We start from the raw sequence: 56473 nt of genomic DNA, 5'->3' as shown, positions 1-56473 counted from the left end.
GGCGGCATGGCCAAGGCCGTGGCCAGCGCCTTGCGTGATGGTGGCTACGCCAATGGCGTGATCGTGGCGCGCAATGAAGCGGCGGGCCGGGCACTGGCCCAGAGCCTGGGGTATGAGTGGCAGGCGGAGCTGGGGGCTTTGCGCCCGCAGATGCTGGTCAACGTGACGCCGATTGGCATGACTGGAGGGGCGGAAGCGGATCAGTTGGCGTTTGATGCTGACGCCATTGATACGGCCGAGACGGTATTTGACGTGGTGGCGATTCCCTCGGAAACCCCACTGATTTTGCGTGGTCGCGCCCAGGGCAAGCGGGTGATTACCGGTCTGGAAGTGATCGCCATCCAGGCGCTGGAGCAGTTTGTGCTGTACACCGGCGTGCGGCCGACGGATGCGCAGTTTCAGGCCGCGGTAGCGTTTGCCCGAAGCTGAGCCTCACCGCTGATTTAGTGGCGAGGGAGCTTGCTGTGGTGAGGGGGGCTTGCTGCGGCGAGGGAGCTTGCTCCCGCTGGAGTGCGTAGCGCTCCCAGTTTTTTGGGGCTGCTTCGCAACCCAGCGGGAGCAAGCTCCCTCGCCACAGCAAGCTCCCCCTCCACAGCAAGCTCCCCCACCACAATGGTTATTCCAACCGGGAAAGGCGCTCTTCCAGCGCCGCAATCCGCGCCTCCAGCTCTTCGATACGCTCCAGCGAAACGCCACTTCCCGCACCGCGCTCCACCGGATTGCCACGCGCCGCCAGGATCGCCTCGATATCCGCCGGGTCCCCAAGGGCATGCACGTACCGATCCTCCCGCTGCCCCGACTGACGCGGCACCAGCAGCGCCAGCCCACGGGCAATCAGGCGTTCCAGTTGATGCACCACCTGCTCGGCGTCTTCAAAGTCATGCATGCGCCCGCTGCGGGTCAGCAGTTCGTTGACCGTCTGCGGCCCCCGCAGGAACAGCAAGCCACTGAGGATCACCTGGGCCGGCACCAACTCCAGCGCCTTGTCCACCCGATGCTCCCAGCGATCGGCGCGGCTGCCCATCACCAGCCGGGTAAAACCGCGACCTTCCAAGGCCCGCAGGCTCTGGCCCACCTGGCCCTGGCTCAGGTTCATCACCGGCTCGCGGCTGGTTTTCTGGTTGCAGGCGATCACCAGCGCGTTGAGGGTCAACGGGTAGGTTTCGGGGCTGGTGGCCTGTTTTTCGATCAGGCAGCCCAGGATGCGGATTTCCGTGCTGTTCAGGCGCGGTTCTTCAGAAGTCGTGTCGTGCTCGGTGGTCATCGCGCTTTCCCTAATGCAGTGAGCCCACTAGCCTAATCCTGAAAAAATAAAAGACAAGCGGCGCCGGCTGCTGGCATGTCTATAATCGCCGCTGTTTCAAACCCTGCCACAACTGTCGAGACTGTCATGACTATTTCCCTGTACGCCGCTTCCCTCCCGGTCTTCAAGCAAATGCTCAACGCCCTGAGCGATGTGCTGAACAAGGCCGAAGCCCACGCCACCGCCAAGAACATCGACCCGAACGCTTTCCTGCAAGCACGCCTGTACCCGGATATGTTCCCGCTGGTGCGCCAGGTGCAGATCGCCGTCGACTTCGCCAAAGGCGTTTCTGCCCGCCTGGCTGAAATCGAAGTCCCGAAATACGACGACACAGAAGTCACCTTCGCCGACCTGCAAGCGCTGATCGCCAAGGTCCTGGCGTTTATCGACACCATCACCCCGGCCCAGGTCGACGGTAAAGAAGGCATCGAAATCGTCACCCGCCCTGGCACCCCGAAAGAGAAGCGCTTCAGTGGCCAGTCGTACCTGCTGAGCTACGGCCTGCCGCAGTTCTTCTTCCACGTCACCACTGCTTACGCCTTGCTGCGTCACAACGGTGTGGAAGTGGGCAAGCGCGACTACATGGGCGCGTTCTAAGCCTTAAGGCGTAAAAAAAGCCCGGGGCGGTTCATTCACGAACCACCCCGGGCTTTTTTGTGCGCGTAAGGTTTACGCGGCTTGCTCTTCCTTGCCCAGGCACGCGGCAGCGGTGAACAACACGTCGGTGGACGAATTCAGCGCGGTTTCCGCCGAGTCCTGCAACACTCCGATGATAAAGCCTACGGCCACCACCTGCATGGCGATTTCACTGGGAATGCCGAACAGGCTGCACGCCAGCGGAATCAACAGCAGCGAACCACCGGCCACACCCGACGCGCCACAGGCACACACCGCCGCGACCACGCTGAGCAGCACGGCGGTGGGGATGTCCACGGCAATGCCCAGGGTGTGCACGGCGGCCAGGGTCAGCACGGTGATGGTGATGGCCGCGCCGGCCATATTGATGGTGGCGCCCAGGGGGATCGACACCGAGTAGGTGTCTTCATGCAGGCCCAAGCGCTTGCTCAATGCCAGGTTGACCGGGATGTTGGCCGCCGAACTGCGGGTGAAAAACGCGGTGATGCCGCTTTCCCGCAGGCACATCAGCACCAGCGGGTAAGGGTTGCGGCGCAGTTTCCAGTACACGATGGCCGGGTTGATCACCAGCGCCACGAACAGCATGCAGCCGATCAACACCAGCAGCAAGTGCGCGTAGCCCAGTAAGGCGCCGAAGCCGGAGGTAGCGAGGGTCGAGGCCACCAGGCCGAAGATCCCCAGTGGCGCGAAGCGGATCACCATGCGCACGATCAGCGTGACGCCGTTGGACAGGTCGCCCAGTACCGTGCGGGTGGTGTCGCTGGCATGGCGAATCGCTATGCCCATGCCGATGGCCCAGGCCAGGATGCCGATGAAATTGGCATTCATCAGCGCGCTGACCGGGTTGTCCACCACACTGAGCAACAGGCTTTGCATCACTTCGCCAATCCCGCCGGGGGCGCTGACGGCCACATCGTGGGTGGCCAGCACCAGCGAGGAGGGGAACCGCGTGCTGGCGATCACTGCGACCACGGCGGCGGCAAAGGTGCCCAGCAGGTACAGGAACAGGATCGGCCGGATATGGGTTTCCTGGCCGTGCTTGTGGTTGGCAATCGAGGCCATCACCAGCACAAACACCAGGATCGGCGCGACGGCCTTGAGCGCCGAGACGAAGACCTTGCCGATAAAACCGGTGGCTTGTGCGACGTCGGGTAACAGAAGGGCCAATAGAATGCCGGCGACCAGGCCGATGACAATTTGGGTGACCAGGGTGACCGACATCAGTCGTTGAAAGAGGGAAGGGGCAGCAGTCATAAAAGGGTTGTCTCTGGTTTTTTCTAATTAGATGCAGCTAAGGCAGCGTGAATCTGGCAGGGGCGGAGTCTAGCATCTGTAGGAAATGTCTAATCCGGGTGCGGCGTTCCGTCGCCACGCTGCGACACATTCTGTTAACATTGCCCATCCTCTTATTTCTTCTTTATCAGCGGGCCTTCCGGGCTTTCGTTGATGTTGCTGTTTTCTGGAGTTTTTAATGTTGTTTCCGATCCTGCTGCTGTCAGCCGCCGGTTTTACCGTGCTGACCACAGAATTCATCATCGTCGGCCTGTTGCCTTCCATCGCCCGGGACCTCGACGTAAGCGTGTCCCAGGCCGGGTTGCTGGTGACGTTGTTCGCCTTCACGGTGGCGGCGTTCGGCCCATTCCTGACCGCGTATTTCGCGCGGTTCGAGCGCAAGCGGCTGTTCATCACGATCCTGATCATGTTCGGCCTGGCCAACACCTTGGCGGCACTGGCGCCGAACATCTGGGTCATGTCCCTGGCCCGCCTGATCCCGGCGCTGGGCTTGCCGGTGTTCTGGGCCTTGGCCAGCGAGACCGCGGTGGACATTGTCGGACCGGACTTCGCCGGCCGCGCGATTGAAAAGATCGGTTTCGGCATCGTGTGTGCCACGGTTTTCGGCATCCCGGTGGGCACGCTGATTTCCGATATGTTCGGCTGGCGCACCGCGTTTGGCATTCTCGCGGTGGTGGCGTTTGCCAAGGCCCTGCTGCTGTTTATCTACCTGCCGAAGACCCGCGCGAAGAACGACCAGGTCAGCCTGCGCTCGCAGTTCAAGATTTTGCGCAGTCCGCTGATGCAAGGGCATATCCTGCTGTCGATCTTGGTGTTCAGCGGCATGTTCACCGCCTACACCTACCTGGCCGATATCCTCGAACGCCTGGCGGGTTTTGACGGGACGGTGGTGGGCTGGTGCCTGATGGGCTTTGGCGCCGTGGGCCTGATCGGCAATTCATTGGGCGGGCGCATGGTCGACCGTCATCCGCTGATCGCCTCGATGCTGTTCTGCGGTTTCATGATCGCCGGCATGGTGGCGCTGGTCCCGGCCATTCACTCCACCGTCGGGCTGGCGGCGGCAATGGCCGTTTGGGGCGTGACCCAGGCGGCGCTGTTCCTGGTCAGCCATGTGCGGCTGATGAAAGCCGCGCCCCATGCGCCGGCGTTTGCCGCCTCGCTGAACATCGCCGGGGCCAACCTGGGGATTGGCCTGGGGGCGCTGGTGGGTGGGCATGTGATCGACACTCTGGGCCTGGGCAGCCTCGGGTTTGCCGCCGCCGGTTTTATCCTGCTGTCGATCCTGCTGGCGCTGTGGCTGATGACTGCCAAGACCCGCGCCGTCTGCGCCTGAGTTATCAGGGCAGGGAAGTGAACAGCTCCCGTCTTGCACCTTCGGTAATCGCCACGATGCCGGGGTGCTTGACCTTGCGCTCCACCGAAATCGCATAAAACGACTCGGTCACCGCGTCCGTCTGGCCGATCAGTGCCACGCCATACTGGCGTTCCACCTCGTCGGCAATCACGCTGGGCGCGATAAAAATCCCGCTGCCGGATTGGCCGAAGGCCTGCATCAAGGCGCTGTCGTCAAACTCGCCGACAATCCGTGGCTGGATCTGCTGCTCGGCAAACCAGCGCAGCAAACGGCTGCGCACCACTGTCTCTGCCCCGGGAATCAACAGCGGCGCACCCTGCAGGCACTGTGGGAAATCACCGCGATGCTGGTCAGCCAATGCCTGGGTCGCGAAAAAACTGATCCCGCATTCCCCCAGCTTCTGGCTGTAGCCCTTGATGTCCAGGTGCGTGGGCATCGGGCTGTCGGAGATCACCAGGTCCAGGCGCTGGATCGCCAGGTCTGCCAGCAAACGCTCGAGTTTGTCTTCACGACAGGTGATGCGGATCGGCTCGCTCAATTCCATGGTCGGCGCAATCAGCCGGTAGACGATGGACTTGGGCACCACGTCCGCCACGCCGACCCGGAACAGGATCTGCTGCTCGTTGGGCTGGGTGCGCAACATCGCCTCCAGCTCATTGCCCAGCTGGAACATTTGCTCGGCATAGGGCAGCGCCTGGCGCCCGGCTTCGGTCAACTCCAACTGGCGGCCGACCTTTTGAAACAACGCCACGCCGAAGGTTTGTTCCAGCAGGCTGATCTGCCCGCTGATGGTCTGCGGCGTGAGGTTCAGTTGCTCGCAGGCGCGCACGATGCTGCCGGTCTTGGCGACGACCCAGAAGTAGTGCAGTTGTCGATAATTGAGCATGGCGGCCAACACTTCGTAAAAACCGAAGTATAAACGAAAAAAATACGAATTTTCCTGAAGTGTTCGCCTGCATAGAATGCGTCGCTATCGAGGGGCCACTACTTGGACCCGAAGGTTCTAACGAGGAACGCATCATGAAACTCAATTCCCTGGGCGCAACGGCGTTACTTGGGCTTTCATTAGTCATGCTCAGTGGCTGTGACCAAGCGGAAAAAAGCGCGCAGCAACTGCTGGGCAAAGCCACCGAATCGGCCAAGCAAGTGATCGACGACACCCACCAGGCCGCGGAGCAGGCATTGAGCGATGCGACAAAGGGCTTGATCGCACCCCCGCAAGGCAAGCAGGACAAGGAGGACCAGGAAGACAAGAAGCCTGAGTCCACTTCCCAAGAAACCTAATACCCGCACCTCACACCAGGACTGACCTATGGATTACCTTTTACAACTGGCCGCCAGCCCGACCGCGTGGATCGCACTGGCCACCCTGATCGTCATGGAGATCGTGCTGGGGATCGACAACCTGATCTTTATCTCGATTCTCACCAACAAGTTGCCGCTGAAGCACCGGGCCAAGGCCCGTCGCATCGGTATCAGCATGGCATTGATCCTGCGTCTGGGCCTGTTGAGCACCATCGCCTTCATCGTGCAGTTGACCGAGCCGGTCATCGACATCCTGGGGCAGTCGTTCTCCTGGAAGGACATGATCCTGATCGCCGGTGGCCTGTTCCTGGTGTGGAAGGCAACCACTGAAATCCATCACAGCATGGACCCTGAAAAGGAGCATGTGGACACCGGTGCGCCGAGCGTGACCCTGGGCTTCGCTTCGGCGATTGGCCAGATCCTGCTGCTGGACATGGTGTTTTCCATCGACAGCATCATCACCGCCGTGGGCATGACCGAGCACTTGCCGATCATGATCATTGCCGTGGTGGTCTCGGTGATCGTGATGCTGGTGGCGGCCGAGCCGTTGGCCAAGTTCATCAACGACAACCCGACGATTGTGATGTTGGCCCTGGGCTTCCTCATCATGATCGGTATGACGCTGATCGCCGAAGGTTTCGGCGCCCATGTGCCAAAAGGCTATGTGTATGCGGCCATGGCGTTCTCGGCGGCCATCGAGTGCCTGAACATGATGCGACGCAACCGGCATAAACGGCTTGCTGCCAAACACTAAGGGCTGAACATAAAGGCCGACTGCATGCAGTCGGCCTTTTGCTGTCTGTTAGAATCCGGCCACTTGACGCCTTGAGGGATACCCATGAACGAGCCGATTCGCCTGACCCAGTACAGCCACGGTGCTGGTTGCGGTTGCAAGATCTCACCTCAGGTACTGGAAGTGATCCTCGCCGGCAGCGGCGCACAGAACCTCGACCCCAAGCTGTGGGTAGGCAACGCTTCGCGCGACGACGCGGCGGTGTATGCCATCGACGAGGAGCGCGGCGTGGTCTCCACCACCGACTTTTTCATGCCGATTGTCGATGACCCCTTCGACTTCGGCCGCATTGCTGCCACCAACGCCATCAGCGATATCTACGCCATGGGCGGCGATCCGTTGATGGCCATCGCGATTCTCGGCTGGCCGGTCAACGTGCTGGCCCCGGAGATTGCCCGGGAAGTGATTCGCGGCGGTCGCTCGGTGTGTGACGCTGCCGGGATTCCCCTTGCCGGCGGTCACTCCATCGACGCCCCCGAGCCGATCTTCGGCCTGGCCGTTACCGGGCTGGTAGAAAAACGCCACATGAAGCGCAACGACACCGCCACCGCCGGGTGCCAGCTGTACCTGACCAAACCCCTGGGCATCGGCATCCTCACCACTGCCGAAAAGAAGGGCAAGCTGCGGGAGGCGGATGTGGGCCTGGCCCGTGACTGGATGTGCACCCTCAACAAACCCGGCAGCCGTTTTGGCAAGCTGGCCGGTGTCACGGCCATGACCGATGTCACTGGTTTCGGTCTGTTGGGTCACCTGGTGGAAATGGCCGACGGCAGCAACCTGACGGCCCGCATCGAATACGAAAAAGTCCCACGCCTGCCCGGGGTCGAGTACTACCTGGACCAAGGCTGCGTGCCCGGCGGTACCTTGCGCAATTTCGACAGCTACGCCAGCAAACTGGGGCGCCTGAACGAACTGCACAAGCGCGTGCTGTGCGACCCGCAAACCAGCGGCGGCCTGCTGGTGGCGGTCACCCCCGAAGGCAATGCCGAATTCCTCGCCGTGGCGGCGGAACTGGGCCTGAACCTTGAGCCGATCGGCGAACTGGTTGAGCGACAGACCAACGCGGTAGAGGTGTTCTGATGCCCATCGACATCACCGATTACCGCGACATCTTTCTCAACGACCGGCCGATGATGGATACCCGTGCGCCGATCGAGTTCATCAAGGGCGCGTTTCCCGGGGTGATCAACCTGCCGTTGATGACCGACGACGAGCGCCAACGGGTGGGCACCTGTTACAAGCAGCAGGGCCAGCAGGCGGCCATCGTCCTTGGCCACGAGTTGGTGTCCGGGGCGATCAAGGCCGAACGTATCGAGCACTGGGCACGTTTTGCCCAGGCCAATCCTGATGGCGTGCTGTACTGCTTTCGCGGCGGCCTGCGTTCGCAGATCGTGCAGCAATGGCTGAAAACCGAGGCGGGTATCGACTACCCACGGGTCGGCGGCGGCTACAAGGCCATGCGAACCTTCCTGCTGGACACGGTGGAACAGGCCACGGCGCAATGCGATTTCGTGTTGCTGGGCGGCATGACCGGCACCGGCAAGACCGAAGTGCTCGGCCAATTAAGCAACGCCCTGGACCTGGAGGGCCACGCCAACCATCGCGGTTCCAGCTTCGGCAAACGCGCGACCGCGCAACCCTCCAACATCGACTTTGAAAACCGCCTGGCGGTGGACCTGCTGAAGAAGCGTACCGCCGGTATCGAGCAGTTCGTGGTCGAGGATGAGAGTCGCATGATCGGCAGTTGTGCGTTGCCGTTGCCCTTGCACAAGGGCATGCAGGGCTTCCCGATGGTCTGGCTGGAAGACAGTGTTGAAGGCCGGGTGGAGCGCATCCTGAAGGATTACGTGGTCGACCTCTGCGCCGAGTTTGTCGCCGTGTTTGGCGACACCGGGCAAGCCCTGTTTGCCGAGCGCCTGACCCAGAGCCTGGGCAACATCCACAAGCGCCTGGGCGGCGAGCGGTTTGCGCGGCTGCACGCCATCATGCAGGACGCCTTGGCCGAGCAGGCCCGCAACGGCGCGGTGGACTTGCACCGGGGCTGGATTGAAGGGTTGTTGCGGGAGTATTACGACCCGATGTACGCGTTCCAGCGCGAAAGCAAAGGCGCGCGTATCGAGTTTTCTGGAGAACAAAGAGCGGTGGTGGAGTATTTGCGGGAGAGGGCTGTTCGGCGGGAATAATGGGTTGAACCCATCGCGGGCAAGCCCGCTCCCACATTTTGAGCGCGGTCCCGCACAATAAACGCGGTCACCTGTGGGAGCGGGCTTGCCCGCGATGGGGCCCTCAAATTCACCCAACAACTAAAGGATAAACGCCCCGATCAACCCGCACACCACGCCCATCAGCATGGTCAGCCCGGCCACGGTCACCAGCACCCGCGCATCGAAATCCTTGCGCAGCATCAGCAGCGACGGCAGGCTCACGCTCGGCAGGGTCATCAGCAAGGCCACGGCCGGGCCTGTGCCCATGCCGAGGGTCATCATGGTCTGCACGATGGGGATTTCGGCGGCGGTCGGAATCACGAACAACGTACCGACAATCGCCAGCGGCACCAGCCACACCAGGCTGTTGGCCATGGCGCCGTCCACGTGGGGAAACAACCAGACCCGCGCCGCGCCGAGGATCAGCACCGCCAGGATGTACACCGGGATGGTGCTCCAGAACAGCTGCCACAAGGTGCGCAGCCAGCGGGCAAGGAACGGTTCGGTCTCGGTAAGGCTGGCCTGGGCCACGGCGTCCAGCGCGGCTTCGGGCACCTGTTCCGGGCGTGCGATGCGCTGCGCCACCAGTGACACGCCCACCACCAGCACGATCCCGGCCACCAGCCGCAACGCGGTAAAGCCCCAGCCGAGCACAAAGCCCATGAACACCAGCGTCGCCGGGTTCAGCACCGGGTTGGCGATCCAGAACGCCAGCGCCGCGCCTACCGACACCTTTTGCCGACGCATGCCGGCGGCTACTGGCGCCGCACAGCAACTGCACATCATCCCCGGCAAGGCGAACAAGCCACCACGCAGGGTAGAGCCCAGCCCGGCGCGGCCGAACAGGCGCAACAGCCAGTCCCGCGGAATCAGTACTTGCAGCAATGAACCGAGAATGACCGCCAACACCGCAGCCTTCCAGATCGCCAGGAAATACACCTGGGCATAGGCCAGTGCGGCGGCCAGTGGTGAGCTTTGCTGGTCGTTGAGAATCGAGGCGCCGATGCTGTGGTTGTCCGCTGCGATAAACGCCTTGGCGTAGTACGGCGACCATTTCACGTAGTAGAGGCCGATGCAGGCCACCAGCAGGAACAGCGCTGGTTTCCACCAGAAGGACCAGCCCCGGGCGGGCTGGGTGGAGGAGAGGTTGGACATGTAGGTGATCCGCAGGTGAGTCAATAGCACAGCATCATACGCTGTGGAACTCAGATCTCCGCACTCACCTGTGTTGCAGCCGGGCAGGTCTGTTCGCCATTATCCAGCCCTTGCTTGTAATTGCGGCTGAGCAGGCTGGCCTTGCCGTTGTGCCAGGTCAGGGTCAGCACATACAAGGTATCGAAATCGCTGCCGGACCAATCGTCGGTAATCACGTGTTTTTCACCCACGGCTTCACTCGCCACCTTGTTGATCAGGTCCGGCAGGTAGCCGTGGGACCAGGCGGTGTAGATCACGGCATTGTGGTACTTGTCGTCCACCAGTTCGTCCGCGAGGGCGCTGGTGTCATTGGCCGAGAACTTGATGTTCACCGGCAGCCCGAGCTTGATGGCACTGGGGCTGATGGTCATCAAGGGGCGGATGTAGCTGTAGGAGTTGTCTTTCTCGCCTTCCTCGACATTGCGGGTCGGGTTGGGCGCGAATACGAAGTTGGCCTTGCCGAATTTTTCCGGCAGGACGGTGGCCAGGTTCATGGCGCGGTTCAGGCCCTGGCAGTTGAGCTGGCCGAGGCCTCCGGCGGGTTTCTCACCGTGGCGCAGGAAGACCAGCGTCTGTACGCCGTCTACCGGCTGGGCACGGCTGATTCTGGACTCGAGGGTAAGGTCGATTGCGGTGCCTGCCAGTAATACGGGCAGCAGGATGTAGGAATAGCGTTTAAGGCGTTTCGCAAGGCACAGAGGCTTGATGGTCATGATGGTTCTAAGTCTCGGTGCAAGGAATCAGGGCGAACGGGCCCAGCCATCGGGCGCTCTTTGAGAGTGCGCCCAGGCAGTTTGGTTCGTTTCGCGGGGGAAATGGGGCGGCATCCTTGCCGTTTGCAGGAGGTTAACTCGCCGATGTTGCTGAATTAAGACGGGTGCGCGATGGGCTCCGAACCACTACTCTCCTACTTTTTCAGGGCCTTTATCAGGAGTCGCACGATGAACTCACTTTCAGACTTCCCCATCACCGCCAAATGGCCGGCCCGGCATCCCGAGCGCCTGCAGCTCTACTCGTTGCCAACGCCCAACGGGGTCAAGGTGTCGATCATGCTGGAGGAACTGGGGCTGCCTTACGAGGCGCACAAGGTCAGCTTCGAGACCCAGGACCAGCTCAGCGCCGAATTCCTTTCGCTGAACCCCAACAACAAGATCCCGGCGATCATCGACCCAAATGGGCCGGGCGGCCAGGCGCTGGGCTTGTTCGAGTCGGGCGCGATCCTGATCTACCTTGCCGAGAAGAGTGGCGAATTGCTGCCCGAAGACCCGGCGATGCGCTACGAGACGATCCAGTGGCTGATGTTCCAGATGGCCGGTATCGGGCCGATGTTCGGCCAGGTGGGGTTCTTCAACAAATTTGCCGGCGCCGCCTACGAGGATAAACGCCCCCGTGACCGCTACGTCGCCGAATCCCGTCGCCTGCTGGAGGTGCTGGAAAAACGCCTGCTGGGCCGCACCTGGATCATGGGTGACGAGTACAGCATCGCCGACATCGCCACCTTCCCATGGGTGCGCAACCTGATTGGCTTCTATGAGTCCGGCGACCTGGTGGGCATTACCGATTTCCCGAACGTACTGCGGGCGCTGGACGGGTTCGTCGCCCGGCCGGCAGTGATCCGTGGCTTGAACATCCCGGCATAAGGACCAACATGCCTTCTTTCGACTTCAAACAACTGGACGTTTTCAGCAGCGTGGCCCTCAAGGGCAATCCGCTGGCCGTGGTGCTGGGCGCCGATAGCCTGAGCGACCAGCAAATGGCGGATTTCGCCAACTGGACCAACCTCAGTGAAACCACGTTTCTGCTCAAGCCTCGTGATCCACGGGCCGACTACCGCGTAAGAATCTTCACCACCCTGCAGGAATTACCGTTTGCCGGCCATCCGACCCTGGGCAGTTGCCATGCCTGGCTGCAGGCCGGTGGCCAACCGGCTGGCGAGGAGATTATCCAGGAATGTGAAATCGGCCTGGTGCGCATCCGTCGCCAAGGCCATGCGCTGGCATTTATTGCGCCACCGCTGTTGCGCTCCGGCCCGCTGGAGGCCGAGTTGCTGGAGCGTGTACGGCGTGGATTGGGCCTTGAGCCTGGGGCAATCTTGCGCAGCCAGTGGGTGGACAACGGTGCGGGCTGGCTGGCAGTGATGCTGGCGGATCGTGAGCAGGTACTGGCGCTGCGTCCGGACTATTCGCAGTTGCAGGGGTTGGCCGTGGGCGTGATCGCCCCCTGGAGCCCTGGGCGGGATGGAGACGAGGCGCAATTTGAAGTGCGTGCCTTTATCGCAGGCGACGGCGCTCCGGAAGACCCGGCCACCGGCAGCCTGAACGCTGGGGTCGCCCAGTGGTTGCTGGGCGAAGGCCTGGCGCCGAGCCGCTATGTAGTCAGCCAGGGCACCGCCATCGGCCGCGCCGGGCGAATCCACGTCGAGCACAGCGGCGAGGAAATCTGGATCGGCGGCGCGGTGGCGCTGTGCATCGAAGGGCGGCTGAGCCTTTAACGATTGTTGGCGGCCAGCTTGATCCCGAAACCGATCAATGCCAGGCCCGCCACGCGGGTCGCGATTTTACGGGCCAGCGCAAAGGTACGCAGGCGAATCACCAGCGCGTTGCCCACCAGCACCAGCAACGCCTGGTACAAAAAGCCGATCAGCGTCACATGCACCATCATTGCCACCAGGGTACTGCCGGGCGAATCGGGGCGAATGAACAGCGGGAAAAACGCCACGAAAAACAGGATCACCTTGGGATTGGTCAGGCTGACGGCCACGGCTTTGCGAAAGTAGATCCAGCCGGAGCGTTTCGGCTCCTGCCCGGCCGCATCACGGTTGACCGGGGTGAGCAGCAGTTGCAGGCCCATCCAGCACAGGTACGCAGCACCCACCCATTGCAGGGCCATGAACAGCTTGGGGTTGGCCTTCATCAGCGCGGCGAGGCCCGCGGAGGCGGCCAGCATGAAGATCATATCGCCCAGTACGGTGCCGAACACCGCCCCAAATCCGGCGCGGATGCCATTGCGGGCGGTGGCGTGCAGGATGGCAAACGTGCCCGGCCCAGGGATCAACTGGAAGATCAGGATGGCGGCGATAAAGCTGCCGTAGTTCTGGATATCAAACATGCCAAGCGCTCCTTTGCTGTTTTGCCGAGAATAGCGGCAAACATCATTGTTACGGAATACGAAAAGCACTGTTATGCAACCGATGTTTGTGCTCCCGGTCAATCCGGGCATAAGCTTTCGCCCTTAAGCTATGTGCCTCGGCCCGTTTTTTTCAGGAGCATCAATGTCCAGCCAGTTCCCCGAAGCCCGTCCACGCCGCCTGCGCCGCTCCCCGGAGTTGCGTGGCCTGTTCCAGGAAACCGAATTCACCCTCAATGACCTGGTGCTGCCGATCTTCGTTGAGGAAGAAATCGACGACTTCGTGCCGATCACCAGCATGCCCGGGGTGCAGCGCATTCCCGAGTCGAAATTGGCCGGCGAGATCGAGCGCTATGCCCGCGCCGGGATCAAGTCGGTGATGACCTTCGGCGTGTCCCATCACCTGGATGCATCGGGCAGCGACACCTGGCAGGAGCGTGGCCTGGTTTCGCGCATGTCCTCGATCATCAAGGACGCGGTGCCGGAAATGATCGTGATGTCCGACACCTGCTTCTGCGAATACACCGACCACGGTCATTGCGGCGTGATGCACGGCGCCGAGGTCGACAACGACCGCACCCTGGTCAACCTCGGCAAGCAAGCCGTGGCCGCCGCCCGCGCCGGTGCCGATGTGATTGCGCCGTCCGCTGCGATGGACGGGCAAGTCCAGGCCATCCGCCGGGCCCTGGATGAAGCGGGCTTCAGCCATATCCCGATCATGGCCTATTCCACCAAATTCGCCTCGGCCCTCTACGGCCCGTTCCGCGAAGCCGGCGGCAGCGCGCTCAAGGGCGACCGCAAGAGCTACCAGATGAACCCGATGAACCGCCGCGAAGCCGTGCGTGAATCGTTGCTGGATGAGCAGGAAGGCGCGGACGCGCTGATGGTCAAGCCGGCTGGCGCGTACCTGGACATCATCCGCGACATCCGCGAAGCCTCGCGCTTGCCGGTGGCGGCGTACCAGGTCAGCGGCGAGTACGCGATGATCAAGTTCGGGGCCCAGGCGGGCGCCATCGATGAGGCCCGCGTGGTGCGGGAAACCCTGGGTTCGATCAAGCGCGCCGGCGCGGACTTGATCTTCACTTACTTCGCGATGGACCTGGCGCTGGCCGGGATCTAAGTGACCTGTGGCGAGGGAGCTTGCTCCCGCTGGACTGCGCAGCAGACCCCTTTTTCAGGGCCGCTGCGCGCCCCAGCGGGAGCAAGCTCCCTCGCCACAAAAAAAGCCGATATCTGCTGCCCGGTGACTTAGCGCTGGGCAAACGCCAGGTTCAGCCCCAGCCCCGCAAAGGTTGCCGCAAAACCGCGGCGCAGCCAGTTCTGTACGCGAGGCGATTCGATCACCGCGCGGCGGAACACGTTGGCCAGCAGGCCATAAATCACAAACATCCCGAACGTCATCGCCATGAACACACTGCTCAGCAACAGCATTTGCAGGGCCGGTGCGCTTGCGCCCGGGGTGACGAACTGCGGCAGGAACGCGAGGAAGAAGATCGTCAGCTTGGGGTTCAGGATATTCAGCAACAGGCCCCGTACCATCAGGCTGCGGGCGCTGGAAATTGTCGGTGTGTCGTTCATGGCAAAGGCCGAGCGGTCCCGCCAGGTGGCGTAGGCGAGGTACAGCAAATAGGCGGCGCCGGCATACTTCAGGGCTTCGAATGCCAAGGCGCTGGTGTGCAGCAGGGCCGACAGGCCAAGTACCGAGGCCAGCAAGTGCGGGACAATCTCCTTGTAGGAACGACGGGTGCCTGATCCTTTCATGTTCTGCATTTATTGGCGAGTGCAGCAGGTCGGCGAACCCCGGTTAGACTTACAGGTCGATATCTGCCAAGACTGGCCCATCGTCACCCAAGGAAGCCCCATGCACTCATCCCGCCTGATCCTGTGCCTCACCACATTGCTGGTGCTGGCCGGCTGCTCCAGCCAGCGCACCCAGCAATTGCCCGAGCGCAGCGAAGCCGAGGTGAAGGCGCAGATCGTGCGGCTGATGCCGGCCAGCGTGCCGGACCGCAACGGCTGGGCCCAGGACATCCACACCGCCTTCAATGCGCAGAAAATCTACCCCAGTACGGAAAACCTCTGCGCGGTGCTGGCCGTGACCGAACAGGAGTCCACCTATCAGGTCGACCCGCCGGTGCCGAACATGGGCAAGATCGCCCAGGACGAAATCCTGCGCCGAGCCGCCAAAGTCCATGTGCCAGCCGTGCTGGTGCGCACGGCGCTGCAACTGCGTTCCCCCACCGGCAAGTCCTACGCCGAGCGCTTGAGTGCTGCACGTACCGAGCGGGATTTGAGTGGAATCTTTGACGACTTCATCAGCGTCGTGCCTTTGGGCAACACGCTGTTTGGCGGCTTCAACCCGGTGCATACCGCAGGGCCGATGCAGGTCAGCATCGAGTTCGCGCAGAAGCAGGCCCGGGATTATCCCTACACCGTGGATGGCAGTATCCGGCGGGAGGTGTTCACCCGTCGTGGCGGCATGTACTTCGGCATCGCCCATCTGCTGGGCTACCCGGTGCACTACGACCAGATGCTGTACCGCTTTGCCGATTTCAATGCGGGTTGGTACGCCAGCCGCAATGCCGCGTTCCAGGCGGCGGTCAGCCGGGTCTCGGGTACCACGCTGGCGCTGGACGGTGACCTGATCAACTACGGCTCGATCCTGCCGGGCACCACCGAACTGGCGGTGCGCTCCCTGGGCAAGTCGCTGGACATGCGCAACCCGAGCATCCGCAGCCAGCTGGAGCAGGGCGAGCGCCTGGATTTTGAAGACACCACCCTGTACCAGCGTGTGTTCGCCCTGGCCGACAAGGCCGCCGGCAAACCACTGCCGCGGGCGATCCTGCCGGGCATCGTGTTGAAGAGCCCGAAGATCACCCGCAACCTCACCACCGCCTGGTTTGCCAAGCGCGTGGATGAGCGTTATCAGCGCTGCATGAAACGTTAGGCTTATCGCCGGGAATTTGCCGGGCTGATCTTGGTGGCCGAGGTCGCGGGTGTGGAGTACACATCAGGCCTGATCCCAAGGAAGAAGCCGCCATGACTGCCCACGCCATCCCCGAAGGTTTTGTCCCGCTGCCCCGCAGCAGCCCGCTCCTGGACCTGCTTGGTCCGGTGTATTGCCGTGGCGAAGGGTTGCAACTGGAGATCGGCCTGCGCGCCGACAACCGCCACGCCAACGGGCGCGGCACAGTGCATGGAGGCGTATTGGCCACCCTGGCGGATGTGGGCATGGGCTACGCGATGGCGTTTTCCAGTGAGCCGCCGCTGCCGTTGATCACGGCGAGCATGACCCTGGATTATCTCGGGGCGGTGCAGGTGGGGGAGTGGATCGAGGTCCGGCTGGAGCACCACAAGCGCGGTCGGCAGATGGCATTTGCCACGGTCAGCGTGCAGGTGGGAGAGAAGGTGGTGGTGCGGGCCAATGCGGTGTTTGCGGTGCCCCAGGCGCGGGACTGACAGATAAAGAAAAGGCCCGGTTTTCGTGGAACCGGGCCTTTTCCATGTTGCTCTTGCAAATCAGCCGCGTTCAAGCGCCAGCGCTACACCCTGACCGCCACCGATGCACAGGGTGGCCAAACCTTTCTTGGCATCCCGCTTGATCATTTCATGCAGCAGGGTCACCAGCACGCGGCAGCCTGACGCGCCAATCGGGTGGCCGATGGCAATCGCGCCGCCATTGACGTTGACCTTGGCCGCATCCCATTCCAGTTCTTTGCCTACGGCCAGTGACTGCGCGGCAAAGGCTTCGTTGGCTTCGATCAGGTCAAGGTCGCCCAGGCTCCAGCCGGCCTTGTCCAGGCAGCGGCGAGTAGCCGACACCGGGCCGATACCCATGATTGCAGGGTCGACACCGGCGTTGGCGTAGCTGGCAATGCGTGCCAGTACCGGCAGGCCCAGGGCCTTGGCTTTATCCGCGCTCATCAGCAGCACAGCAGCCGCGCCGTCGTTGAGGCTGGACGCATTGCCGGCGGTCACGGTGCCGTCTTTCTTGAAGGCCGGCTTGAGCTTGGCCAGGGCTTCGGCGGTGGTGCCGGCGCGTGGCTGTTCGTCCACGGCGAAGGCAATCGGGTCGCCCTTGCGCTGGGGAATCAGGATCGGCGTGATCTCATCGCTGAAACGCCCGGCTTCGATGGCGGCCGTGGCTTTTTGCTGGGAGGCGGCGGCGAAAGCATCCTGGGCTTCACGGCTGATGCCGTACTTGTCCACCAGGTTCTCGGCGGTGATGCCCATGTGGTAGTCGTTGAACGCATCCCACAGGCCGTCGGTGATCATGCTGTCGATCATCTTCGCGTGGCCCATGCGCAGGCCGGTACGGGCGGCCGGCAACACGTACGGTGCCAGGCTCATGTTCTCCATGCCGCCGGCGATGATCACCTCGGCATCACCGCAACGGATCGCTTGTGCGCCAAGGTGCAGGGCCTTGAGGCCCGAGCCGCAGACCTTGTTCAAGGTCAGTGCCGGCACGGCGTGGGGCAGGCCGGCGAGGATCGACGCCTGGCGGGCCGGGTTCTGGCCGCTGCCGGCGGTGAGCACCTGGCCAAGGATTACTTCATCCACCAGTGCAGGGTCGATGCCGGTTTGCTCCAGCAGGCGGCGGATCACCGCAGCCCCCAGCTCCGGGGCCGGGATGCTTGCCAGCGCACCTTGAAAGCTGCCCACGGCGGTGCGGGTGGCAGCAACGATCACGACGTCTTGCATGGAATCTGTCCTCACTGGAAGTGCATTTCTGGAACGTGGTCCGGGACGATCAGTTTACCGGCTGTCTTGCTGACGATCTCTTCAACACTGACGCCAGGTGCGCGTTCCTTGAGGACAAAAGCGCCATTTTCGATTTCCAGGTAGGCCAGGTCCGTCAGCACACGCTTGATGCAGTTGGCCCCGGTCAGCGGCAGGCTGCATTGGCTCAGCAGCTTGGACTCACCGTCCTTGGAGGCGTGGGTCATGATCACGATGATGTTCTCGGCGCCGGCCACCAGGTCCATCGCGCCGCCCATGCCCTTGACCAGTTTGCCGGGGATCATCCACGAGGCGATGTTGCCCTGCACGTCGACTTCAAAGGCGCCGAGTACAGTCAGGTCAACGTGGCCGCCACGAATCATCGCGAAAGACTCGGCCGAGGAGAAGATCGATGCGCCAATGCGTGCGGTGACGGTCTGTTTGCCGGCGTTGATCATGTCGGCATCGATGGTTTCTTCAGTAGGAAACGGACCCATGCCCAGCAGGCCGTTTTCCGACTGCAGCATCACTTCCATGCCTTCGGGGATGTAGTTGGCCACCAGGGTCGGGATGCCGATGCCGAGGTTGACGTAGAAACCGTCCTGCATTTCGCGGGCGACGCGTTGAGCCATTTGTTCGCGGGTAAGAGCCATTTTTTGTCTCCTTATTATTTGGGCTGGTGGATTATTTGCGGAGGGTGCGCTGTTCGATGCGCTTCTCGAAGGTGCCGCAAATGATCCGGTCGACGTAGATCCCTGGGGTATGGATATGCGCCGGGTCCAGCTCGCCCGGTTCGACGATTTCTTCCACTTCGACCACGGTGATCTTGCCGGCGGTGGCGGCCAGCGGGTTGAAGTTCTGGGCGGTGTGGCGGTAGATCACGTTGCCGAAGTGGTCGGCTTTCCAGCCTTTGACGATGGCGAAATCACCGGTGATGGATTCTTCCATCAGGTACGGGCGGCCGTTGAACTCACGGGTTTCCTTGCCTTCGGCCACGGGCGTGCCAACGCCGGTTGCGGTGAAGAAGGCCGGGATGCCGGCACCACCTGCGCGCAGTTTTTCGGCGAGGGTGCCTTGGGGTGTGAGGACTACTTCGATTTCGCCGCTGAGCAGTTGCTTCTCGAACAGCGCGTTCTCACCGACGTAGGAAGCGAAGACCTTGCTGATCTGCTTGCCTTCCAGCAGCAGGCCCAGGCCAAAGCCGTCAACACCGCAGTTGTTGGAAACCACGGTCAGGTTGCGGGTGCCTTTGCGCTTGATTTCGGCAATGAGGTTTTCCGGGATGCCACACAACCCAAAGCCACCGGCCAGAACCGTCATGCCGTCTTCCAGGCCTGCCAGCGCCTCTTCATAGGACGCTACGCGTTTATCGAAACCTGCCATATGCACCTCTTTTATTGTTTGTGGGCCAGCCATATGAGCCGAGTGTTGCGCCGACGGATTGATTTGTTAAGTTGTTTTTTAAGGTTGATTGATTTAAAAAACAGCACAGTCGCCAGCCGTTGGGAGAAGCTTCATGACAGTTAAACAGATGCGCGCCTTTCTTGCCGTGGCCCAGACCCTCAGTTTTGCAGCGGCCTGCGAGCGTCTGCATCTTTCCCAGTCTGCCTTGAGTTTGACCATCAAAGGCCTGGAGGAGGGTCTTGGCGGGCGCTTGTTCAGCCGCAATACGCGCAATGTAGCGCTGACGCCCGAAGGCGAATCCCTGTTGCCCCTGGCCCGGCGCCTGATCGCCGACTGGGACAACGCCGAGGATGAATTGCGCCAGCGTTTTACCTTGCAGCGCGGGCGGGTGACGGTGGCGGCGATGCCGTCGTTTGCAGGCAACTTGCTGCCACCGATCCTGAAGATTTTCCGGGCGCGCTACCCCCAGGTGAATGTCACGGTCAATGACGTGATCAACGAGCAGGTGCTGGAGATGGTCCGGGATCGCCAGGTGGAGTTGGGCGTGGCGTTTGAGCCTTCGGAAAGCTCATCGCTGATGTTCACGCCGCTGTATGTGGACCGCTTTGTGGCCGTGGTGCCCGGTGACTCGCCGTTGGCGCACAAGGCTGATATCGATTGGCAAACCCTGCTGCAACAACCCTTCATCACGTTGCAGCGGCCGTCCACGGTGCGGGTGATGCTTGAAGAACACCTGAAGGCACGGGACATGAAATTGCCTGTGGCACTGGAGAGTCATCAATTGGCGACGGTGGGCCAGATGGTCGCCAGTGGCCTGGGTGTGAGTGCGGTGCCTGCCCTGTGCGTGCGGCAAATGCAGGACGCGGGCGCCCACTGCATCACCTTGAGCGATCCGATCATTGAACGGCCGATTGGTGTATTGACCAAGCCCGGTCACGAACTCTCGGCGGCGGCCCAGGCGATGTTTGATATTTTTCGCGATGAAGCGGGGAATGGGCGTTTTCCGGCCTTGTTGCAATAAGTACAGGCAATAAAAAAGCCTGCTCGTTTAAGCGAGCAGGCTTAAGTGATTAGTGCGTAGTTATCAGCAGTATCTGTCGATCACTTTAACGTGCGAATGGCCTTTAAGGTTCTGCCACTCGGTATTAAGTGTATGAAAGACCTGCTCGATAAAGTTGCGATCGGCGGCGGCTTTCTTGCCGACATAACCCTGGCCGCGGCGGTACATCTTCAGGCGCGCTGCCAGTTCACGGTTATTCCTGTCGAACTCTTCTTCCACGGTGTGGGGCGCCAGGCAGTCAATATGGACCTGGCCCGATTTACCAATCCAGAGGATATGGTCGTCGAGCGTGTCTTTCTGCGCTGCGAACATCTCAGCCAATTCATCGATAGTTGGTTGGTTGTTCAGATTCATGTGTAAGCCCCTTGACCAGTTGGCGATCTTTAGTTGATCCGTTAAAACTACTAAGTTGTCTCCGGTCGCAAAAAACCGGGCGTCAGAAACGGTCTGCCGAGTACGGGCAGGGTCTTGAACCTGATGCATGTAGTCTTGCTGATGAACTGCTACGCAATGGTTTCATAACGAAGACAAGCAGCGTTTGAGCTCCTTGTACCGATCCTTTCGGGCCGGTCAGCTTCATCAATCTGCCTTGTGGGCAGTGCACATCCGGAAAAAACAGCTCGGCGGTCAGACGAGCTTGTTCAAAACGCTTGTTACCAACGCTCCCGATCCGGGAGACGCTTGAATCATGCAATTACAAAATGGTTACGTCAACGGTTATGTAGTGATTATTTTCAAGCACTACATAAATCCTTGCAGGGCGGGGGTGAAGCCGGAAAGCGTGACTTGGGCGTCATTTTTCGTGCGGGTTGGTCTCGGGTTTGGCGGTTGTTCTGTGGTGAGGGAGCTTGCTCCCGCTGGGGTGCGAAGCGCCCCCATCAGGCTGACCGCGGTTCTTCAGGAATAATTCGGTTGCCGGTTTTGGGGCTGCTGCGCAGCCCAGCGGGAGCAAGCTCCCTCGCCACAGAATGCAGGATTGGGCTAGCCCAGGCGTTCTACCAGCAGGGGCAACAAGCGCTCGCAGGACGCTTCGATCTTGAGCTGCAGCAACTCATCGCCCCGGGTCTTGCCCAGATTGATGGCTATCACCGGCTTACTCTGCTCGACCATCGCCTTGCACAGGCGAAACGCTGAATAAGCCATCAGCGACGATCCCACCACCAGCAGCCCTTCAGCGTCGTTCACGGCCTCCATCGCCTTGGCGGCGGTGCCCTGGGCGACGTTCTCGCCGAAAAACACTACATCCGGTTTCAATCGTTGCCCGCCGCAATGGGGGCAGCGGGGGACCTGGAAACGTCCTTCAAACGCCGGGTCGAGCAAGGTGTCACCGTCAGGCGCCTGGACGGCATCCACACCGGCCAGGTACGGATTCTCGGCTTCCATCTGGCGCTGGATCAGATCCCGCTCGCTGGTCTGCTGGCAATCCAGGCAAAGCACTCGGTGCAGGCTGCCGTGGAGTTCGATCACGCCGTGGCTGCCGGCCTGGTCGTGCAGGGTGTCGACGTTCTGGGTGATCAGCCCGGTAATGCGCTGGCGTTGCTGCAAGGTCGCCAGCGCGATATGCGCCGGGTTCGGCTGGGCGATCCTCACCCTCGGCCAGCCGAGCATCGCCCGGGCCCAGTAGCGTCGGCGCGCCTCTGGGGTGGCCAAAAACTCCTGGTACATCATCGGTGCCTTGCCCCGGCGCACACCTTCGCTGTCCCGGTAGTCGGGAATCCCCGAGGAGGTGCTGATACCCGCACCGGTCAGCACCAGGAAGCGCCGTTCGGCCATGGCCCGGTGCAGGCTGTCGAGGTGGTCATCGACCTGATGTTGCAAGGTATCGAGCATGGGGTCCCCAATGGTTATTCGCCGCGAATGTACTGCTCCAGCTGCTTGATCAGGTCAGCCTGTTCGGCAATCGCTTCCTTGACCAGGTCGCCGATGGACAGCAGGCCCAGAAGCTCGCCGTTTTCTACCACCGGCAGGTGCCGCAGATGCCGGTCGGTCATGATATTCATGCAGGTCTCGACGGTCTGGTGAGTGTCGACGGTGATCACCGGTGAGTTCATGATTTCGTGGGCTTTGGTCGCCACCGAGGACAATCCATGGAGGATGACCTTACGCGCGTAGTCCCGTTCGCTGATGATGCCCACCACCTTCCCATCCTGGAGCACCGGCAAGGCCCCGACGTTTTTCGACGCCATCACGATAAGCGCCTCGAACACCGTATGGTCGTGGGGGATGGTATGCACTTGCTGGTTTTGCTGGTCTTTGGACTTTAACACTTGGGCAACGGTTTTCATGGAGGCCACTCCGGTGTTGTTATTGTTGGGAGGTTAGCAGTCCCTACAGAATCCTAGACCGCTCACGGCAGGGCAAGGTCCAAAGCGGCGTATATCTGCTCGAAAAACGTCATTGTCGCGACTTTTGCTGCCTCTTAGCCCTTGTTTGCCGGTTTTGCCGCGCGTTTCGGGCTGGCGGCGGTCTTGCGTTTGGCCGGCTTGCGTTTGTTTTTCCAGGGTGTGGCGCCACGTCCCGCCGGGCTGGCCGGGCCGCTGATGGTCAGGCGCATGCCGGTGCAGCGCGTGACCTGCTTGCTCATCCACGCTGCCTGTTTGGCGACGAACTCTTCCAGGCTCATCTCACCGCTTTGCACCATGTCCAGCGCCTGTTCCCAGATGGCGGTGGTGCCGGGATCGGCGATTGCCCGGGGCACCGCATCAATCAGGCTGAACGCGGCAGGAGTGGCCGACAGTGCCTTGCCGTTTTTCACCAGGTAACCGCGATCCAGCAGGCCCTGGATGATCCCGGCGCGGGTGGCTTCGGTGCCAATCCCGGTGGTGTCCTTGAGTTTTTGCTTGAGCAGCGGGTCTTCCACCAGTTTGGCGACGTTCTTCATCGCCTTGATCAGGTCGCCTTCGGTGAAGGGCTTGGGCGGCTGGGTCCACAGGTCCTTGAGGTTGACCTTGGCCACGGCGTAGTCCTGGCCCTGCACCAGTTTCGGCAGGGACTGCGGCGCGGGCGCTTCGCGGCCCTTGGCCGGTGCCAGCGCTTCCGGCAGGGCGCGTTTCCAGCCGGGTTCGACAATGACCTTGCCCACCGCCCGCAAGGCCTCGCCGGCGCAGTCGAAGTCGGCCTGGGTGCGGTCGTACTCGTGGTTGGGCAGGAACTGCGCCAGGTAGCGGGCACGAATCAGGGTGTACACGGCGCGATGCTTGCCGGTCAGTTGCCCGACGTCCTTGCCGGCGCCGGTGGGGATGATGCCGTGGTGAGCGCTGACCTTGGCGTCGTTCCAGGCCCGGGAGCGGCGCTTCGGGTCAATATGTGGCATCAGCTCATTCACCGCTGGGTCAGCCCGTCCCAGCGCCGCGAGGATTTTCGGCGCATCGCTGTGCTGGCTCATAGGCAGGTAGCCGCAATCGCTGCGGGGGTAAGTGATGACCTTGTGGGTTTCGTACAGCGACTGGGCGACATCCAGGGTTTCCTGGGCGCCGAGGCCGAGTTTTTTCGAGCAGATTTCCTGCAACGTACCCAGGTCGAAGGGCAGGGGCGCCACGTCGCGCATGCGTTCGGTGCGCAGCTTCACCAGCCGGGCACTGGCCGCGTTGTTCATGGCGTTGGCTGCGTCCCGGGCCAGTTGCGGGTTGAGGCAACGGCCCTGATCGTCACAGGCATCGTCGGTGGCGCGCCATTGCGCGGTAAAGGTGATGTTGTCGTGGAGCAGGTCCACATCGATGGCCCAATAAGCGACGGGCACGAAGTCGGCAATGCTGCGGTCCCGGTCAACCACCAGACGCAGGGTCGGGGTTTGCACCCGGCCGACCGGCAACACGCCCTGATAACCGGATTGACGACCCAGCAGAGTAAACAGGCGACTCATGTTCATCCCGATCAACCAGTCTGCGCGGGAGCGGCCGAGGGCCGAATGGTAGAGGCTGAAGGTTTCCGCGCCGGGCTTCAACGAGGCCAGGGCCTTGCGGATCGATGCGTCGTCGAGGGCAGAGAGCCACAGCCGCTGGATGGGGCCGCGATAACGGCAATGCTCCACCAGTTCACGGGCGATCATCTCACCTTCACGGTCGGCATCCGTGGCGATCACCAGTTCCTGGGCTTCCCCCAGCAGGCGCTTGACCGCCTTGAACTGGCTGGCGGTCTTGGGTTTGACCAGCATTTTCCACTTCTCGGGGATGATCGGCAGGTCGGCCAGCACCCAGCGCTTGTACTTGGCGTCGTAGCTGTCGGGCGGGGCGGTTTCCAGCAGGTGGCCGATGCACCAGGTCACGGTGACGCCTGAACCCAGCCAACAACCGTCGCCACGCCGGGTCGCGCCGAGCACGGCGGCGATATCCTTGGCCTGGGACGGTTTTTCACAGAGGAACAGCCGCATGGTCACCACATTCGCTACGCAATTGAATGGGGAGCAGGATGGGCAATAAATCAGAATTGGGCAACTTTTATCTGGATGGATATACAGCAATTTGTGTGTCTGGCACTGAACCCAATGTGGGAGCGGGCTTGCCCGCGATAGCATCACCTCGGTGTAACTGAAACGCCGAGGTGTCCGCATCGCAGGCAAGCCAGCTCCCACACTGGATCTTCAGTGGCGACAAAGTGGAGGTTCAGTTCTTGTCGATATCCACGTTCTTGGTCTCTTTCAGGCAAATCAGCCCCACGATCAGGCTCACCCCGGTAATCACCACCGGGTACCACAGGCCATAGAAGATATCCCCGGTGTACACCACCAGTGCAAACGACACCGTCGGCAGGAACCCACCGAACCAGCCATTCCCGATGTGGTAAGGCAGCGACAACGAGGTGTAGCGGATGCGCGTCGGGAACAGTTCCACCATCAGCGCTGCCAGCGGGCCGTAGCACATGGCGGCGATCAGGATCAGCGCCACGATCAGCACCACCACCATGGTTTTGTTGACTTGCGCCACGTCAGCCGATTGCGGGTAACCCGCCAACGTCACCGCGCCTTTCAGGGCAGCTTCGTCGTAACCGTTGATTTGCACATCACCCACGCTCACCTGCACCGCACTGCCGGCCGGGGCGGCCGCGCTTTCGTACGGCAGGCCCTGTTTCACCAGGAAGGTCTTGACCTTGTCGCACGGGCTGTCAAAACGCGCCTTGCCCACCGGATCGAACTGGAAGGTGCAGGTGGCTGGATCTGCCAATACGGTGATCGGTGACTGGCGGCTCGCGTGGTCCATCGCCGGGTTGGTGTAGTGCGCCAGGCCCTTGAAGATCGGGAAGTACAGCGCGGTGGCCAGCAGCAGGCCGACCATCAACACCGGCTTGCGCCCCAGCTTGTCCGACAGCCAGCCGAAGAAGATAAAGAACGGCGCGCCAATCACCACGCTGATGATCAGCAGCATGTTGGCCAGTGCCGGGTCCATCTTCAAAAACTGTGTGAGGAAAAACAGCACATAAAACTGCGCGGCATAGAACGTCACCGCTTGCCCGGCGTTGATGCTGAACAGCGCAATCAGCACGATCTTGAGGTTTTCCCATTTGCCGAAGGACTCGCGGATCGGCGCCTTGCTGGCCTTGCCTTCCTCTTTCATTTTCAGGAACGCCGGCGACTCATGCAGGCTCATGCGGATCCAGGTGGAGATGCCCAGCAGCACGATCGACAGCAGGAACGGCAGGCGCCAGCCCCAGACTTCGAACTGGTCACCGGTGAAGTAACGGCAGGCCAGCACCACCAGCAGTGACAGCAGCAGGCCGAGGGTCGCGGTGGATTGAATCCAGCTGGTGTGGAAGCCGCGTTTGCCCGCTGGAGCGTGCTCGGCCACGTAGGTGGCTGCGCCGCCGTACTCACCGCCCAGCGCCAGGCCCTGGAGCATGCGCAGTGCCACGAGGATGATCGGTGCGGCGATGCCGATGCTTGAATAGGTCGGCAGCAGGCCCACGCAGAAGGTCGCCAGGCCCATCAGGATGATGGTGGCGAGGAACGTGTATTTGCGCCCGATCATGTCGCCCAGTCGACCGAACACCAGCGCGCCGAACGGGCGCACGACAAAACCGGCGGCGAAGGCCATCAGGGCGAAGATAAACGCCGTGGTGTCGTTGACCCCGGCAAAGAACTGCTTGCTGATCACCGCCGCGAGGGCGCCGTAGAGGAAGAAGTCATACCATTCGAACACCGTCCCGAGGGAGGAGGCGAAGATGACTTTCTGTGTGTCGTTGCTCGAGCGTGCGCCGAGCGCCGGGTCCAGGGGTTGAGCGTGTTCTGACATTTGGGTAGCCCTCACAGTGATTATTTATTGTTGTTCCACTGTCGGCGCCGAATCGGCGCCGCTGTTCCCCTGTAGGAACCGGCTTGCCGGCGATGGCGCTCTCAAGCTGTGCACAACACTTGAAAATGCCATCGCCGGCAAGCCGGGCTCCTACAGGTCAAGCCGGTAAAGTCAGTTCTTTCTCCGGGGCGAGGCTCCTTGTGTTCGGCGAAAGGATAAGCTGCGCGGCTTTTTCCGCGATCATCAGCGTGGGTGAGCAGGTGTTGCCTGAAGTAATGCGCGGCATCACCGACGCGTCGGCGATGCGCAGGCCGGGCACGCCGTGCACCCGCAGTTGTGCGTCAACCACCGCGTCTTTGTCGCTGCCCATGCGGCAGGTGCCCACCGGGTGGAAAATCGTGGTGCCGATGCGGGCGGCGGCCTCTTGCAGCTGTTCGTCTGTCTGCAGTTCTTCGCCGGGCAGGTATTCCACCGGGTTGAACTGCTTCAGGGCCGGCGCCGAGACGATGCGCCGGGTCAGGCGAATGGCGTCGGCGGCGACGCGCAGGTCTTCCGGATGGCTGAGGTAATTGGGGCGGATCAGCGGTGCGTCTGCCGGGTTGGCCGAGCGAATGTCGATGCGGCCACGGCTCTGCGGGCGCAGGTCACACACCGACGCGGTGAAGGCCGGGAACCCGTGCAGCGGCTCGCCAAAGCGCTCCAGGGACAGCGGTTGCACGTGGTATTCAAGGTTGGCCGACGTCTGTTCCGGCCCGGAGCGAGCAAACGCGCCCAACTGGCTGGGGGCCATGGACAGCGGGCCGCTGCGGTCGTACAGATAACGCAGGCCCATGCCCATCTTGCCCCACACGGTGCCGGCGATCTGGTTCAGGGTGCGAGCGTTTTCCAGCTTGTAGATCAGGCGCAGTTGCAGGTGATCCTGCAGGTTGCCGCCGACGCCGGGCAACTCGTGCAGCACGTTGATGCCCAAGGGCTTGAGCACGTTGGAAGGGCCGATGCCGGAGCGTTGCAGGATGCCGGGGGAGCCCACGGAACCGGCGCACAGGATGATTTCCTTGCGGGCCCGCCATGTGACGGCCTGGCCTTGCTGGCGAGCAACCACCGTGGTGGCGCGGCCGTTCTCCAGCAGCACGCGGTCGACTTCAACTTCAGTCATCACTGTCAGGTTGGGCCGCTGGCGGATCGGCTTGAGGAACGCCTTGGCCGCATTCCAGCGCACCCCGGATTTCTGGTTGACCTGGAAATAGCCGCAGCCTTCGTTATCGCCCTGGTTGAAGTCGCTGATGCTCGCGATACCGCTCTGCTGCGCCGCCTCGCGAAACGCATCGAGGATCGGCCAGTGCAGGCGCTGTTGCTCAACCCGCCACTCGCCACCATCGCTGTGAAATTCCGAGGCCCCGGCAAAATGGTTTTCGCTTTGCTTGAACAGCGCCAGCACATCCTTCCAGGCCCAGCCGGGATTGTCTTCGGCCCAGCCGTCGTAATCCCGAGCCTGGCCGCGCATGTAGATCATGCCGTTGATCGACGAACAGCCGCCCAACACCTTGCCCCGCGGGTAGCTCAGGGCACGGCCTTGCAGGCCTTCCTGGGCTTCGGTCTTGAAGCACCAGTCGGTGCGCGGGTTGCCGATGCAGAACAGGTAGCCGACGGGAATATGGATCCAGGGATAGTTATCACGACCGCCGGCTTCAAGCAGCAGCACGCGATGGGCCGGGTTGGCGGACAGTCGATTGGCCAGCAGGCAGCCTGCGGGGCCGGCGCCTACTACCACGTAATCGTATTCAGCAGCTGCAATGGGCATCTGAGGCCTCGCTTGTTTTTCTTATTGGCTCCATCCTAGTTGTTAGTTTTCGTCTTAAAAATGTTAGTTTTTACCCAGCTGCTGTGCGTTTTTAGACAGCGATGCTTTCAAGGTGGAGAGCGGAGGCGACATGTTCGACTGGAATGACCTGCGGTTCTTTCTCGAGTTACAGCGTAGCGGACGCCTGCTCACGGCGGCGCAACGCCTGAAGACCACCCACGCCACCGTGGCCCGGCACATCGAGGCCATCGAAAAAAGCCTCGGCACCGCGCTGTTCGTGCAGCACGCCCAGGGCTACGAACTCACGCCCTCCGGCGAAGCGCTGCTCAAGCATGCCGAAGCCATGGAAAACGTGGCCCTGCTGGCCGAAGAAGAACTGACCCATTCCGCTGCGCCCCTGGGCAAGATTCGCCTGGGGGTGGCCGAAGGATTGGGCGTGATGTTTTTGGCCAGCCGCATGGGTGGCCTGTTCGAACGCTATCCGGGCCTGGAGGTGGAACTGCTGGCGGTGCCGCGCTTTGTCAGCATCCTCAACCGCGAAGCGGAAATCAGCATCCACCTGGAACGCCCCAGCGTCGACCAACTGGTGACCCGCAAACTCACCGACTACCGCCTGGCGCTCTACGCCAGCCGCAGCTACCTGGACCGCACGCCGCCGATTGAGAAACGCGAGGACCTGGCCGTCCACGCCTGGATCGATTACGTCGACGATTTGCTGTTCAGCCAGGAACTGAAATTCCTCAGCAGCTTCTGCCGCAACCCCAAGGTGGTGTTCCACAGCACCAGCGTAATCGCACAGCACCAGGCGGCGCGTTCGGGGTTGGGGATTGCCGTGTTGCCGTGCTTCATGGCCGCCAGCGACCCTGACCTGGTGCCGCTGCTGCCGGGGGAGAGCATCCAGCGCAGTTACTGGATCAGTTCCCGGCGCGAGTTGCACAAGTCGGTAAGGTTGCGGGTGTTGTGGGATTACCTGGTGGAGTTGTGCGCGCGGGAGCAGAAGCTGTTGCTGGGCGAGGCTTAACTGAGTAAACCGAATCAAAAATGTGGGAGCTGGCTTGCCTGCGATCGCGGTGTATCAGCTACATATTTATCGGCTGAAATTCCGCTATCGCAGGCAAGCCAGCTCCTACAGTTGATAGGTTTTGTTATGGAGAAAATCTTCAGTTCAGCAACTCAAATTCAACACTGCCCAACCGCTCCCCATTCACCAGCACATGCACCGCGTGCTTGCCGGGATAGTGCTTGCGCGTGGTCAGTTCACGAATATGTTGGCCACGACTAATCGCGTGATGTTCCCTGGCAGCGAGGGTAAACGCCTTGAGCTTGAACACTTTCGACGCGCTGTGACCGGCGCTTTTCACGTAGTCGATGGCGTAGTCCACCACCAGCTTTTGCGGCGTGTCGGCCATGGATTCCAGGCTGAAGGACAGGTTGATCCGGTCGCCCAGGTTGATCACCGCCGGCTCGACCTTGAGCTGATGGATCTTCACCTCGGCCCTGGCCCCCGCCCCCATGATTGTCAGCGCCCGGGTGTTGCCTTGCTTGATCAGACTGCGCAGCGCGTGGCGGGCGATCCATGCGGTGTGAGGATTCTCCAGCGACCAGCCCTCAATCAAACCCAGCACCCAATCCGGATGATCCTTGGTGATGTCGTTGAGATGATTGGCCACCGACTTGCGCACGTACAGGCTGCTGTCGGCCTTGAGGTTGTCGAGGATCGAGGCGCACAGGCTCGGGTCGGCCTGCACGTTGGCCAGGCGAAACGACCAGGGCAGCCGTGGCCGCGAGCCTTCGCTGGCGAGGCGGCGCACGTGTTCGTTTTCGTCCAGCGACCAGCCTTGCATCACCGGCAGGGTGCGCTTGAAATCACTCAGCAGAAAATGCCGTACGGCAAACTCGGCGGAGCCGAAGGTGGTGAAGTACTTGAGCGCGGCCATGGAGCGCTTGAAGTCTTCACCGCCGTAACTGGCGACGTAATGGGGCAGGAACAGGCTGACAAAGGTGCTGTTCAGGCGGGGTGCCAGGGCATACAGCAACTTCAGCGTTTGGGGATAATCCAGCGGGATCACGGCGTGCAGGCTTTCGCTGACCCGAGCCATGCGCTGCATCACCGACAGGTCCGCGAGCCCGGCCTTGGCGTGCTTGAGGAAACCCTTGGCATCGAACGCCGGGTACACCGCCGTCATTTCGGTGGCGATGTGCTGCAGGCGTTCGGCGTTGAAGATTTCCTTCAGGGCCGGGGCGCTTTGTTCGGTCATGGGCAAGTCCGCAGATGAAGTTGGCCATCAGATTACATGCAAAACCCGATATCGCACGCCCCGCGTCGTAGCAGCTGTCGAGCCTTGGCGAGGCTGCGTCAGCGGTGTATCAGACACACCGCGAACGCAGCCTCGCCAAGGCTCGACAGCTGCTACGGAAAGGGGAGTGGATCAGTTAGAGATACCAGCGATATTCCCGCGCATGAATCTCCTGCTGGAACGCCAGATGGTCCTGGCGTTTGTTTTCGCAATACACGTCGACAAACTCTGCGCCCAGGCCTTCGCGCAGCACCGGCTGATGCTGCATGGCGCGCACCGCTTCGAGCATTTCGAGGGGGAAATCCGTGCCGCTGTTGCGGTCTTCGTTCAGTGGGGCGAAGGGCTCTTTGGCCGTGTCAAGGCCATGCTCCAGCCCCACCAGAATCGCCGCCAACACCAGGTACGGGTTGGCATCGGCACTCGCCAGGCGGTGTTCGATTCGCAGGTTGCGCGGGTCGGATTCCGGGATGCGCACGCAGGCGTCACGGTCCTCAAAACCCCAGCAGGCGCGAGTGGCCGCGTTCACCGTGCCGCCGAGGCGGCGGAAGGCGTTGTGGTTGGGCGAGAAGATCGGCATGCAGTGGGGCAGCAGTTCCAGGCAGCCGGCCACCGCGTGACGCAACGGTTGTTGCTGGTGGGCCGCCAGCAGGTTGTTGCCTGCCGCGTCGTACAGGCTGACGTGCACATGCATGCCGCTGCCGGGATGTTGCAGGTAAGGCTTGGCCATGAAGCTGGCGCGATAACCGTGCTTGAGGGCCACGCCGCGGGTGCTGCGGCAGAACAGGGCGGCCCAGTCGGCGGCGCGCAGGCCGTCTTCCAGGTGGCCGAAATTGATCTCGAACTGGCCGGGACCCAACTCGGCGGTGATCACCGTGATGTCGATGCCCTGGGCCTTGGCGGTCTCGACCATGTCATCCAACACCGGCGCGAAGCGCGACAGCCGCTCGATGTGCAGGTTGGGCTGGTCGTCGGCGTCATCGCTCAGCGGGTCGCGGGCGAACTGCGGCAGGCCGTCGCTGAGCTTTTTGTGGAACAGGTAGAACTCCAGCTCAAACGCCACCACTGGGTGAATGCCTTTGCGGTGCAGGCGCTCCAGCACCTTGGCCAGCACTTCCCGGGGTTCGAATTCAATCGGCGCTTCGGTGCCGTCGGAGGTGATCAGCATCTGCCCCAGAGGCTGCGCTTCCCAGCTCACCGGCTTGAGCGTGCCGGGCACCAGGCGGCGGTTGGCGTCCGGGTCACCGTCGTGAAAGCAGTAGTCACCAATCTTGAACAGGCCGCCCTGGGCACCCAGCAACACGGCGTTTTGCGGCAGCTTCAAGGGGCTGCCGGCGGCGACTTTTTCCAGCATCTCCACCGGGTAGCGTTTGCCGTAGAAGTGCCCGGGAATGTCCAGGGCAATCAGGTCGACGTAGCGCACATCGGGATGGTTCTGGCGAAAGGTCCGGACTTCGGCCAGCAGCGTGGAGGAATGGCTTTTCACGGGTGTTGCTCCTAGTTGTAGACCCACAGCACGCGGGCGGGCAGGTCGGTCAGGTTGCCGTAGCGGCAGTGGGCAAAACTGGCCAGGTGGAAGCTGTCGCCTTGGCGCAGGGTGACCGAGTCGGCCTCGCCCTCGACCCACAGCGTCAATTCGCCCTCCAGCACGTAGCCGGCCTGTTCGGCGCGGTCACTCATGGTCTGTTCGCCACTGTTGGCGCCGGGTTCCAGCAGGCTGTCGAGGATCGAGAACGCGCCATGCATGCTCGGCGACACCAGGATGTCGGTGATGCCGTTGGCGTAATACACGGTGCGTCGCTCATTGGGGCGCGTGACCCAATCCACCGCCTTGGGTTTGGACAGGCTGTAGAAATAGGTGGTGGGCACACCGAGGGCGTGGCTGATGGCGGTGAGGTCGGCCACAGTGGGGCGCGAAAGGCCGCGTTCAACCTGGGACAGGAAACCCACGGAACGCTCGATCTTTTGCGCGAGTTGCGCCAGGGTGAGCTTCTTGTGCTTGCGCAGGTCGTGGATCAGGATCGCCAGGGCGTCGAGTTCTTCTTGCTTGTCCATAGGCGTTTCGTGAAATTCTTATCAAGAAATTTCATGAAAAATTACAGGATTAATTTCACGAGAGCAATGGGCGCTGACGCCGATCGTTTACACGCTGATCGTTCCCGCGGGTGGGAACGATCATTCAACGATCATTTAAAACCCGGACAGGCTGGCATCCTCACGATGCCCCAGCAGTTCAGCCACCACCGATGTCGGCGACTTGTGCTTGTAGGTGTTGTAGTTATTGACCGAGTCGTGGAACAGCTGGCGGGTGAACGCGACGCGGCTTTCCAGGCCGGCGATTTCCGCACCGGGTGACGGGGCATCTTGCGCCGCCGCCAATTGCTGCTCGGCCTCCTTGAATTGGCCGAAGGCTTTTTTGCAACGATCGAGCAGCGCCACCAGTTCCCGATAGGTGCCGAACACATACAGCGCGAGCAAAGTGACAACGGTCACGAAAATGATGATGACGTGGGTACCAGTCATTGGAAATCCTGAGCAGCTGGAAAAAAGAACCAATCTTATCTGATTAATCGCCAGCCCGGTCGCTGGCTGTCCATCCATCTGCCGCTTCCATCACTGCGCTGAATGATTCTGCGCCGCTGCGGTCGGAATCTTTACGCGTCATTCATTGAAGGAAGTGCCCATGAAGTCCAAATCCCTTGTTGCCTGCCTGTTGGTTGCCGCGAGCCTGTCCGCCGCGAGCTTCACCGTCCAGGCCGCCGATACGCCGCAAAAAACCGTGCAGCCTTCAAACATCAATACCCGCGACCTCAAGACCGGTGACCGCGCGCCAGACATTCTGATGCGCAAGGAATCGGCCATCGCCGATTGGAAGAAACATGGCCTGAAGCAGCCGGAAGAAGACAGCCAGTGGGCCCGTGTGAACGACAAGTACGTGCTGCTCAAAACCACCAACGGCACGATTCTCGACATCACACCCGTTAAAAAATAACCCCGGCAGCGGGATGAGCGATCCCGTGCTCATCCTGCCGCATTTGATTTTTGCATAAATGCATAAATCAGCATTTTTTGTCTGTTGTTTTGCGTTAAGGTAGGTCCGCTTGCGGGCTGCAATGGCCCCTTTACCTTGATCAGAATGAGAGCAGGATGCTTGCCACAATAAGAAATTACCCGCGTACCGTGAACCTGCTGTTGTCGGCCACGCTGATCCTCACCCTGGCCAAGGCCATCACGTTTCCGTACCTGGTCATCTACCTCACCAACCACTTTGCCCTGGACATCAGCCAGGTCGGCCTGGTGATCGGCAGTTCGCTGATCGTCGGTTCACTGCTGAGCGTCTATGGCGGCTTTCTGGTAGACCGCATCAACAGTTATCGCCTGCTGCTCAGCCTGAGCGTGGTGTTTGCCCTGGGGTTTGTCGGCACGGTGCTGGCCCGGGAAATCTGGTCGTTCTACAGCTGCCTGATCCTGATCAACCTGGCGTATGCGGTGATCGACATTGCGATCAAATCCGGGTTTGCCAGCCTGCTGCCGGAGGATGAGCGCAGCGAAGCGTTTTCCATCAAGTACACCCTGACCAATATCGGATACGCGGTGGGCCCGTTTTTTGGCGCGATGGTGGCCAAGCTCGATATCAGCTTGCCGTTTATCTTGTCGGCCGCATTGGGTCTCGGGTTTTTCCTGCTGTATTGGCGCTGGGGCGACCGCACCCTGGCCACCGTCGACACCACGCAAAAGCCGGTGTCGTTCCTCGCCGTGGGCCGCGTATTGCTGCGGGATCACCGGTTGGTGTGTTTCACCATCGGCGGCCTGCTAAGTGCCGTGGTGTTTGGCCAGTTCACCGCGTACCTTTCGCAGTACCTGGTGACCACCACTACCGCCGAATACACCTACACCATCATCAGTGCAGTTCTCACCACCAACGCCGTGTTGGTGATTGCCCTGCAATACGCGATTGGCCGACGCATTTCCCACCGCCACCTGAGCCAGTGGCTGATCTTCGGCCTGGGCATGTTCATGCTGGGGGTGATTGGCTTTGCCCTGGCGAGCAACGTGTGGTGGTGGATCCTGGCGATGGCGATTTTCACCGTGGGCGAAATCGTGGTGTTTCCCGCCGAGTACATGTTTATCGACCGCATCGCCCCGGACCACCTGCGCGGCATGTACTACGGCGCGCAAAACCTCTCCAACCTCGGCGCTGCCCTGGGGCCGGTGCTGTGCGGGCTGGTGCTGGCCAGCCTGCCGGCCCACTACATGTTCTACATGTTGGCAGCGTTTATTGTCGGAGGAGGGGTGTTCTATTTTATCGGGGCGTCGTTGAAGGCTCGGTCAGTGTAGGAGCGAGCTTGCTCGCGAAGGTCGTTAACGATAACGCGGTTAATCTGACAGCCAGCGGCGCCCTCAGGTTTTTCGCGAGCAAGCTCGCTCCTACAGTGGACGCAGCGGCAGATCATCCAGAGTGACTTTGCCGACGGTGTTGCTCTGCAACTCGTAGCGCAACTCGTCGACCATCTTTTCCACTGCCTGCGGGGTCTGCAGTTTGTTGACGCTGATCCCGGTGACCACCAGATCTACCCGGCCGCTTTCGGCATCGAAGACCTTGAGGGTCAGCGAGGCGTCACGGCACAGGGTGAACTCGCAGGTCAGGGGCGACAGCGCCTCTTCAATGCAGTTGCGCAGTTGGGAGAGCGTAAACATGTGGGCTCTCCTCAGCGACGACGCAGCATCAGGCCCAGCAGCAGGCCGACACCGGCGACAATCGCAACCGTCGCCAAGGGTTTTTGCTTGGCGAAATCGCCGACGGTGTCCAGCGCGTCACCGTAGGTTTGCTGCAACTGGCCAGCGGCCTGGCGGGCCACACCTTCGGCCTGGAGCTGTTCGTCACCGGTCAGATCACCCAGAAAACCTTGAGCCTTGCCGGTCACTTTCTCGACGGCGCCTTTGACTTGTTCGCTTTTCATGATGGATTCCTTGAAGGCATGACATCTCAACAGCACAGGACCCAAGGCCCTGTGCCCACCCTTCAAGGTTAAGCAGTGCACCCGCGCGCAATAAGGCGAATTTGCACCGGTCGCACTAGTGCATTTGCACTCTATTTCGGTTTTTTAACCCGCAATTCACCGGCAAACAGCCCGCGTTCACGGGCCCAGACGATGGCTGCACTACGGCTATGCACCCCGAGTTTGGAGTACACCGTGGCCACATGGTTACGCACGGTATTGGGCGCCAGTTTCAGGCGCGAGGCGACTTCCTTGTCGGCCAGGCCTTCGCAAATCAGGCCCAGTACATCGCGCTCCCGGGCGGTGAGGTCGGTAAAGGAAATGTTCGGTACGTTGGGGCTATTGACGCTCTTGGCGTTGGCCAGTTTTTCAATCAGCGTCTGGCTGAACCAGGAGGCGTCCTGCATCACTTCCTCAATGGCGGCCACCAGTTCCAGCTCGGAGCGCTTGCGTTCGGTGATGTTCATCAACACCAGCAGGTAGCAGGGCACATCCTGAATGCTGACGGTGTCGGCAGACAGCACACAGTCGATCACTTCGCTGCCTTTCTTGCGGATCTTCAGGTCGAGGCCGTCGAGGTTGCCGGCTTTCTCCAGGGTGGTGAACAGCTGCGTGCTGGCTTGGGGGCTGTCGATAAAGTCGATGTCTTCGATGGATTTGCCGATCAGCTCTTCACTGGTGTAGCCGGTGATGGTCATGAAGGCTTCGTTGATGTCCACCACTTGCCGGTTGGCGGCGTTGCACACCAGGGTCGGCACCGGCGTCAGTCGGAATGACTTGGCGAAACGTTCCTCGCTCTGGCGCAGGGCGGTTTCGGCCTTGCGCCGGGGCTCAAGGTCGGTGAAGGAAAACAGCATGCAGTCTTCCTCGTTCATGTCCAGCGGCTGGCCGGCCACGATCACCAGTTTGCTGCCGCCCTCGGGCAGTTTCAGTTCGGCTTGCATCTGCGGGATGGTCGCGCCTTCGCCCAGGCGCTTGACGGCGAGGTCCTTGTTTTCGGCCTGCTCCAGCACGTCCAGTTCATACACCGAGCGGCCGATCACCTGGTCGCGGTTGTAGCCGGTCATCTCCAGGAAGCCCTGGTTGACCTTGATGTAGCGCAGGTCACTCAAGCGGCAAATCACCGCCGGCGCCGGGTTGGCATTGAAGGTTTTTTCAAAGCGTTGTTCGGCGCTGGCCCATTCCGTGGCGTCGCTCAGGATCAGCACCAACAGCTCCGGTTCACCGCTCGAGTCGTTGAGTACCAGGCTGCGCAGGCGATGCACCCAGGTCTTTTCCTCGTCGCCAGTGGGGGTGACCTCCACCACCACGTCGCTGAACTCCTCACCACCTGCCACCCGGCTCAGCGGGTAATTCTCCAGCACCAGCGGGTGGTTGTTGCGATAGCGCAAGGCAAAGCGCTTGGCGTAGTCCTGGGTGTTGACGCCAAGGTCTTCGACATTCTCCACGCCATGCATCAGCAGCGCGGCTTCATTGGCCCACAGGATGGTTTGGTCGACCTCGGCGAGGATCACTCCATCGGACAAGCCGGAGATGATCTGCTGCAGTTGGCGGCGGTTGGTTTCTTTGGCGAGGACGGCCTGGCTCATGGTTTCTCCAATATTGAGGGCACCTGCGCCCCCTGTAGGAGCTGGCTTGCCAGCGAAAAGCTCAACAGCAACGCGACTATTCAGGAACCGCGCGTCATCGTTGACGACCATCGCTGGCAAGCCAGCTCCTACAGGGGAGCGGTGTCAGACGCATAGGGAGTACGACACCTGGGGCTCAGGATAGTGCAGAGAAGTTGCCGCACGCGGGGTGCGAATGCACCAGTGCGCCTAGTGCAATTGTGCCGAGACCGCAGGGCAGGCCCCTCGCCAAACTGGCCACCTACCCATTGTAAAAGGATCGACCATGACCACTGTCTATGAAACCAACCGTTCGCTGTTCCGTGTCTCCTGGGGCTCGGTATTGGCCGGTAGTGCAATTGCCCTGGTGACCTATCTGGTGTTGAGCGTGCTCGGCACCGCGATTGGCGCCAGTGCGGTTAACCCGATGGCAGCCGGCAACCCGCTGAGCGGATTTGGCACCGGTGCCGGGATCTGGTTGTTTGTGTCGACGCTGTTGGCCATCGGCGCCGGCGCATTTGTGGCCGGGCGCACCGCACCGGATCGCGGCGGCCTGCACGGCGTACTGAGCTGGACCATCACCACCTTGTTGACCACCTGGCTGCTGGCTGCGCTGGCCACCAGCGTGGTAGGTGCGGCGGGGAATGTCGTGGGCAAAGGCCTGTCGGCTGCCGGCAGCGGTATCGCCGCCGTGGCACCGGGCATCAGCGACAGCGTCAAGCAGCAGCTGGATGAGCAAGGTATCAAGCTGGACTGGAACAGCCTTCAAGGCCAGCTCGACACCCTGCTCAAGCAGAGCGGCAAGCCAGAGCTTGACCCGGCCAACGTCGAGCAGAAAGCCAACCAGGCAAGCGCTGACGGCAAGCAATCGGCCAACGATGCTGCGACCAATCCAACCCAGGCCGGTGATGAGCTGAAGCAATGGTTCGAGCGGGTCAAGGCGTCCGGTGAGCCGGCGTTGAACGCAGCGGACAAACAGGCGCTGGTCAACATCGTCGCCGCCCGTACCGGCAAGAGCCAGGCTGAAGCGACCCAGATCGTCGACAACTATGCCCAGGCTTATCAGCAGGCCATGCAGAAAGTTGAAGAACTGAAGCAACAGGCGGAACAAAAAGCCCGTGAAGCCGGTGAAGTGGCGGCCAAGCAACTGTCCCGCGCGGCGTGGGGCACCCTGGTGATGTTGCTGCTGGGTGCGGCGTTGAGCTTTGGCGTGGGTCGCCTGGCGATCACTACTCGTCGGGTGCCATTGGCCTGATCACGACTTGAGGTGCTTTATGTGGCGAGGGAGCTTGCTCCCGCTGGGCTGCGCAGCAGCCCCAAAACCGGTGAACGCAACGTCCCAGGCATACCGCGTCCATCGGGTTGGGAGCGCTTCGCACTCCAGCGGGAGCAAGCTCCCTCGCCACAGAAATAGACTCGCTTTGACCTCTGCAGCAACCCTGACGAACGAGTAAACTGCCCGCCTTTTATCCTCACGACGAGACGGTGCGCTTTTGAACGCAGGAAAAACCGCAGGGCTGTTGCTACTTGCTGCCTTATTGGCCGGCTGCGGCACCTCGCCACCCCGCACCCCCAACGACATCTGCGGCATCTTCCGCGAAAAAGACGATTGGTACGACGCCGCCAAGGTCACCCAGGCACGCTGGGGCGTGCCGATCCAGGTGCCGTTCGCGATCATGTATCAAGAGTCCGGCTTTCGGCAGGACGCCAAGACACCCCGCAAATACCTGTTGTGGATCATCCCCTGGGGCCGCGTTTCTACTGCCTCCGGCTATGCCCAGGCCAAGGATGAAGTGTGGAGCGACTACCAGAAAAGCACCGGCCGTTATGGCGCCAGTCGCGAGCATTTTGACGACGCCATCGACTTTGTCGGCTGGTACATGGACAAGACCTACACCATCAACGGCGTGTACAAATACGATGCCTACGGCCAATACCTGAACTACCACGAAGGCTGGGGCGGTTATCGTCAGCGCACCTATGCGAGCAAAGCCTGGCTGATGCCGGTGGCGGGTAAGGTACAGGCGCGTTCGCAGATGTATGCCGCGCAATATGCGGGCTGCAAGAATGATTTGGGGCGGGGGTTTTGGAGCCGGTTCTGGCATTGGCTGTGACTTTGGATAACGAGAGAACGCGATGAGCAATGAACTACAAATCACCGACACCCGCCTCGGCGACGGAAAAACCGTAGTCAAAGGCGCCCTCATCACCACGCAATACACCGGCACCCTCGAAGACGGCACGGTGTTCGATTCCTCATGGGAACGCGGCAAGCCATTTCAATGTGTGATCGGTACCGGTCGTGTGATCAAAGGCTGGGACCAAGGCTTGATGGGCATGAAAGTCGGCGGCATCCGCACGTTGTTTGTGCCGGCGCACCTGGCCTATGGCGAGCGGTCAATGGGCGCGCATATCACGCCCAACAGCAATCTGCGGTTTGAGATTGAGTTGCTGGAAGTGCTCACACGGGATGATTGAGGCGCGATGAACATGGAGGTTGTTGAAACAATGGAGTTGCCGCGCAGTTCGATAGCGGGCATTCGGGTGGTTGAGCTGACCCTTGAGGATGAAGTCGAGCTGCAGCGCTTTTTCGAGGCGCCGCCGGGGTATTTTCTCGCCGTCAATGGCGAACCGGCCACGCCCAATAGACAGTCCACCCGGAATTTGCAGGTGTACACCTCCAATGTGGGAGCTGGCAAGCCAGCTCCCACATTTGCTTGAAGACCCGGCTGAACCCAACCTGAAGAACTCTTCCAAACCCATCTGGTAACTTTTCCTACGGTTTACTCTCCTGAAATCAGGGCGTAAGCTTCGCGCGTTTTCATCAATAGCGGAGACCCTCAGTGGGTACTTGTTCGAGTGACAGTCGTCGGCCGGTCTCGATAACCGGCACATACTTGGCAAGGTAACGCGCATTTTTCCGATGCCGTTGTCTCGCCAAAAGCGAGAAGCGGCATCCCGGTGGCGGCCTGTCCTGGCCCGATCCCGAATTCCCTCTCATCGACGCTTAACAGTGCGTGATGCCTTGCATCGCGGTACTACGCACGCGCCTGTCGGCTGACCCAGACGCTGAAGGTTTCTATATCCGCAAGTTTGGCTGGTAATGAATAGGGAAGACTCCTATGCAAGCAATCAACAACATCAACCTCAATTCGCTGGTCGACACGCTGGTCAGCCTCACCGCGGCCTTCATCCTCGGCGGGCTGATCGGTTTCGAGCGCCAGTACCGCCAGCGCACGGCGGGCTTGCGCACCAACGTGCTGGTGGCGGTAGGGGCGGCGATTTTTGTCGACATGGCCAACCGCCTGGGCGGCGCCGAAGGGGCGGTGCGGGTCGTGGCCTATGTGGTTTCGGGCATCGGTTTTCTCGGCGCCGGGGTGATCATGCGTGAGGAAGGCAACGTGCGCGGGCTGAACACCGCCGCCACCCTCTGGGCGTCGGCGGCAGTGGGCGCCTGCGCCGGTGCCGACCTGATCCTGGAAGCGCTGCTGGGCACGCTGTTTGTGCTGGCGGCCAACACCTTGCTGCGGCCGATCGTGAATAACATCAACCGCCAGCCATTGGATGTGGTGTCGGCCGAGGTGACCAACATCCTTTATGTGGTAGCCCGTCGTACCCAGCAAAAGGCGGTACTGGCCCTGCTCGAAGCCGAACTGGCGCGCTGCAACTACCCGGCCAGTGATGTGGACGTGCGCCCCTTTGGTCCCGAAGAGGTGGAAATCGAGGCGACGCTGGCCGTGACCTCGGTAGACGGTGACGAACTGGACGCCCTGGTGGCGCGCATTTCCACCTCGACCCTGGTGGTACAGGCCTTCTGGAGCCCGAGTACCACTGACTAAACCACTTATGCTCCCCGGAAGCCGGCTGTTTACTATGCTTTTAGTGAGGAAAATTCCTACATAAGACTGGGACTATCCCTTCAGTTGTTGCGTCATTCCATTGGTAAGGTTGCGCGCTTGCGACTAGCCAGGCACGCAGGTGCCGCTACCCATGGCCAGGCGTTTATCAAATGAAGGGACCTGGCTGTTGCTTGTAGGAATATTCAGTGCCGTTTGTCGGAACTGTTATTTCTCACAGGTAGATAGGTCCCGTGTGATGTGCAACGGTACTGAATCCTCCCAGGGGAGCCCTATGAGCAAAGCCTTAATCGTGGATGACCATCCATTTATCCGCGCAACCGTTCGGTATTTATTGAAGCAGGAAGGTTTCGACACGATCTTCGAAGCCGGTAACGGCGCCGATGCCATGCAGATTGCCCGTGAGGAACGCCCCGAACTGATCATCCTCGACCTGGCCATGCCCAAGCTGGGGGGGCTGGAGGTGATCAGCCGGATCAAGGCGCTGGGCTTGCCCTGCAAAATCCTGGTGTTGACCTCCTACCTGGCGGTGTTTTTTTCCACCCGCTGCATGCGTGCCGGTGCGATGGGTTTTGTCGCCAAGACCGGCGAACTGGACGAGCTGCAAAAAGCGATCAAGGCCGTGATGTCCAATTACAGCTGCTTTCCCAGCTTGCCTACCAGCTCGGTACGCCGGGACGATCTGCAGTCCACTGAACAGGACCTGGTGGCAGACCTGTCCGACCGTGAGTTGACCGTGTTGCAAAAGCTCGCGTTGGGACTGGGCAACAAGGAAATTGCCGAGGACATGCTGCTTAGCCACAAGACCATCAGCACCTATAAAACCCGCCTGAAGGAGAAGCTGAGAATGTCGTCGGTGGTGCATTTGTCCAAGTTCGCCCAGCGCAATCATCTGATCTGAAATGACCACGCTCCGAGTCTTGTGGCTCAGCGCAAGCGTATGGCTGGGCTTGCTCTGTCTGCATACCCCGGCCCTGGCAGAGCCTCGCGCTCTTTCTCTGTTGGGGCACTCCTTCATCGAAACCCCGGCCGCAGAGCTGGATGAGGCGGACTGGCGCTGGTTGCGCGAGCACCGCCGTTTGTTGATGGGGATCTCGGGGCCTGATTACGCGCCGTTCGAGCTGAGCAGCAACGATGAGCTTGAAGGGATTACGGCGGATTACGCCGAGCTGATCGGCGATGCGTTGAACATCAAGATCGAAGTCCGCCGCTATGACAATCGTGACGAAGTCATCACGGCGCTCAAGCGCGGTGAGGTGGACTTTGTGGGCTCAGCCAACGGTTACGAAGCGGCAGACCCGCAACTTGTGCTGTCGCGCTCCTATGCCATGGATCAACCGACCCTGGTCACCCGCACGGGCGACAGCCAGACCCTGAGCGCCGACCTGGCCGGCAAGCGTGTCGCGATGCTCTACCACTACATGCAGCCGGAGGCGGTCCAGGCATTTTATCCCCATGCCCGGATACAGCTTTTTCCGTCGACCTTCGAGGCCATCGGCGCCGTGGCTTTCGGCCAGGCGGACGTTTACCTCGGCGATGCCATCAGCACCAACTACCTGATCAACAGGAACTACCTGAACAACGTTCGGATGGCTGACTTCTCGTCACTTGAAGTCAACCCGTTCGGCTTTGCCTTTGCCCAGGACAACACCCGCCTGCTGCAGATCATCAACGCGGCACTGGCGGTCATTCCGGTCAGCGAGCGGATGGAAATCCTGCGGCGCTGGAGTGCCGGCAACCTCGGGTTCCTGGGTTCCGAACGATTGCGCTTGAGTGCCAGTGAGCAGCGTTGGCTGGAGCGAAATCCACGCATAAAGGTGGCGGTGCTCGACCAGTTCCTGCCTGTCTCATTTCTCGGCAAACAGGGCGGGTTCGAGGGCTTGAGCGCCGAAGTCCTGGCCCGTATCAGCCTGCGCACCGGGTTGAAGTTTGACGTGGTGCCGGGCAGCTCGTTGCCCCAGCAACTGGATAAGGTCAGTGCAGGCAGCGCGGACATGATTGCCGTGGTGACCCCCAGCGTCGAACATGCGGACAAGGTGCGCATTACCCGGCCTTACTTGACCAACCCCTATGTGCTGGTCAGTCGTACCGACGCCGGCAGCCCGCTCACACTGGAAGACATGACCGGCAAGCGCCTGGCACTGTTGGGGGGTAACAGCCTGCAGGAGAGTATCGCCCAGGACTATCCCACCATCAGGTTTGTGACCGCCGAGAATCCCGAGCAAAGCATGGCGCTGGTGGCCAACGGCAACGCCGATGCCGCCGTCATTACGTTGATCGGGGCGCGCTACATCATCGCCCGGGAGTACCGCGACCGCCTGCGGGTGACCAGCACGGTCGGCTCCGAACCGGCCCGCATCGCCTTCGGTGTCAACCGCAGCCAACTGGAGTTGTACTCGATCCTGGACAAGGCATTGTTGAGCATCACGCCACAGGAAATGGACGAGCTGACGGGCCACTGGCGCAGCGAAGTGGTGATCGAGGACAGCTACTGGTCCCGTCACCGCACCGCGATCATCCAGGGCTTCGGCCTGTCGGCGTTGCTGCTGCTGATCACCTTGGGCTGGGCCATTTATCTGCGTCGCCTGATACGCAAGCGGGCCCAGGCCGAGCGTGCGCTAAGCGACCAGATGCGGTTTATGAGCGCGTTGATTGATGGCACACCCCATCCGATTTACGTGCGTGATCGCCTGGGGCGGTTGATGGCATGCAACAGTGCTTACCTTGATGTGTTCGGTTTCAAGCTGGAGGACGTGGTGGGCAAAACGGTGGTCGAGACCGACACCGGTAACCGCCCCCAGGCCCAGTCCTTTCATGAGGACTACCTGCGGCTGATGGAGCGGGGCGAGCCGCAGATTCACGACCGCGTACTCAAGGTGCCGGGTGGCAAAGCCCTGACGATTTACCACTGGATGCTGCCGTACCGCGACGGTGATGAGCAGGTGGTGGGCATGATCGCCGGCTGGGTGGACGTCAGCGAAAGGCAGCACCTGCTGGGCCAGTTGCAGGAGGCCAAGGAGGACGCCGACGCGGCCAACCGAGCCAAGACTACCTTTCTTGCAACCATGAGCCATGAAATACGCACCCCCATGAACGCCGTGATCGGCATGATCGAGTTGGCCCTGAAAGCCGCCGAACAGGACCGGGCCGACCGTGATGCGCTGGAGGTGGCCGCCGATGCATCGCGCAGCATGCTGGAGTTGATCGGCGATATCCTCGATATCGCGCGCATTGAGTCGGGCCACCTGTCCCTGGCCCTGGAGTCTTCGAACCTGCACGAATTGCTGGCGTCCGTGGCGCGGGTTTTTGACGGGCTGGCGCGGGCCAAGGGCCTGATATTGCAGGTGGAACTCGACCCGCTGCTTGATCGCCCTGTGCTGGTGGACCCGATGCGTTTCAAGCAGGTGGTGTCGAACCTGCTGAGCAACGCCATCAAGTTCACGCCCCAGGGCCAGGTACGGCTTGGCGCTTCTGGGTCGTCGTCGATTACCAACGGTTACCTGCACCTGCGATTGTGGGTGGAGGACACCGGCATCGGTATCAGCGTCGAAGACCAGCAGCGCCTGTTCAACCCTTTCATCCAGGGCAGCAACACCACGCAATCGGCGCGCAGCGGCTCGGGCCTGGGCCTGGTCATCAGCCGCAACCTGTGCGAGATGATGGGCGGCCAATTGCAGTTGAGCAGCCTGCTGGGGCAGGGCACACGGGTGGACGTCACCCTGGAACTGGCGACCGTCGAGGCCAAGTTGATTCCGCCTGCATCCATTGCCCCGCAAGCACCACCCGCCCGCGCCCTGAGCATCCTGGTGGTGGATGACTACCCGGCCAACCGGCTGCTGCTGGCGCGGCAGTTGAGTTTTCTGGGGCACCGGATCACCACGGCCGAAGATGGCGTTGAGGGGCTTGAAGTGTGGCTGTCGGGGCAGTTCGACGGGGTGATTACCGACTGCAATATGCCGTTCAAGGACGGCTACGAACTGGCGCGGGATATACGCACCCTGGAGCATGAACGCGGTTTGGCGCCGTGCCTGCTGCTGGGGTTTACCGCCAATGCCCAGCCGGAGGAAGTCGAACGTTGCCGGCAGGCGGGCATGGACGGCTGCCTGTTCAAACCCACCGGGCTTGAGGATTTGCGCGCGGCCCTTGCGTCGCGTACGGCGACGCCGCATGAGGCGTCATCGGGAGTGGACTTGAGCCATCTGGAGAAGTTGACCGGCGGCGACATTTCTGCGGTCAAAGAGCTGCTGGCGCCGTTGCTCGACAGCCTTGAAGCCGACCACGGGCAACTGGCGACATTAGAAAAAACGGCGGACTTTGCCCGCCTGCATGACCTGGCCCATCGCACCAAGGGCGGTGCACGGATGGTCAAGGCCCAGGCCCTGATGGACAGCTGCGAGCAACTGGAGAAGGTCTGCGAGCGACAGGCCCACAACGAACTGGCCGGCGCTGTCGCCGCAGTGGACGAGGCGCTGGCTCAGTTGCATCACACGCTGTCGCTCTATTGCAACCCGCCCGGGGTTTAGTCCCAGTTCGGCGCGATGCCTTTGGGGCTGGTCAGGCGATGGCCGCGCTCCAGGCCGGCGATCTGCGCCATGTCGGCGTCGCTCAAGGTCAGGTCCAGCGCCTTGAGGTTGCTGGCCAGGTTAGCGCGTTTGGTCGACGACGGGATTACCGCGTAGCCCAGTTGCATGGCCCAGGCCAGGGTCACTTGGGCCGGTGTTGCCTGGTGACGCTCGGCGATCTGCTGGATCACCGGGTCCTTCAGCACTTCGCCGTAGGCCAGGGTCATGTAGGACGTGATCTGGATGCCATGGGCCTTGGCGAACCCTGCCACGGTACGGTTCTGCAGGTACGGGTGCAGCTCGACCTGGTTGGTCGCGATGTGCTCGGCGCCGACGGCTTCAATCGCCTGCTTCATCAGGTCGACGGTGAAGTTGGAAATGCCGATCTGCCGGGTCAGGCCCTGGCGCTTGGCTTCCAGCAACTGGCCCATGAATTCGGCCACCGGCACCTGGTCTTCCGGCGATGGCCAGTGAATCAGGGTCAGGTCCAGGTAGTCGGTCTGGAGCTTGCGCAGGCTTTCCTTGAGGCTGGGGATCAACTGGCCTTCGGCGAAGTTGGCGATCCAGATTTTGCTGGTGATGAATAACTCGTCCCGTGGAATGCCGCTGTCGGCGATGGCCTGGCCGACATCGGCTTCGTTTTCGTAGATTTGCGCGGTGTCGATGACCCGGTAGCCCAGCTCGAGGCCGGTGCTGACGGAATCGATGACGACCTGGCCTTGCAGGCGGAACGTGCCGAGGCCGAATGCGGGAATGGACATGAGTGACTCCTGAAGTGATGTGAACAATGGAGTCGAGTATCGGCTCCTCGTTCCTTCAGAAAAACCGCTGAATCCGAAAAGGACTCTTTACCAAAAGTCATGAGTGGTGAAGAACAAAAGCAAACAGGGCCCAATGTAGGAGCTGGCTTGCCGGCGATGCAGGCGACCTGGTCTTTCAGATACACCGAGGTGATGCTGGTGGGGACTTTTCCAGTGGCTGGGCGGGAAGCGACTGACGGATATTGCAGGAAATTTCCCACAGGAGTACAAATGTACTCCATGACGACTCTCACTCCCCGCCGTACCGCCATCCTGACCTTTATCCGCGACCGTATCGCGCAGCAAGGCCAGCCTCCCAGCCTCGCCGAGATCGCCGAGGCGTTCGGCTTTGCCTCCCGCAGTGTGGCGCGCAAGCATGTGCTGGCGCTGACCGAGGGTGGCTTTATCGAGGTCAATCCCAACCAGGCCCGCGGCATTCGCCTGCTCAATCAGCCGGCGCGGCCTGAGCTGCTGGACATCCCGGTGCTTGGCCGGGTGGCCGCCGGCCTGCCCATAGGTGCCGATGCCGAGGTGCACAACCGCCTGCTGCTCGACCCGGCCACGTTCGCGAAAACCCCGGACTACCTGCTGCGGGTGCAGGGCGATTCGATGATCGAAGACGGCATCCTCGATGGCGACCTGGTGGGCGTACGCCGCAGCGCCGAGGCCTTGAACGGGCAGATCGTGGTGGCGCGCCTGGACGGTGAAGTCACCATCAAGCGTTTCGAACACGTGGGCGAGCGCGTGCGCCTGCTGCCGCGCAACCCCGCCTATCAACCCATCGTGGTGCGGCCCGATCAGGACTTGGCCATCGAAGGGGTGTTCTGCGGTTTGGTGAGGCAAGGCTGATGGGCGCCGTCGTTGCACTGGACTCGCTGTTCAATGGCGGCCGCGTCTGGAAAGGCCGGCCCGCCGCGCCGCCTGCCAGCGTGCATCCCACCGGGCTTGCGGCCCTGGATGCAGTGCTGCCCAGCGGTGGCTGGCCGGAAGCGGCGTTGAGCGAAATCCTGATGGCGAAGGAGGGCGTAGGCGAGTTGCAACTGGTGTGGCCCACACTGGCGCGCTTGTCGGCGGCGGGTGAGCGCATCGTGCTGGTGGCGCCGCCTTACACGCCGTACCCCCACGCCTGGCAAAACGCCGGGGTGGATGTGCGCCAGTTGTCGGTGATCCAGGCTGATGAGCGCGACGCGTTGTGGGCGGTGGAGCAATGCCTGCGTTCCGGCAGTTGTGGCGCGGTGCTGTGCTGGCCGCGCAAGGCCGATGATCGGGCCTTGCGCCGCTTGCAGGTGGCGGCGGAAACCGGCCAGACCCTGGCCTTTGCCTGGCGCTCCTTGAACGAAGCCATCAACCCGTCACCGGCCGCCTTGCGCCTGGCGGTGGAGGCCAGCCCGGCGCAGGTGCGGGTGCTCAAGTGCCGGGGCGGCCTGGCCCATCCCGCGCCCATTGCGCTTGGGCACTGAGGTTGGCATGCGCTGGGTGTGTATTGTCTTCCCGCAATTGGCGCTGGACGGGGTGCTGCGTTCGCGCCCCGAGCCGGAGCAGCCATTGGCCCTGCTGGCCGGCACGCCGCAGCGGCGGGTGCTGCAAACCGTCAATGAGGCCGCACGCAAACTCGGCCTGCGTCCCGGCCAATCCCTGACGGCAGCCCATGCCTTGACCAAGGCGTTTGCCTGCGCCGAATACGACCCGGCGCAGATCGAGTACTGGCAGCAGTTTCTGGCCGCATGGGCCTACCGTTTCAGCTCCCAGGTCAGCGTGTTTTACCCACGGGCGTTGCTGTTCGAGATCGAGTCGAGCCTGGGCCTGTTCGGGCCCTGGCCGCTGCTTGAGGCACGCTTGCGCAAGGAGCTGACCGAACTGGGGTTTCGTCATCGCATCGTCGCCGCGCCGAACCCGGCGGCGGCGCGGATCCTGGCGAATGCCTACGACGGCCTGGCCGTGGCCGATGAGCCATGCCTGCAACAGGCCCTGGCGCCCATCCCCATCGACCGCGCCGGCCTCGACCCGCAGGCTGCCACCGCATTGTCACGCATGGGCTTGCGCACCCTGGCCCAGGTGCAGGCGTTGCCCCGGCATACCCTGGCCCGGCGTTTCGACGCGGCGCTGCTCAAGCACCTTGATGCACTGAACGGGCAACGGCCGCTGGCCCTGGCGTTCTACCAGCCGCCGGACCGTTTCGATGTGCGCATCGAGCTGAATTTTGATGTGTTATCCCACCAGGCCTTGCTGTTTCCCTTGCGCCGTTTGACCGGTGACCTGTCGGCGTTTCTGTGTGGCCGCGACAGTGGCGTGCAGCGTTTTGACCTGCACCTGGAACACGCCGCAGAACCCGACACCGTGATCAAGGTCGGCCTGCTCAGCGCCGAGCGCGACGCGGCGATGCTGTTCGAACTGGCCCGCGGTCGCCTGGAGCAAGTGCAAGTCACCTCGCCGGTGCGTGGCTTTCGCCTGGTGGCCCAGGACCTGCCGGTGTTTGTGCCCCAGCGCCAGGACCTGTTCGACGAGCGCCCGCAACAAACCCTGCCTTGGGAGCAACTGCGCGAACGCCTGCGGGCGCGGCTGGGAGACGAGGCGGTGCAAGGCCTGCGCTTTCACGCCGACCACCGCCCCGAATGCGCCTGGCAATCCGGTGCCGACACTCGCCCGTGCGCGCCCTCAAACAACCTGCAGCGTCCCGGCTGGTTGCTGCATGAACCAACACCCCTGGCCGAGCAAGGCCTGCAGATATTGATGGGCCCGGAGCGCATCGAATCCGGCTGGTGGGATGGCGCCGATGTGCGCCGTGATTACTACCTGGTGCGCACTCGCGCCGGGCAGCAGGGCTGGGCGTACCGCACCGTCGGCGAAAGCGGCGGGCTGTGGCTGCAAGGCTGGTTCGCATGAAGTACGCGGAACTGCATTGCCTGTCCAACTTCAGTTTTCAGCGTGGCGCCTCCAGCGCCAGGGAACTGTTTGAGCGAGCCAAACAGCAAGGCTACGAGGCGCTGGCAATCACTGATGAATGCACCTTGTCGGGCATCGTCCGCGCCTGGCAGGCGGCCAAGGCCGTCGAGTTGCCGCTGATCATCGGCAGCGAGATGCACCTCGAAAACGGCCCCAGGCTGGTGCTGCTGGTGGAGAACCTGGAGGGCTACCAGCACCTGTGCCGGCTGATCACCATCGCCCGCCGCCGTGCGGAAAAAGGTCACTACCGTCTGCTGCAGGAAGACTTCACCTGCGTGCAAGGCCTGTTGGCGTTATGGCTGGTCGACGACACCGACACCCAGGCCCATATCCAATGGCTGCGCAGCACGTTCACCGACCGCCTGTGGCTGGCCGTGGAGCTGCATTGCGGCCAGAACGATGCCCGCCACCTTGAGCAACGCCTGAACCTGGCCGCCAGCCTGCACTTGCCGGCGGTGGCCTGCGGCGATGTGCATATGCATGTGCGTGGCCGCCGCGCCCTGCAAGACACCATGACCGCGATCCGTCATCACGTCCCGGTGGCCGAGGCTGGCACGCGCCTGCATCCCAATGGCGAGCGCCACTTGCGCAGCCTCGAGGCATTGGCTGCGCTGTACCCGGCGCACTTGCTGGAAGAGTCCCTGAACATCGCCCGCCGCTGCACCTTTGACCTCGGCCAGTTGCGCTATCAATACCCGCGTGAACTGGTGCCAGAAGGGCAAACCCCGGAAACCTGGCTGCGCACCCTGACCGAAGAGGGCATTGCCCAGCGCTGGCCGAAAGGCGTGGACGCCAAGACCCTTCGGCAGATCAACGATGAGCTGAAGCTGATCAGCGAGCTGGGCTACGAAAGCTACTTCCTCACTGTGCACGACATTGTGCGCTTTGCCCGCAGCCGTTCGATCCTGTGCCAGGGCCGCGGCTCGGCGGCCAACTCGGCGGTGTGTTTTGCCCTGGGCATCACCGAGATCGACCCAAGCCTCACCAGCATGCTGTTCGAACGCTTCCTGTCCCGCGAACGCAACGAGCCGCCAGACATCGACGTGGACTTCGAACACGAACGCCGCGAAGAAGTGCTGCAATACGTCTTCCAACGCTACGGCCGCACCCGCGCCGCGTTGACGGCGGTGGTCAGCAGCTATCACGGTGCCGGCGCGGTGCGCGACGTGGCCAAGGCCCTCGGGTTGCCGCCGGACCAGGTCAACGCCCTGGCCGACTGCTGCGGCCGCTGGAGCGACGAAGCGCCGCCTCTGGAACGCCTGCGCGAAGGCGGCTTCGACCCTGACAGCCCGGTGCTGCGCAGGGTGCTCACACTCACTCAGCAACTGATCGGCTTCCCCCGGCACCTGTCCCAGCACCCCGGCGGTTTCGTGATTTCCGAACACCCGCTGGACACCCTGGTGCCGGTGGAAAATGCCGCCATGGCCGAGCGCACCATCATCCAGTGGGACAAGGACGACCTCGACGCGGTGGGCCTGCTCAAGGTGGATATCCTCGCGCTGGGCATGCTCAGTGCGATTCGCCGCTGCTTCGACCTGCTGCGCCGCCATCGCAACCGGGACCTGAGCCTGGCCTCGGTGCCCAAGGAAGACGCGGCGACCTACGCGATGATCAGCAAGGCCGACACCATTGGCGTGTTCCAGATTGAATCGCGGGCGCAGATGTCGATGTTGCCGCGTTTGCGGCCGAAAAAATTCTACGACCTGGTTATTGAGGTCGCCATCGTGCGCCCGGGCCCGATTCAGGGCGGCATGGTGCATCCGTACCTGCGGCGGCGAAACAACGAGGAAGAAACCACCTACCCATCGGCGGAACTCAAGTCCGTGCTGGAGCGCACCCTGGGCATCCCGCTGTTCCAGGAGCAGGTCATGCAGATCGCCATGGTCGCCGCCGATTACAGCCCCGGCGAGGCCGACCAGTTACGCCGCTCCATGGCCGCCTGGAAGCGCCACGGGGGCCTCGAACCCCACCAGCAACGCCTGCGCACCGGCATGCTGAAAAACGGTTACACCGAAGCCTTCGCCGCACAGATTTTCGAGCAGATCAAGGGCTTTGGCAGCTACGGATTTCCCGAGTCCCACGCCGCCAGTTTCGCCTTGCTGACCTACGCCAGTTGCTGGCTCAAATGTCACGAGCCGGCAGCGTTTGCCTGCGCCCTGATCAACAGTTGGCCCATGGGCTTCTACAGCCCGGACCAGATCCTGCAGGACGCCCGGCGCCATCATTTGCAGATCCGCCCGGTGGACGTGCAGGCCAGTGACTGGGATTGCAGCCTTGAACCGAACGACGGCCAGCAACCGGCCATTCGCATGGGCTTGCGGATGATCTGCGGGTTTCGCGAAGAGGACGGCTTGCGCATCGAAACGGCGCGCCAGGCCCGGGCGTTTTTTGACATTGCCGACTTGGGCGAACGGGCCCGGTTGGACACCCGCGCCCAGGAACTGCTGGCAGATGCCGGCGCCTTGCGTGGCCTGGCCGGGCATCGGCACCGGGCGCGCTGGGAAGTGGCCGGGGTGCAGAAGCAACTGGGCCTGTTCGCCGGGGTGGCCAGCCCTGAAGAGGCGGTGGTGGAACTGCCACAACCGACGGTGGGCGAGGATTTGTATGCCGACTACGCCAGCGTCGGCACCACCCTCGGTCCACATCCCCTGGCGTTGTTGCGCGATGAGCTGCGGGCACGGCGTTGCCGCAGTTCCCAAGAGTTGCTGTGGGTCGAGCATGGACGCAATGTGAGCGTCGCCGGTTTGGTCACCGGTCGACAACGCCCGGGCACCGCCAGCGGCGTCACCTTCGTCACCCTGGAAGATGAATTCGGCAATATCAACGTGGTGGTCTGGCGCGACTTGGCCGAGCGCCAACGCCAGGCGCTGGTGGGCTCGCGTTTGCTCAAGGTGGATGGGCGCTGGGAGGCGGTGGGGGAGGTTCGGCACCTGATCGCCGGGCGCCTGACCGACCTGACCCCGCTGCTGTCGGGTATCAGTGTGCGCAGCCGGGATTTTCGCTGAGCCGGCCCTTGCCCGTTCATCCGCGCATCAGCACTATGCAATGAAACCAACCGCTGCTGTCGGGCTCAAAGTTTTCATTGCCGCCCACCTTTTATCTTTTTGCAGAGCCGACCGATGCAGTTTTTATCGAATACCCACGGCTGTGAAGGCTGGGCTGGGGAAATGGCCCGGAGGATTCGTGCTTTCGACTGGTCCGCCACCGACCTCGGCCCGCTGGACCACTGGCACGGCAGCCTGGTGAGTGCCGTGCAGATGATGCTGGCCTCGCCGATGCCCATGGTGATGCTGTGGGGGCCGGCGGGTTACATGATCTACAACGATAGCTACTCGGTGTTTGCCGGTGGCCGTCACCCGTATCTGCTGGGGGTGCCGGTGGAACTGGGCTGGCCGGAAGTCGCCGACTTCAACCGCCATGTGGTCGACACCTGCCTGGCCGGCGGCACTTTGTCCTACCGCAATCTGCCCCTGGAACTGCTGCGCGACGGCCGCCCCGAAGAAGTCTGGATGGACCTGTATTACAGCCCCGTAGCCGGTGACGACCAGCGGCCGGGCGGGGTGTTGGCGATTGTGGTGGAGACTACCGAACATATGATCTCCGAACGCCTGCGCCAGGAGCTCACCCACAACCTGGAGCAGCGCGTCGCGGCGGAAGTGCAGGCCCGTTCCACCGCCGAAGAACAACTGCGCCAGTCGCAAAAGCTCGAGGCCATCGGCGGCCTGACCGGCGGCGTGGCCCATGACTTCAACAACCTGCTGCAAGTGGTCGCCGGCAACCTGCACCTGCTGGCCCGGCATGAACCGGACAACCCCCAGGTGCAACGCCGGGTCAGCGCCGCCATTGCCGCCGTGGAGCGCGGGGCCAAGCTGACCTCGCAACTGCTGGCGTTTGCCCGTCGCCAGCCGCTGTCGCCGGCGGTGTACAACCCGCTGCGCATCTACGAAGGCCTGGGGGAATTGCTGCAGCGGGCGCTGGGGGAAACCATCCACATTGACGTGCAACTGCCCCAGGATCCGTGGTGCATCCATGTCGACCGCAACCAACTGGAAAACGCCTTGCTCAACCTGGCGATCAACGCCCGGGACGCGATGAAAGGCGAGGGCGTGATTCGGATTACCGGCGAAAACATCATCCTCAATCCGCCGGACTGCATCGGTAAAAGCATCAACCCCGGCGAGTACGTACGCCTGGCCGTCACCGACAGCGGCGCCGGCATGTCGCCGACGATTCTGGCGCGGGCCTTCGAACCGTTCTTTACCACCAAGCCGGATGGCCACGGCACCGGCCTGGGGTTGAGCATGGTGTTCGGGTTTGTGCGGCAAAGTGGTGGGCATGTGGAGGTCGCGAGCGAGGAGGGCAGCGGCACCGTGGTGCAGATGTATTTCCCGCGCAGCCTTGCAGAGCCGCAAAGCCAGGAAGCGCCCGTCGAGCTCACCCAACACACCGGCGGCCAGGAGACGATCCTGGTGGTCGAGGACAACGAAGGCGTGCGCACCGCGGCGGTGGAACTGCTCGAACAATCCGGCTACACCGTGCTGACCGCCGAAGACGGCGACCGCGCCATGGGGATGCTGCGCGCCGGCCTGCAACCCGACCTGATCTTCACCGACGTGGTGATGCCGGGTCGGGTCAAAAGCACCGACCTGGCCGAATGGGCGCGGGAGCAAGTGCCGGCGGTGGCGGTGCTGTTTACCTCCGGGCACACCCGCGACATTCTTTCCAGCAACCACCTGCTGAGCCAGGATATTCACCTTCTGAGCAAACCCTATGGCCCGGATGAATTGGCGCAGCGAGTGCGCTCGGTGCTGAACTCCCGGATGATGTGACGAATGGAGATCCAGCCAGCAACACCAAACCACTGTGGGAGCCGGGCTTGCCCGCGATGGCGGAGTGTCAGGCACCCCATTCGGTAACTGGCACACCGTCATCGCGGGCAAGCCCGGTTCCCACAATTGATCTTCACTGACTTGAGCACACCGACAAGGTTACCCATGACTTCCCAGCGCAACCTGCCCCCCGACACCTCGCTCACCACCCAACGCCCAGGCTTCGTCCGGGTGCGGGGCGCCCGGGAGCACAACCTGCGCAACGTCGACGTCGACATCCCCCGCGATGCGCTGGTGGTGTTCACCGGTGTGTCAGGCTCCGGCAAATCCTCGCTGGCTTTTTCCACCGTCTACGCCGAAGCCCAGCGCCGCTACTTCGAATCCGTAGCACCCTACGCCCGCCGCCTGATCGACCAGGTGGGCGTACCGGATGTCGACTCCATCGAAGGCCTGCCACCCGCCGTGGCCCTGCAACAACAGCGCGGCACCCCCAGCACCCGCTCCTCGGTGGGCAGCGTCACCACCTTGTCCAGCCTGATCCGCATGCTCTACTCCCGCGCCGGCAGCTACCCGGCGGGGCAAGCGATGCTGTATGCCGAAGACTTTTCCCCCAACCTGCCACAAGGCGCCTGCCCGCAATGCCACGGCCTGGGCCGCGTCTACGAAGTGACCGAAGCCCTGATGGTGCCCGATCCCTCACTCACCATTCGCCAGCGCGCGGTCGCCTCCTGGCCGCTGGCGTGGCAAGGCCAGAACCAGCGCGACATCCTCGTCACCCTGGGCTACGACGTCGACGTCCCCTGGCGCGACCTGCCGAAAAAACAGCGCGACTGGATCCTCTTCACCGAAGAAACGCCCACTGCGCCGGTATATGCGGGTCTCACCCCGGCACAAACCCGAGACGCCCTAAAACGCAAACTGGAGCCGAGCTACCAGGGCACCTTCACCGGCGCCCGGCGCTACATCCTGCACACCTTCACCCACTCCCAAAGCGCCCTGATGAAAAAGCGCGTTTCGCAATTCATGCAAGGCAGCCCGTGCCCGCTGTGCGAAGGCAAGCGCCTGAACAAGGCCGCGCTGTCGGTGAAATTTGCCGGGGTGGACATTGGCGAGCTGTCGCAAATGTCCCTGCTGCAACTCGCCGAACTGCTGCGCCCGGTGGCCGAAGGGCAGGGCGATAAAAAACTCTCCGTGGAAAAACGCCTGGCTGCCCAGCGCATCGCCCAGGACCTGCTGGAGCGCGTCAGCACCCTGACCGACCTTGGCCTGGGCTACCTGGCCCTGGAACGCAGCACGCCGACCCTGTCCTCCGGTGAACTGCAACGCCTGCGCCTGGCCACCCAACTGGGCTCACAACTGTTCGGCGTGATCTACGTGTTGGACGAACCGTCCGCCGGCCTGCACCCCGCCGACGGCGAAGCGCTGTTCGCCGCCCTCGACCGATTGAAGGCCGCCGGCAACTCCCTGTTCGTGGTGGAACACGACCTGGAAACCATGCGCCGCGCCGACTGGCTGATCGACGTCGGCCCGGCTGCCGGCGAGCACGGCGGCCAGGTCCTGTACAGCGGCCCGCCCGCAGGCCTCGCGCAGATCGAAGCATCGCAAACCCGCGAATACCTGTTCGCCGAAAAGCGCCCGGTGAGCCAACCACCGCGCCAACCCACCGGCTGGCTGAGCCTGGAAGGCGTCACGCGCAACAACCTCAACGACCTGAGCGTGAGCTTCCCCTTGGGCTGCTTCACCGCCGTCACCGGCATCTCCGGCTCGGGCAAATCCAGCCTCGTCAGCCAGGCGCTTTTGGAACTGGTAGGCGCAGGCCTGGGCCGTGTGGTGGAAACCGAAGACGAACCCAGCCTCGAAGACGACGCCCCGCAAACCAGTGGCGGACGCATCAGCGGCGGCCTGGAACACATCCGCCGCCTGGTACAAGTGGACCAGAAACCCATCGGCCGCACACCGCGCTCCAACCTCGCGACCTACACCGGCCTGTTCGACAACGTACGCAAACTGTTCGCCGCCACACCGGCGGCGAAAAAGCGCAATTACGACGCGGGGCAGTTCTCCTTCAACGTCGCCAAAGGGCGCTGCCCGAATTGCGAAGGCGAGGGTTTTGTCAGCGTCGAATTGCTGTTCATGCCCAGCGTGTACGCCCCATGCCCGACGTG

51 protein-coding genes and 3 pseudogenes (2 of these 54 cut by a window edge) are annotated in these 56473 nt (G+C 62.1%); 30 read left to right on the top strand and 24 right to left on the bottom strand.

Annotated features, from left to right (window positions below):
* Window positions 1-429, top strand: partial view of a shikimate 5-dehydrogenase gene (locus V3W39_RS14000; RefSeq protein WP_330212802.1) — the 3' portion only. The gene continues 390 nt to the left of window position 1, outside the view; 429 of the gene's 819 nt are visible here — the last part of the coding sequence; its start codon lies off the left edge, out of view; its stop codon occupies window positions 427-429.
* Between the two features lie 187 nt (window positions 430-616).
* Here the strand turns inward: V3W39_RS14000 and V3W39_RS13995 are convergent, their stop codons facing one another.
* Window positions 617-1264: a YceH family protein gene (locus tag V3W39_RS13995; RefSeq protein WP_177112935.1), complete on the bottom strand. Its 648-nt coding sequence runs from the start codon at window positions 1262-1264 to the stop codon at window positions 617-619.
* A gap of 126 nt (window positions 1265-1390) precedes the next feature.
* Between V3W39_RS13995 and V3W39_RS13990 the strand changes: the two genes are divergently transcribed.
* Entirely contained in the window at window positions 1391-1900 is a 510-nt protein-coding gene (locus V3W39_RS13990) for a DUF1993 domain-containing protein (protein ID WP_088423220.1), read from the top strand.
* A gap of 72 nt (window positions 1901-1972) precedes the next feature.
* Here V3W39_RS13990 and sstT read toward each other — a convergent pair whose 3' ends face one another.
* A complete protein-coding gene (sstT, locus tag V3W39_RS13985) occupies window positions 1973-3193 on the bottom strand; it encodes a serine/threonine transporter SstT (protein ID WP_330212801.1) in 1221 nt (406 codons plus the stop codon).
* Window positions 3194-3410: 217 nt separating this feature from the next.
* On the opposite strand from sstT, the gene V3W39_RS13980 reads away from it, so the two are divergent.
* Window positions 3411-4565 (top strand): MFS transporter, encoded by a 1155-nt coding sequence (locus V3W39_RS13980; RefSeq protein ID WP_259198899.1) that lies wholly within the window; start codon window positions 3411-3413, stop codon window positions 4563-4565.
* Window positions 4566-4569: 4 nt separating this feature from the next.
* Here the strand turns inward: V3W39_RS13980 and nhaR are convergent, their stop codons facing one another.
* Window positions 4570-5472: a transcriptional activator NhaR gene (nhaR, locus tag V3W39_RS13975; protein WP_177042563.1), complete on the bottom strand. Its 903-nt coding sequence runs from the start codon at window positions 5470-5472 to the stop codon at window positions 4570-4572.
* A 134-nt stretch (window positions 5473-5606) separates the two neighbouring features.
* On the opposite strand from nhaR, the gene V3W39_RS13970 reads away from it, so the two are divergent.
* From V3W39_RS13970 to mnmH, 4 genes are all read left to right on the top strand, one after another.
* On the top strand, window positions 5607-5870 hold the full coding sequence (locus V3W39_RS13970) for a hypothetical protein (RefSeq protein WP_330212800.1): 264 nt from the start codon (window positions 5607-5609) through the stop codon (window positions 5868-5870).
* A 28-nt stretch (window positions 5871-5898) separates the two neighbouring features.
* The gene (locus tag V3W39_RS13965) at window positions 5899-6645 is read left to right on the top strand and encodes a TerC family protein (RefSeq protein ID WP_010172304.1); all 747 of its coding nucleotides are present in this window, start codon (window positions 5899-5901) and stop codon (window positions 6643-6645) included.
* A gap of 84 nt (window positions 6646-6729) precedes the next feature.
* Window positions 6730-7764 (top strand): selenide, water dikinase SelD, encoded by a 1035-nt coding sequence (selD, locus tag V3W39_RS13960; RefSeq protein WP_177076891.1) that lies wholly within the window; start codon window positions 6730-6732, stop codon window positions 7762-7764.
* Entirely contained in the window at window positions 7764-8867 is a 1104-nt protein-coding gene (gene mnmH / locus V3W39_RS13955) for a tRNA 2-selenouridine(34) synthase MnmH (protein ID WP_330212799.1), read from the top strand. The genes selD and mnmH overlap by 1 nt, the downstream gene beginning before the upstream one ends.
* Window positions 8868-8987: 120 nt before the next feature.
* On the opposite strand, the gene V3W39_RS13950 is transcribed toward mnmH, so the two are convergent.
* Both V3W39_RS13950 and V3W39_RS13945 read right to left on the bottom strand, forming a co-directional pair.
* Window positions 8988-10043, bottom strand: coding sequence for a permease (locus V3W39_RS13950; RefSeq protein ID WP_177042559.1), 1056 nt, complete (start codon window positions 10041-10043; stop codon window positions 8988-8990).
* A 50-nt stretch (window positions 10044-10093) separates the two neighbouring features.
* Entirely contained in the window at window positions 10094-10795 is a 702-nt protein-coding gene (locus V3W39_RS13945) for a histidine phosphatase family protein (protein ID WP_330212798.1), read from the bottom strand.
* 228 nt (window positions 10796-11023) lie between these two features.
* On the opposite strand from V3W39_RS13945, the gene V3W39_RS13940 reads away from it, so the two are divergent.
* The gene (locus V3W39_RS13940) at window positions 11024-11722 is read left to right on the top strand and encodes a glutathione S-transferase N-terminal domain-containing protein (protein WP_010172284.1); all 699 of its coding nucleotides are present in this window, start codon (window positions 11024-11026) and stop codon (window positions 11720-11722) included.
* An 8-nt stretch (window positions 11723-11730) separates the two neighbouring features.
* Window positions 11731-12573, top strand: coding sequence for a PhzF family phenazine biosynthesis protein (locus tag V3W39_RS13935; protein WP_177076897.1), 843 nt, complete (start codon window positions 11731-11733; stop codon window positions 12571-12573).
* Here the strand turns inward: V3W39_RS13935 and V3W39_RS13930 are convergent.
* The gene (locus V3W39_RS13930; RefSeq protein ID WP_330212797.1) at window positions 12570-13190 is read right to left on the bottom strand and encodes a LysE family translocator; all 621 of its coding nucleotides are present in this window, start codon (window positions 13188-13190) and stop codon (window positions 12570-12572) included. The genes V3W39_RS13935 and V3W39_RS13930 overlap by 4 nt on opposite strands.
* 163 nt (window positions 13191-13353) lie before the next feature.
* Between V3W39_RS13930 and hemB the strand changes: the two genes are divergently transcribed.
* The gene (hemB, locus tag V3W39_RS13925) at window positions 13354-14328 is read left to right on the top strand and encodes a porphobilinogen synthase (protein ID WP_177042555.1); all 975 of its coding nucleotides are present in this window, start codon (window positions 13354-13356) and stop codon (window positions 14326-14328) included.
* A 128-nt stretch (window positions 14329-14456) separates the two neighbouring features.
* Here hemB and V3W39_RS13920 read toward each other — a convergent pair.
* Window positions 14457-14933: pseudogene (locus tag V3W39_RS13920) on the bottom strand (LysE family translocator); the annotation flags it as partial.
* A gap of 136 nt (window positions 14934-15069) precedes the next feature.
* Between V3W39_RS13920 and V3W39_RS13915 the strand changes: the two are divergent.
* Both V3W39_RS13915 and V3W39_RS13910 read left to right on the top strand, forming a co-directional pair.
* Window positions 15070-16155, top strand: coding sequence for a DUF1615 domain-containing protein (locus V3W39_RS13915; protein WP_259198902.1), 1086 nt, complete (start codon window positions 15070-15072; stop codon window positions 16153-16155).
* A 92-nt stretch (window positions 16156-16247) separates the two neighbouring features.
* Window positions 16248-16667, top strand: coding sequence for a PaaI family thioesterase (locus V3W39_RS13910; RefSeq protein WP_177042552.1), 420 nt, complete (start codon window positions 16248-16250; stop codon window positions 16665-16667).
* A gap of 60 nt (window positions 16668-16727) precedes the next feature.
* Here the strand turns inward: V3W39_RS13910 and V3W39_RS13905 are convergent, their stop codons facing one another.
* Genes V3W39_RS13905 through V3W39_RS13895 form a run of 3 tightly spaced genes read right to left on the bottom strand, consistent with a single transcriptional unit; the run spans window position 16728 to window position 19310 of the window.
* Entirely contained in the window at window positions 16728-17909 is a 1182-nt protein-coding gene (locus tag V3W39_RS13905) for an acetyl-CoA C-acetyltransferase (protein ID WP_330212796.1), read from the bottom strand.
* An 11-nt stretch (window positions 17910-17920) separates the two neighbouring features.
* Complete coding sequence (locus V3W39_RS13900; RefSeq protein ID WP_003211625.1) at window positions 17921-18580, bottom strand: CoA transferase subunit B; 660 nt, start codon at window positions 18578-18580, stop codon at window positions 17921-17923.
* Window positions 18581-18611: 31 nt separating this feature from the next.
* A complete protein-coding gene (locus V3W39_RS13895) occupies window positions 18612-19310 on the bottom strand; it encodes a CoA transferase subunit A (protein WP_063031241.1) in 699 nt (232 codons plus the stop codon).
* Window positions 19311-19443: 133 nt separating this feature from the next.
* On the opposite strand from V3W39_RS13895, the gene V3W39_RS13890 reads away from it, so the two are divergent.
* Entirely contained in the window at window positions 19444-20352 is a 909-nt protein-coding gene (locus tag V3W39_RS13890) for a LysR family transcriptional regulator (protein WP_330212795.1), read from the top strand.
* 63 nt (window positions 20353-20415) lie between these two features.
* On the opposite strand, the gene V3W39_RS13885 is transcribed toward V3W39_RS13890, so the two are convergent.
* The 6 genes from V3W39_RS13885 to V3W39_RS13860 all read right to left on the bottom strand — a co-directional run bounded on the left by V3W39_RS13885 (window position 20416) and on the right by V3W39_RS13860 (window position 28416).
* Window positions 20416-20745 (bottom strand): hypothetical protein, encoded by a 330-nt coding sequence (locus tag V3W39_RS13885; protein ID WP_102369380.1) that lies wholly within the window; start codon window positions 20743-20745, stop codon window positions 20416-20418.
* Window positions 20746-21372: 627 nt separating this feature from the next.
* On the bottom strand, window positions 21373-22221 hold the full coding sequence (locus V3W39_RS13880) for an NAD-dependent protein deacetylase (RefSeq protein WP_294739218.1): 849 nt from the start codon (window positions 22219-22221) through the stop codon (window positions 21373-21375).
* 14 nt (window positions 22222-22235) lie between these two features.
* The gene (locus tag V3W39_RS13875) at window positions 22236-22676 is read right to left on the bottom strand and encodes a CBS domain-containing protein (RefSeq protein WP_177042548.1); all 441 of its coding nucleotides are present in this window, start codon (window positions 22674-22676) and stop codon (window positions 22236-22238) included.
* Between the two features lie 134 nt (window positions 22677-22810).
* Window positions 22811-24760: a DNA topoisomerase III gene (locus V3W39_RS13870; protein WP_177076912.1), complete on the bottom strand. Its 1950-nt coding sequence runs from the start codon at window positions 24758-24760 to the stop codon at window positions 22811-22813.
* Between the two features lie 232 nt (window positions 24761-24992).
* A complete protein-coding gene (locus V3W39_RS13865; protein ID WP_177042546.1) occupies window positions 24993-26615 on the bottom strand; it encodes an MFS transporter in 1623 nt (540 codons plus the stop codon).
* Window positions 26616-26772: 157 nt separating this feature from the next.
* Window positions 26773-28416, bottom strand: a complete 1644-nt coding sequence (locus tag V3W39_RS13860) for a GMC family oxidoreductase (RefSeq protein WP_330212794.1) — start codon at window positions 28414-28416, stop codon at window positions 26773-26775.
* A 130-nt stretch (window positions 28417-28546) separates the two neighbouring features.
* Here V3W39_RS13860 and V3W39_RS13855 point away from each other — a divergent pair, with 130 nt between their 5' ends.
* Window positions 28547-29437: a LysR family transcriptional regulator gene (locus tag V3W39_RS13855; protein WP_177120203.1), complete on the top strand. Its 891-nt coding sequence runs from the start codon at window positions 28547-28549 to the stop codon at window positions 29435-29437.
* 139 nt (window positions 29438-29576) lie between these two features.
* Here the strand turns inward: V3W39_RS13855 and V3W39_RS13850 are convergent, their stop codons facing one another.
* From V3W39_RS13850 to V3W39_RS13835, 4 genes are all read right to left on the bottom strand, one after another.
* Complete coding sequence (locus V3W39_RS13850) at window positions 29577-30674, bottom strand: DNA alkylation repair protein (RefSeq protein WP_330212793.1); 1098 nt, start codon at window positions 30672-30674, stop codon at window positions 29577-29579.
* Window positions 30675-30849: 175 nt separating this feature from the next.
* Complete coding sequence (locus V3W39_RS13845) at window positions 30850-32196, bottom strand: glutamine synthetase family protein (protein WP_330212792.1); 1347 nt, start codon at window positions 32194-32196, stop codon at window positions 30850-30852.
* 11 nt (window positions 32197-32207) lie between these two features.
* Entirely contained in the window at window positions 32208-32765 is a 558-nt protein-coding gene (locus V3W39_RS13840; protein WP_330212791.1) for a helix-turn-helix domain-containing protein, read from the bottom strand.
* A 135-nt stretch (window positions 32766-32900) separates the two neighbouring features.
* The gene (locus V3W39_RS13835) at window positions 32901-33233 is read right to left on the bottom strand and encodes a LemA family protein (protein WP_259198907.1); all 333 of its coding nucleotides are present in this window, start codon (window positions 33231-33233) and stop codon (window positions 32901-32903) included.
* Between the two features lie 160 nt (window positions 33234-33393).
* On the opposite strand from V3W39_RS13835, the gene V3W39_RS13830 reads away from it, so the two are divergent.
* The 3 genes and pseudogenes from V3W39_RS13830 to V3W39_RS13820 all read left to right on the top strand — a co-directional run.
* Entirely contained in the window at window positions 33394-33702 is a 309-nt protein-coding gene (locus V3W39_RS13830; protein ID WP_330212790.1) for an RcnB family protein, read from the top strand.
* 155 nt (window positions 33703-33857) lie between these two features.
* Window positions 33858-35048 (top strand): MFS transporter, encoded by a 1191-nt coding sequence (locus V3W39_RS13825; protein ID WP_259198908.1) that lies wholly within the window; start codon window positions 33858-33860, stop codon window positions 35046-35048.
* Between the two features lie 8 nt (window positions 35049-35056).
* Window positions 35057-35146 (top strand): annotated as a pseudogene (locus V3W39_RS13820) (outer membrane lipoprotein carrier protein LolA); the annotation flags it as partial.
* On the opposite strand, the gene V3W39_RS13815 reads toward V3W39_RS13820, so the two are convergent.
* The 3 genes from V3W39_RS13815 to V3W39_RS13805 all read right to left on the bottom strand — a co-directional run bounded on the left by V3W39_RS13815 (window position 35139) and on the right by V3W39_RS13805 (window position 37299).
* A complete protein-coding gene (locus V3W39_RS13815) occupies window positions 35139-35408 on the bottom strand; it encodes a DUF1652 domain-containing protein (RefSeq protein WP_177042538.1) in 270 nt (89 codons plus the stop codon). The pseudogene V3W39_RS13820 and the gene V3W39_RS13815 overlap by 8 nt on opposite strands.
* Before the next feature lie 11 nt (window positions 35409-35419).
* Window positions 35420-35671 (bottom strand): CsbD family protein, encoded by a 252-nt coding sequence (locus tag V3W39_RS13810; RefSeq protein WP_330212789.1) that lies wholly within the window; start codon window positions 35669-35671, stop codon window positions 35420-35422.
* A 131-nt stretch (window positions 35672-35802) separates the two neighbouring features.
* Window positions 35803-37299 (bottom strand): PAS domain S-box protein, encoded by a 1497-nt coding sequence (locus V3W39_RS13805; RefSeq protein WP_177076924.1) that lies wholly within the window; start codon window positions 37297-37299, stop codon window positions 35803-35805.
* A 304-nt stretch (window positions 37300-37603) separates the two neighbouring features.
* Here V3W39_RS13805 and V3W39_RS13800 point away from each other — a divergent pair, with 304 nt between their 5' ends.
* From V3W39_RS13800 to V3W39_RS13770, 7 genes and pseudogenes are all read left to right on the top strand, one after another.
* A complete protein-coding gene (locus V3W39_RS13800) occupies window positions 37604-38572 on the top strand; it encodes a hypothetical protein (RefSeq protein ID WP_177042535.1) in 969 nt (322 codons plus the stop codon).
* Window positions 38573-38810: 238 nt separating this feature from the next.
* Window positions 38811-39431, top strand: coding sequence for a transglycosylase SLT domain-containing protein (locus V3W39_RS13795; protein WP_177042534.1), 621 nt, complete (start codon window positions 38811-38813; stop codon window positions 39429-39431).
* A 22-nt stretch (window positions 39432-39453) separates the two neighbouring features.
* Window positions 39454-39795, top strand: coding sequence for an FKBP-type peptidyl-prolyl cis-trans isomerase (locus tag V3W39_RS13790; RefSeq protein WP_177076928.1), 342 nt, complete (start codon window positions 39454-39456; stop codon window positions 39793-39795).
* A gap of 12 nt (window positions 39796-39807) precedes the next feature.
* Window positions 39808-39960: pseudogene (locus V3W39_RS13785) on the top strand (GNAT family N-acetyltransferase); the annotation flags it as partial.
* 479 nt (window positions 39961-40439) lie between these two features.
* A complete protein-coding gene (locus V3W39_RS13780; protein WP_010172203.1) occupies window positions 40440-41156 on the top strand; it encodes an MgtC/SapB family protein in 717 nt (238 codons plus the stop codon).
* A 292-nt stretch (window positions 41157-41448) separates the two neighbouring features.
* Window positions 41449-42075 (top strand): response regulator transcription factor, encoded by a 627-nt coding sequence (locus tag V3W39_RS13775; RefSeq protein WP_177042532.1) that lies wholly within the window; start codon window positions 41449-41451, stop codon window positions 42073-42075.
* Between the two features lies 1 nt (window position 42076).
* Window positions 42077-45697, top strand: a complete 3621-nt coding sequence (locus tag V3W39_RS13770; protein WP_330212788.1) for a transporter substrate-binding domain-containing protein — start codon at window positions 42077-42079, stop codon at window positions 45695-45697.
* Here the strand turns inward: V3W39_RS13770 and dkgB are convergent.
* Window positions 45694-46497, bottom strand: a complete 804-nt coding sequence (gene dkgB, locus V3W39_RS13765; protein ID WP_259198910.1) for a 2,5-didehydrogluconate reductase DkgB — start codon at window positions 46495-46497, stop codon at window positions 45694-45696. The genes V3W39_RS13770 and dkgB overlap by 4 nt on opposite strands.
* 270 nt (window positions 46498-46767) lie before the next feature.
* Between dkgB and lexA the strand changes: the two genes are divergently transcribed.
* The 6 genes from lexA to uvrA all read left to right on the top strand — a co-directional run.
* Window positions 46768-47385, top strand: coding sequence for a transcriptional repressor LexA (gene lexA, locus V3W39_RS13760; RefSeq protein WP_177042529.1), 618 nt, complete (start codon window positions 46768-46770; stop codon window positions 47383-47385).
* Window positions 47385-47996 carry a translesion DNA synthesis-associated protein ImuA gene (gene imuA / locus V3W39_RS13755; protein WP_017475309.1) on the top strand — a complete coding sequence of 204 codons (612 nt, stop codon included), beginning with the start codon at window positions 47385-47387 and terminating at the stop codon, window positions 47994-47996. The genes lexA and imuA overlap by 1 nt, the downstream gene beginning before the upstream one ends.
* Before the next feature lie 7 nt (window positions 47997-48003).
* A complete protein-coding gene (locus V3W39_RS13750) occupies window positions 48004-49419 on the top strand; it encodes a Y-family DNA polymerase (protein ID WP_177042527.1) in 1416 nt (471 codons plus the stop codon).
* A complete protein-coding gene (locus V3W39_RS13745; RefSeq protein ID WP_330212787.1) occupies window positions 49395-52484 on the top strand; it encodes an error-prone DNA polymerase in 3090 nt (1029 codons plus the stop codon). The genes V3W39_RS13750 and V3W39_RS13745 overlap by 25 nt, the downstream gene beginning before the upstream one ends.
* A 114-nt stretch (window positions 52485-52598) precedes the next feature.
* On the top strand, window positions 52599-54308 hold the full coding sequence (locus V3W39_RS13740; protein ID WP_330212786.1) for an ATP-binding protein: 1710 nt from the start codon (window positions 52599-52601) through the stop codon (window positions 54306-54308).
* Between the two features lie 165 nt (window positions 54309-54473).
* Window positions 54474-56473, top strand: partial view of an excinuclease ABC subunit UvrA gene (gene uvrA / locus V3W39_RS13735; RefSeq protein ID WP_330212785.1) — the 5' portion only. Its footprint extends 529 nt past the window's final position; only the first 2000 of its 2529 coding nucleotides appear in the window; it begins with the start codon at window positions 54474-54476; the stop codon falls past the right edge of the window.

Origin of the sequence: Pseudomonas sp. Z18(2022), from assembly GCF_036346535.1 — a bacterium.
Taxonomy (GTDB): Bacteria; Pseudomonadota; Gammaproteobacteria; order Pseudomonadales; family Pseudomonadaceae; genus Aquipseudomonas; species Aquipseudomonas yamanorum_A.
The sequence above is the reverse complement of the archived record's forward strand: the minus strand, read 5'-3'. Positions and strand labels throughout refer to the sequence as shown.

What these genes read in the sequence shown, in the direction of transcription:
- V3W39_RS13800 (WP_177042535.1), top strand. Translation starts at nt 37,604, where the DNA reads ATGACCACTGTCTATGAAACCAACCGTTCGCTGTTCCGTGTCTCCTGG.
- V3W39_RS13930 (WP_330212797.1), bottom strand. Translation starts at nt 13,190, where the DNA reads ATGTTTGATATCCAGAACTACGGCAGCTTTATCGCCGCCATCCTGATC.
- V3W39_RS13810 (WP_330212789.1), bottom strand. Translation starts at nt 35,671, where the DNA reads ATGAAAAGCGAACAAGTCAAAGGCGCCGTCGAGAAAGTGACCGGCAAG.
- V3W39_RS13950 (WP_177042559.1), bottom strand. Translation starts at nt 10,043, where the DNA reads ATGTCCAACCTCTCCTCCACCCAGCCCGCCCGGGGCTGGTCCTTCTGG.
- hemB (WP_177042555.1), top strand. Translation starts at nt 13,354, where the DNA reads ATGTCCAGCCAGTTCCCCGAAGCCCGTCCACGCCGCCTGCGCCGCTCC.
- V3W39_RS13875 (WP_177042548.1), bottom strand. Translation starts at nt 22,676, where the DNA reads ATGAAAACCGTTGCCCAAGTGTTAAAGTCCAAAGACCAGCAAAACCAG.
- V3W39_RS13850 (WP_330212793.1), bottom strand. Translation starts at nt 30,674, where the DNA reads ATGACCGAACAAAGCGCCCCGGCCCTGAAGGAAATCTTCAACGCCGAA.
- V3W39_RS13885 (WP_102369380.1), bottom strand. Translation starts at nt 20,745, where the DNA reads ATGAATCTGAACAACCAACCAACTATCGATGAATTGGCTGAGATGTTC.
- V3W39_RS13870 (WP_177076912.1), bottom strand. Translation starts at nt 24,760, where the DNA reads ATGCGGCTGTTCCTCTGTGAAAAACCGTCCCAGGCCAAGGATATCGCC.
- V3W39_RS13865 (WP_177042546.1), bottom strand. Translation starts at nt 26,615, where the DNA reads ATGTCAGAACACGCTCAACCCCTGGACCCGGCGCTCGGCGCACGCTCG.
- sstT (WP_330212801.1), bottom strand. Translation starts at nt 3,193, where the DNA reads ATGACTGCTGCCCCTTCCCTCTTTCAACGACTGATGTCGGTCACCCTG.
- V3W39_RS13815 (WP_177042538.1), bottom strand. Translation starts at nt 35,408, where the DNA reads ATGTTTACGCTCTCCCAACTGCGCAACTGCATTGAAGAGGCGCTGTCG.
- V3W39_RS13825 (WP_259198908.1), top strand. Translation starts at nt 33,858, where the DNA reads ATGCTTGCCACAATAAGAAATTACCCGCGTACCGTGAACCTGCTGTTG.
- V3W39_RS13965 (WP_010172304.1), top strand. Translation starts at nt 5,899, where the DNA reads ATGGATTACCTTTTACAACTGGCCGCCAGCCCGACCGCGTGGATCGCA.
- V3W39_RS13995 (WP_177112935.1), bottom strand. Translation starts at nt 1,264, where the DNA reads ATGACCACCGAGCACGACACGACTTCTGAAGAACCGCGCCTGAACAGC.
- V3W39_RS13750 (WP_177042527.1), top strand. Translation starts at nt 48,004, where the DNA reads ATGCGCTGGGTGTGTATTGTCTTCCCGCAATTGGCGCTGGACGGGGTG.
- V3W39_RS13910 (WP_177042552.1), top strand. Translation starts at nt 16,248, where the DNA reads ATGACTGCCCACGCCATCCCCGAAGGTTTTGTCCCGCTGCCCCGCAGC.
- V3W39_RS13945 (WP_330212798.1), bottom strand. Translation starts at nt 10,795, where the DNA reads ATGACCATCAAGCCTCTGTGCCTTGCGAAACGCCTTAAACGCTATTCC.
- dkgB (WP_259198910.1), bottom strand. Translation starts at nt 46,497, where the DNA reads ATGTCCATTCCCGCATTCGGCCTCGGCACGTTCCGCCTGCAAGGCCAG.
- V3W39_RS13835 (WP_259198907.1), bottom strand. Translation starts at nt 33,233, where the DNA reads ATGACTGGTACCCACGTCATCATCATTTTCGTGACCGTTGTCACTTTG.
- selD (WP_177076891.1), top strand. Translation starts at nt 6,730, where the DNA reads ATGAACGAGCCGATTCGCCTGACCCAGTACAGCCACGGTGCTGGTTGC.
- V3W39_RS13840 (WP_330212791.1), bottom strand. Translation starts at nt 32,765, where the DNA reads ATGGACAAGCAAGAAGAACTCGACGCCCTGGCGATCCTGATCCACGAC.
- lexA (WP_177042529.1), top strand. Translation starts at nt 46,768, where the DNA reads ATGTACTCCATGACGACTCTCACTCCCCGCCGTACCGCCATCCTGACC.
- V3W39_RS13890 (WP_330212795.1), top strand. Translation starts at nt 19,444, where the DNA reads ATGACAGTTAAACAGATGCGCGCCTTTCTTGCCGTGGCCCAGACCCTC.
- V3W39_RS13880 (WP_294739218.1), bottom strand. Translation starts at nt 22,221, where the DNA reads ATGCTCGATACCTTGCAACATCAGGTCGATGACCACCTCGACAGCCTG.
- V3W39_RS13940 (WP_010172284.1), top strand. Translation starts at nt 11,024, where the DNA reads ATGAACTCACTTTCAGACTTCCCCATCACCGCCAAATGGCCGGCCCGG.
- V3W39_RS13905 (WP_330212796.1), bottom strand. Translation starts at nt 17,909, where the DNA reads ATGCAAGACGTCGTGATCGTTGCTGCCACCCGCACCGCCGTGGGCAGC.
- V3W39_RS13790 (WP_177076928.1), top strand. Translation starts at nt 39,454, where the DNA reads ATGAGCAATGAACTACAAATCACCGACACCCGCCTCGGCGACGGAAAA.
- V3W39_RS13775 (WP_177042532.1), top strand. Translation starts at nt 41,449, where the DNA reads ATGAGCAAAGCCTTAATCGTGGATGACCATCCATTTATCCGCGCAACC.
- V3W39_RS13980 (WP_259198899.1), top strand. Translation starts at nt 3,411, where the DNA reads ATGTTGTTTCCGATCCTGCTGCTGTCAGCCGCCGGTTTTACCGTGCTG.
- V3W39_RS13970 (WP_330212800.1), top strand. Translation starts at nt 5,607, where the DNA reads ATGAAACTCAATTCCCTGGGCGCAACGGCGTTACTTGGGCTTTCATTA.
- V3W39_RS13860 (WP_330212794.1), bottom strand. Translation starts at nt 28,416, where the DNA reads ATGCCCATTGCAGCTGCTGAATACGATTACGTGGTAGTAGGCGCCGGC.
- V3W39_RS13805 (WP_177076924.1), bottom strand. Translation starts at nt 37,299, where the DNA reads ATGAGCCAGGCCGTCCTCGCCAAAGAAACCAACCGCCGCCAACTGCAG.
- mnmH (WP_330212799.1), top strand. Translation starts at nt 7,764, where the DNA reads ATGCCCATCGACATCACCGATTACCGCGACATCTTTCTCAACGACCGG.
- imuA (WP_017475309.1), top strand. Translation starts at nt 47,385, where the DNA reads ATGGGCGCCGTCGTTGCACTGGACTCGCTGTTCAATGGCGGCCGCGTC.
- V3W39_RS13990 (WP_088423220.1), top strand. Translation starts at nt 1,391, where the DNA reads ATGACTATTTCCCTGTACGCCGCTTCCCTCCCGGTCTTCAAGCAAATG.
- V3W39_RS13900 (WP_003211625.1), bottom strand. Translation starts at nt 18,580, where the DNA reads ATGGCTCTTACCCGCGAACAAATGGCTCAACGCGTCGCCCGCGAAATG.
- V3W39_RS13915 (WP_259198902.1), top strand. Translation starts at nt 15,070, where the DNA reads ATGCACTCATCCCGCCTGATCCTGTGCCTCACCACATTGCTGGTGCTG.
- V3W39_RS13935 (WP_177076897.1), top strand. Translation starts at nt 11,731, where the DNA reads ATGCCTTCTTTCGACTTCAAACAACTGGACGTTTTCAGCAGCGTGGCC.
- V3W39_RS13770 (WP_330212788.1), top strand. Translation starts at nt 42,077, where the DNA reads ATGACCACGCTCCGAGTCTTGTGGCTCAGCGCAAGCGTATGGCTGGGC.
- V3W39_RS13855 (WP_177120203.1), top strand. Translation starts at nt 28,547, where the DNA reads ATGTTCGACTGGAATGACCTGCGGTTCTTTCTCGAGTTACAGCGTAGC.
- V3W39_RS13780 (WP_010172203.1), top strand. Translation starts at nt 40,440, where the DNA reads ATGCAAGCAATCAACAACATCAACCTCAATTCGCTGGTCGACACGCTG.
- nhaR (WP_177042563.1), bottom strand. Translation starts at nt 5,472, where the DNA reads ATGCTCAATTATCGACAACTGCACTACTTCTGGGTCGTCGCCAAGACC.
- V3W39_RS13895 (WP_063031241.1), bottom strand. Translation starts at nt 19,310, where the DNA reads ATGGCAGGTTTCGATAAACGCGTAGCGTCCTATGAAGAGGCGCTGGCA.
- V3W39_RS13740 (WP_330212786.1), top strand. Translation starts at nt 52,599, where the DNA reads ATGCAGTTTTTATCGAATACCCACGGCTGTGAAGGCTGGGCTGGGGAA.
- V3W39_RS13830 (WP_330212790.1), top strand. Translation starts at nt 33,394, where the DNA reads ATGAAGTCCAAATCCCTTGTTGCCTGCCTGTTGGTTGCCGCGAGCCTG.